The sequence below is a fragment of the Escherichia sp. MOD1-EC6842 genome (assembly GCF_002965705.1).
Taxonomy (GTDB): Bacteria; Pseudomonadota; Gammaproteobacteria; order Enterobacterales; family Enterobacteriaceae; genus Escherichia; species Escherichia ruysiae.
This window is the reverse complement of the sequence record NZ_PTRF01000015.1, coordinates 1-57,671: the sequence shown is the minus strand read 5'-3', so window position 1 is coordinate 57,671 and position 57,671 is coordinate 1. Positions and strand designations below refer to the sequence as shown.

The window sequence follows — 57,671 nt, the reverse complement described above, 5'->3', positions numbered from 1 at the left end:
AGGTTGCTAAGCACCGTTTAACCGTCCGCCATTCCGATCTGAAATCATGGATGTCAAAAAACTATCCCAACCAAAAACCAGCTTTCCTTTTTGATGCTGTTGAGCAGCAGTTACATGCTGGAATTACAGTCGAGGCATATCAAACTCTTCAGGCTGAAAACAAACGTCTTAATATTCGCTTAGATAATGCTATGAAGACTTTCCAACAGCAGAAAAATGAAATTTCCGAATTACAAGGGGAACGTGATTCACTACGACGAATGGTTGATAACTCCGTGCAAAACATTGACCAACGTTCTGAAACAACATATTTAAACATTATTGGAGGGTTGCTTTTTCTAATGTTAGGGCGTTCACCTGCTGGTATTAAGCAATCTGTATTCGAAAATCAAAGCTCTATTATTAGTAATTTATTGGGGCATTTTGAAGGTAAGCCGGGGATGAGTTCAAGAACGCTGGAAGCAAAGTTTGCTGAAGCCAATAAATCAATTAAATCGTAGTTCTAGTCCTATACCGCAATTGCGGTATCATTCACCGCAATTGCGGTGATATCCAATGTCTTACCTGCTTCAATGTCTCCCGTAGGCATCAATAAACAACGGGAGACGATTATCATGTCACAATCTTTAATTCGTATGCCAGAAACCATGCGCCGTACAGGCTATGGCAGGGCATGGATCTATAAACTCATTGCCCAAGGGCGTTTTCCTAAACCTGTAAAAATTGGCTCGCGAGCGATTGCTTTCGTTGAGAGTGAAATTGACGAGTGGATTAATCAGCGTATTGCGGAATCACGCGGAACAGCTACCTGATTAAATGGCAACGGGGCCAGGCGCCCCAGCTATCCACCAGCAAATAAAAAGTAACTTAATTCGATAGCGGAGTTTTTATGAAACTGCGAAAAACGCCCGTACAGGGGCAGGGCTTCATTCGACCTGAAAACCAGAATCTGCAAAATTTTGGTGAAATTATCCCGGTTATTTCCGGCGTTATTGGCGGGCGTGAAACCAATATTGTTAGCGCCAGAGCGTTGCATAAGGCGCTCGGGGTAGGCCGTGATTTCACTACCTGGATTAAAGGACGTATTGATGAGTACGGATTTAAAAATGGCGTGGATTTTGAAGTTGTAGAAAATTTGTACTTTGATTCCCCGAAACGGGGGAACCAAAGTGTAAATATTGAACAGTTTGATTCTGATTGGACAACAAAGCGCGGCGGTGATCGCCGCAGTGAAGACTATTTGATCTCCACGAACATGGCGAAAGAACTGGCGATGGTCGAACGCACCGAACAGGGGCGCGCCGTTCGTCAGTACTTCATCAAATGCGAGGAAGAGCTACACAAGGTTGCGCCTGTACGTTCCGCAGCGTTACGCCGGGAACTGAAAGCCCGTATCACAGTTGCCAGCTACTTTAAGCCAATGTGTGCCGCGCTGGAGGCGTACCGGGCTGAACTGGGTAAAAACACTCTACAGCACCATTACACCACGGAAGCCAATATGCTGGCGCGTATCGTGCTGGGTGGCATGACTGCAAAACAGTGGGCACTGGCGAACGGCATCACAGGCGAACCACGCGACCACATGAGCACGTTGCAGCTTGAGCACCTTTCTTACCTTGAGCAGAGCAATATCACGCTGATTGAGTTAGGCCAGGACTACCACCAGCGGAAAGCTGAATTAATTCGCCTTTCGCAGCGTTGGTTAGCCCGTCGCATGGAGGAAAACAGCCATGTGTAACGCTCTGACCGTTACAAAAAGAGAAAGCGCCCCGTTGCCGGAGCGCCTTTGTGAACGAATTACCTGTAGCACCATATTGCTTACTGTCTACGAGGCAGATTATAGCGTTGTGGTCGCACAGAGTGAAGGCGCTGATCACCGTTACTACAGCACGCCAGAAATGCAGAATATTTTGCTGCAAAATGTCGTTGGCCACATCGTCCGGAAAGCAAAAAATTTTGCTGGTGGCGCGACTGATACGATTTTTTCTGGGCGCCCGGTGTTGATCAACTACTCCTGTTCTTTGGCCTTGCGGCGCTGGCGGTACTCAACTTCTCGCTTTAATGCTGCTGTTACAAACTGCCCTGTACTTTCACCAGGCATTTTTACTGCCTCAACATTGTTCATAACTTCATGCGGAACCCTTGCCGCAACTGTTTGTGATTTTGCGTTTACTGCTTTTGTCGCCATGTTGTGTCCCCCTCACAAAAAACAAATGCAGTATGCAGGAAAAAAAACAAGTGTTCAACACTTGACGTGTTTAACACCTAGGTTTAAATTGGTGTTAAACACCTTGTTGATGCAAGGTGCAGAAACGACGAAACCCGGCAGTGCGCGAACACTAACCGGGCTTCTAACCACCAACGATAGCAACAGTATCGAGGTAGCTATGAGAAATCATACCACACACCCGCAAGGGCGGGACTCGCACAACCTGAATAAATACATCTGGCGTTTTATCGCCCTGAGCACAGCACAACAGCGCGTAATTCACATCGAGGCTACCAGCGAACAGGAAGCACGCCAGCAATCTCCTGATGGCTGCGTGATGGTATTTGCCACCCGTATTCGTCAGGGGATGCGCCATGCATAACCTGTCAATTGCTGACCTTAACAGCATTCAGTTTGACGAGAAATTTACCGGGCAGCTACTGGTCCATGTGGAGAACGGGCGCATAGTGCGTAATTACAACCTGCCGGATGGTGCAATTGCCGGAAGCGTTGAAGCATTGCTGGAACTGGCAGAACGTGCGCGACTGATTAAGCCGTTAACGAGCCATCACGATGATGATCTGCATTTTACCGGACGCATGGTGAGTCACTACGAAAACGGCGTCGAGGTATCCCGCGAATGTCTGCGTGATGATTGCTGTTTCGGCACACTGCCGGAATTTATCGAATTGCTGACCAGTTGCGGTTATCAGGTCATTCAGGGGGTGAATCATGGGTAATAAGCCAGCAACAATGACAATTACCCTGAATGTGCCAGAGGATTTCACCGGACGCGTACTGGTTTACCTGGATAAAGGGAACGTGAAATCACAATGCCGGCTGCGAAATAATGAAATTGTAAGTACGGTAGAAGGCTTTTCTGAACTCTGTATTCGTGCAGGAATAAAACCGGAACTGCTGACAGGAAAATAAAACCATGAAAAAGAAAAATTCTGGCTTTACTGCCAGCGGTCTCTCTCGGCCTGAAATCAGACACGGAGATATTTACCGCGACACCAGACGTGGTGGACGAGTGGTTATTCGTCACGTTACGCCAGGCAATATCACCTACCGCCGTGAGGCTTACGAATATGACTGCGTAATGCCGCGCCGTCAGTTTGAGCGTGATTTTATTCTGGTGGAAAACAAACAACAGGCGGTGGCGAGACGTGCAGCCACGAATATTAAAAAAATCCGGGCAATGTTGGTTGCGGGAGGTAAGAAGTGAAAAACGCACCGAATTTAAAATATCAGCCGAAGGATAAATTCACTGAGGTAATCATTTTTGCCGGGACGGACGCTTACGCCCATGCTCAACACTGGATTGAAAGCGAAGGACGAAAACATGGCGATAGCGTGCCGCCTGTTTACCTGGGGCCAAAGCAACTTGCAGAGCTTGCGAATATCCGCATTGTCGACGATGAGCGCCGCTTTGCGCGTGTTTATATCGCGGGGGAGATTGAGCCAATCCTGATTAACGCTGTCGCCGAAAAACTGGCGCTGGCTGGCGTACAGGAGGCGAAATTATACAAAGGTATCCCCGACCGGGAGCCTGAGAACTGGCGCGACTACCTGCAACGGATCCGCGAACAGGCAGAGCGCGGGGAAACCATGACGGAGGAAGTCAGGAGAGCGGGTGGATTGCCCGGAAGAACAGATCCCATGAAACCGCATATCACCGAAAAAGATGGTGCGCTCTGGTATGTCGAGCCAATACCCAATACCAGAGCAGAGGAGCTGAATCATAAGGAAACCTGGTTGAGTGACAGGATGCGCACAGCGGGTATTGGTAATGATGGTCGGGAAGCGTATCTGATAATTGAAATGATCCCGGAAGGAACACAGAAAATTATTTACGAAGCGATGCCGCGCAATGAAATCGGTATGCCAGCAGGATGGGCGAGGTTACGTGGACGGGGTGTTGCAATCACCACCAGCGCCCATTTACTGAATAAACTGGCGGAATACCTGCAACGTCAGGGAGATCGTACTGTGTGGGAGGTCACATCAACAGCCGGATGGCATTGTGGAGCCTATGTTATGCCAGATGGTGAGGTGATTGGTGTACCGGATCGTCCAGTGGCATTCTGTGGCGGATCTGCAGCCATCAAAGGCTATATCGTCAGGGGGACGGTACAGGAATGGAGGAATAATGTCGCCTCCCTGATGCGAGGTAATCACTCAATGATGCTTGGGGTACTGGTCGGACTGGCAGCACCCCTTAATTCTCTTGTGGGCGGAAGTTGTTTTGGTATCCACCTTTTCGCGCAGTCGTCAGCAGGGAAAACCACGACAGTGGAAGCTGCCACCAGTCTTTATGGCGATCCTGAAATGCTCAAACTTTCGTGGGATGCCACCCGGCACGGACTGACGGTGGAAGCTGCCGCACGTAATGATGGCTTTATCCCCATTGATGAAATTGGTCAGGGAGGAAGGATTAATGACATCGCGCAATCCGCCTACAGCCTGTTTAACGGTGTGGGGAGAATTCAGGGACGAAAAGATGGCGGCAATCGTGCAGTAATGCGCTGGAAAATAGCGGCACTAAGCACAGGGGAAGAAGATTTTGAGACCTTCCTGTTAAAAGGGGGGATCACCCCAAAAGCCGGGCAACTGGTGCGGCTGCTAAGCGTTCCCTTTACCGATACAACGGTTTTTAACGGGTATGACGATGGTGATCAACATGCCAGAGCAATAAAGCGACTTTCATCAAATTATTGTGGAGCTGCGGGGCGTGAGTGGGTGCGCTGGTTATCCGCTCATAAGGAACTGGCTATTAACACCACTTCCGATAAAGAAAATACCTGGCTGGGAAATCTGCCTGAAAATGCATCGTCACAGGTCAGACGTGTGGCTTCACGCTTTGCCATGCTGGATGCGGCCGGAGAACTTGCCACCGCAATTACTGGCTGGACAGCAAAAGAATGTCGGGCAGCAACGCAACGGGCTTTTGATGACTGGTTACAGGATTTCGGGCTGGAAAACCGGGAAAAATACCAGGTCATCAGCCGCGCCCGTGATTTTATTCAGCGCCATGCCCTGAGCCGTTTTCAGCCTTATACCTACGGGAAAAGCAATGGAGATATGGATAACCACTATGCATCCCGTATAAATAACCTTGCAGGGTATCTTGTCAGCGGTAAGCGGGAAGATGGAAAACCCGAATATCACATTATTCCGTCAGTGTTTGATGGAGAAATTTTATGCGGCATATCCAGAAACTTTGGGTGCCAGGCGCTGGAGGAAGCCGGAGTGCTGGTTTGTGCAGAACCCGGTCGCTGGACATCGAAAACGGTGAAGATTAACGGAACACAGCAGCGATTTATCGTGCTGATTGACCTGGCTGAAGACGAATAAAACCGCCTACGCTCGCAGAGGGTCAAAAATCGCGGGATATGCGGGATATCGGGATATGAAAAATATATTACATAAATATCAATTGCTTATGTGTTGCTATCGTATCCCGCCATATCCCGCCGTATCCCAGTATTTTGGTTTACGAATGGTTTAAAAATAAACGAAATCACTGTATCCCGGAACGTATCCCGAAATATGTTATTGATGCATAAGCAAAAAAAAACTTACCGGGATATGGCGGGATACGAAAAACCACATAACATAATGAAAAATAAGTTGTTTTTTGTTTGTATCCCGATATCCCGGTAAAAATGGTTTTTTACGCCTTATAGAGTACAGAAAAGTGATTGCTCAAATTTTGTATTACGGGTGGCTACCGTCAGCCATCCGACCAGAAAAAGGCATAAAAGCAGATATGTAATTTTGACAATCAGACTGTTTTGATGATTACACGCCGATATGACGGCAACAATGATGGGGAAGAGCATGACAAAGCTGACCATTAACAGAAAGCCAAAAGGCATTTTCGGCACGACGCAGAAAACGACGCAGTCGGCACAGGAGCAGGATAAAACCACATCGGCGCATAAAGTGATGCCCGGTAACCAGAAAGTGCAGCAGAAGCCCACAGGGGCGACACCGTGGCGGCATATGACCAAACGGCAGCGCAAAAACCGCCACTGAGTTGTGGCCTGAATTATTCAGCCGGGAAGCACCGAAGCCGCTTAAGGTGGGGGATATTCGACGACCTGATGCAGGATATCGCCGTCAGGGGGCTGGCATTCGGGCTAAGGGCATTACGTGCGACGCTGGCATCTTATGCGCAGTCTCCGCGCTATTACCGCGCTCTGGTTGCTGGTGGAGTGCGTTACGACCTGAAAGGCCAGCCATGCGGCGAGGTGACACCACAGGAACAACAGGACGCAGAAACGCGGCTGATGGCGCTGAATGAGAAGCACAAGCGCCAGCGTAAGGCCATGAAGGAGGGAAAAAGCGCATGATACGCGACAGTAAAGCGGAAGCACTGGAAGCGCGTGGCCTGTACCGGAGAGCGGCGGAGCGATGGGCTGAGGTCATCATGCTGGCGAATGATGACAAAGCACGGGAACAGGCGGCAAAACGTCGCGCGGAATGTATACGCAAGGCAGCACGCCTACCGGCAAGGCAGGATAATTTCGGGGAGATGCGCGAAACCATCAGCCGGGCACATGCCGGGATGGGATTACATCAGCCCAATGGTAAGGCATTCAGGAATTACCAAAAAAGAACAATTGTAGTCAGTAACAGAGGATGGGATTCTCTTGGTTTTTTGTTGATGCTTTCTGAAGAAATCTACTACGTTGCTGAGCAGATGAATATTCAATTGCATCTGGGTTCCTGATAAGATTAATCTGAATATTTTCATTTGGAATAGGGATATGAATAAAACTTTAATTGCAACATTAGTCGGTATAGTAATGTTAACCGGATGTGGGCCAGAAGAGTTAACTCCAGAACAGAAACAGGAAGTAGCGGCTCTTAAAGTTGAACTGTCGCAAACGGAAGGTGAAATATCAGCAGCTAAGGAAGTTGACCAGCAGTTTTCTGGTGGGTTGATAAAAAATCTGACAACAGCAAGACTGGAAATATTAGGAACTAATAAAGCGATTTTGGAACAGCGTATTAATGCTATTGAATCAGGTGCTAAAATTGATGTTGTTGTATCTGGAGTTAAACCTGATCCTGAGCTTGCGGCTTCAATTAAAACTGAAATTGACAGCTTAGATGCAAAAATCAACGAAGCCAAAGCTGATGCTCGTCAGTATAGCGGTGGTCTGATAAAGGTACTAAAATTATCTACTGTTGCCACTGAAGAGCAGACCATGGCAATGTTGCAGCAAAAGTACCTCACAGCCAAGTATGGCCTCGCTGAAGTTAAGCTGGCATCAGTACAAGATAATGACGCAAAAAACAGTACTGAAACGGAAGTAACAGCCAAAAATTCCCAAGAGCAACTTCCTTTACTCCCGCCAGCGGATGGTCCGTTCGGCTTAGAAGCCGGTCTTACACAGAAAAACATCGAAGATATGATCGGTGCTAAGCTCAAGCCACTACCAGACAGTGTAAATCTGTATACTTCTGATAAATTACCGAAGCAAAACGCAGATTTTGAAATGTATGGTTTGTTGATCTCCCCGAAAGCTGGTTTATGTCAAATACGGGCTTTAGGAAAAAATATTGATACTGATAGCTATGGATTGGCTCTTAAATCCAAGTTTGAAGAATTGAGAAATTCTTTAAGTTCTCTGTATGGAAAGGCTGATACTACAGACTTTTTGCTGGCTGGTTCAATTTGGAAAGAGCCTCAGGACTGGATGAGGGGGCTAAACAAAAAAGAACGCTTCTTATCTGCCACATGGAAGGGAACAAAAGAAATACCATTAAAAAACAATATTGATACTATCTCTATTGAGGCCAGAGCGAACAATTCCACTCAGGGATATGTCTATCTGCAGTACTCATTTACAAATGACGAAATTTGTCAGGCAGAAATTGATGGGGCGAAAAAAAGTTCCCTTTAAACAATCCGCGCAAAGCCCCTTAGTAAGGGGCTTTTATATATTAATGTTCAACGGGGGGATTAGATGAAAGATAATCTAGAAAAACTAATTGAAAATACTTTAAAAGATATTCTATTAGCTAATGCTGCTCTAACATTCATTTTTGCAATACCAATGGCTATTATCAGTAGGCATGGGATGGGCATCACAATCTGGTTTATAACTGTGCTCATTTCACCTGCTCTGTGTGCAGTAGGTGCATGGCTTGTATCTCGAACATCCGGCCATGCTGAGGAGTTCTTTCATCGTCGGTGGGCTAAGCGAATTTATGTTTTTTATACTCTTGCGGCTGCCGAGTTTTTGCTTGTGTACTCAATCGCGCAAGTAATGAAAAATCTGATGAAATAATTAACAAGTTATTATCATGGAGCTTGTGGCTGTTAACCTGCAGTGGGGCGACAATCGTGTATTTATAAAAACTTCCCCTTTTCACTCCCCGCTGTTTCTTCTGCTATTTCCTTTATGTTTGCATGCAGCAACATCTGCCATACTTTTGCAGAAAAATCAGAGCATTTAGTGCTGAAGGTTGGTTTATTGATGCTTTTTGTTTCATTTATTGCAATTATCGTTGGTATCATTTCATTTTGTGCAATAATTGCAATTATTGTCATTCAGAAGGGAGCATCATGAAAAATCACGGAGTAAAGCCAGTTTTACTTTCCCGGAGCCAGATCGAAGCCCTGCAACGCATCCAGGACGAAGAGCGTCAGAAATCTGTGCTTGGTGTGGCACCGTCGATTCATGTTATCGCCCGGCAACTGATGGATAAGGCACTTAAAGAGGTGAGACTGTGAAATTAAATATCAGAGTGGATAAACGCCAGCTATGGCAGAAAAAAGAGAACAGCGAGGCATTCAGGGCGTTGCTGGTGGAAAATCTTCAGCACCGGTTCAGTGGAGAGTTGCCTGATGCTCTAGGGAAGAAACTGGAATCCCTGACGGTGGAAATTGGCGATTATGGCTTTGTTGATGTTGAAAGCACGACTGCCAACACAGAAATCGTAAAACAGGTCGTCAATGATGTAATGAAAACCACGCTTAGCCAGCCATCCTGGCGCAACTGAATCAGTAAGGGGCGGTTATTGCCCCTTTCCTCCATACCCACAACGCATTCCCTTTCCGCATGAAATTATTTTTTATCGTATACGCATGAGGTGAGCTACATGTTGATGAGTAAAGCCGAATACGCCAAATACAAAGGCGTAAGCCGCCAGACAGTTTACGACTGGATCGAGAAAGGCGAAGTGATCATGTCCGGTAAAAAAATCGATGTGGAAGCGACAGAGCAGCGGAACAGCCCACCAGCACAGGGAAAAGACGCAGTTTCTGAAATGTGGCCAGAAAGAACGCTGGAAATGACGTGGGGCGAGTTCTGGAAAGCAGTTAAGGCCAGAGACGGTAAAATTCCTGCGCCAGCAACGGACGAGGGCATACAGCAGCGTGTGCTGGATGCAGCCGGGGAATTAGGCTGGGAAGTGCAATTTCTTGATGATGGTGCTATCTGCCTTGAGGATTGCGACGGGCAGCATTACTTTGAACAATACAATTTGCGGGGTAATGCCAGGCTGGCAATTCGTATGCTGCGTTGCGAACTCTGCTATGTTGCAGGTGATTATCCCGATGAACTGGAATCATGGAGTGAAGCCGGGCTAAACGCCCTGGCTGAATGGGAAAAATCAGACCATCAATGACATCAAAAAGTGTCAAGTTGAGCAGCTTGCCAGGTTGACACTTTACACTCTGAACGCGAAAAAGTGTCAACCTCGCTGGAAGCCTCGCCATTACTGACTTTGCGCCAGATTTACCACGTCAAAAAGCCGAAAAAATCGCGAAAAGTGTCAAGTTGCCATGCTTAGAAATGCTAAGGTTTGATAAGGTTTTTCGCGAAAAAGTGTCAAGTGTGTCAACCTGCGATGTTAAGATTTGTTAAGGTCTCAAGCCGGAAAGTGTCAACCAGCCCCTAAGATTTCCTAAGGTGTAAATCATGACCATCACCGAAGCCGATTTGCTGGAGATGATCCGCAGCATTGCCGAAATCAAACAACCAGCAAGCAAAATTAACAGGTGTTCAGCGCCTGTTTCCGTTGTGCTGCAACAGGAACGCCACCAGCAGGATGATGTGAGGCCGTATCAGTGGAAGAAACCGGACAGGCCGCGACGGTGAGCGGAGCGTTACGGTAAGCCAACAGCCAAGCCAAACATTAAGCCTAAGGGTAGGGCTTTTTTGTGGCTGGTGGTGTAATGCCAACATTGTTACATGATGTTTTGAGGTATTATCTGCATGTTCGTGGTGAGGAACCACCAGAACTGATGAGCTTTTGTTTATGCCTGTACTGCATGAAAACTGTCCTATAAAGTGGGGGTAGGTGTGCTGAGGAGAACATTGTGAGCTACGCCAAATTAAATTGTGTCGGGGGTGAACAAGTTTCTTGATAGGTGTCAGTAGGCACCTATAGTTATAGGCTTCTTCAATTTTGTGTGCACAATATTTTGTATTGATTGGGGATAGGGTTGCACGCAAAATTAAAAAATGTATATTTATTAACGTGTATTTGATGATTTTTAAATAAAATATTTCTCTATGTTTATCATAAAAGGTTTTTTATGAGCGTGGCAATAAAAACAATGACACCAATGTCATATTCTATAAAAGTTGATGCGATTAAGAAAAGATTGTCATATTTTAGTGATGTTTCTTTTTTGAGAAATTTTTATGAACACTTCCAAAAAGTAAGGGATGTCGAGGTGGGTATTGTTTCCAATTTCCCTTGGTGTTGCTATCTGGCAATGAAATGGAAGTTTTGCATGAAGGAAAAAAGCCTGCAAAAGAAATGAGTAAAAATGATTTTATTGATATTATCAACTTAATCTATAACTTGCAACTAGAAGCATCTAATTTAATCGTTGATGATAAAGTTATGCTAAGCCTTAGACGAATGGTGATAAATCAGTTGCTTTATCAATCAACTGATAAATTTAATGCCAATTCATTAACAAGACAGTATATTTGGTATTGCTTGAATGATGAATTATATTATAAAGATAAGTTTTTAGAATGTACTGGTTTACATTTGGAAAGCTATTACAAAATGGCATGTTATTTTACCGCTATTTCATGTATTAATCCTGATGTAGAATCAGAGGTTATTCCATTTAAACACTTGATAATAAACTTGGTTCCGATATTTGGTCCGGAACAAGTGAAAAGATTTTTGGAATTAACATGCTTAAAAATTGATGGTGTAAGAGATTTTATTGCCCCATATAAATTGGATAAAAACATTACCGCTGAGTATTATGAAGATACACCATTCCTCAGTAAACCAATGTTTTTAGATGGCGATGGTGTAGTGATATTATGCAAAAGAATCATGAAGTCAGGGTTTGTCAACCTAGTTCCAGAATTGTTCAAGCAGGTCTATAAGGAATCTTATAAAGAAAAATTTGGTAAGACGATGGAACTTTATATTTCTCGCTTTCTTGATAAGTACAATTATAACTTTAAGACTGAAAGGGAGGTTAAGAAGATTTATAGTGATAATGCAATAAAAAATTGCAAGTCCGTAGATTTTGTTATTTCAGAAGGAGATTCAATAGTTTATGTTGACTCGAAGGCAATAGAGCCTGCAAAGTTCGTTAAAACATCTAATAATGCTCAGTTGCTAAAGGAAAGGTTGAATAAGAGTTTTATTAAAGGGATTTATCAAGGTCAGGAATGTGCTTTTAATTTAAATAAAATAGAGATGAGAAAACCATCTTCGAAAGATTCAATGTTAATTGTGGTGCATCGGGATCATCATATATCAAATGCAATGGTTGTGCAGGATTTAATTAACCCTGATCTATCAACTGAGTTATCTGAAAAATATCATAGTATCCCCATTGATCTAAAAAGAATTTACTATATAACAATTGATGAGTTCGAATTATTACTTATGATGTGTAAACAGAAAGAACTATCTATTAATGAGTTTATTGGTATGTGTGTGGAAAAAGATTCATTCCCTCATACTCAGAAGTCTAATCTAAGCATGCACATATATGAATTTGCACCAGAGGGTATTGATGATGATCAATTGATTGTAAAAGGAAGAGACTTACTGATTGATGATGTTATTGAAAATATGAAAGAGAGTGCATCAAAATGGTCTGGGAAAGTTGATATGTATCTTAAAATAAAAGATTATATTTTTAATTGGTAATTAAGCAAGGGTGTTATTATCAACACCCTTGCTCATAGTCTTACAATATTAAATGTTGTGTTTTTTATTTATATATTTTATTGCCCATCAAACTATTAATTTATCTCGTTGTTTGAGATAGGTTGAGCATTTGTATTTTTTTATCAATTTTATCTGTATGAGCTTAAGCAGCTTCAATAATATCTGCGTTAAATTACGCTTCATTCAGAGACGTGCTTGCTATTGACATGTAATCCATGTGCAACAAGATTCCAGCCATAACTTATGCATTTCAGAGCCGAATCATGGACTGCTTTAAGTCATTTTTGTAGGGAAAACATGTTCACATGTCAGCACTGATTTGTTTCATCATATCCACTATCTCGAATTCCTGTGTCGATAGATGAATGCAGACGGAAATATGTAAATTTTGTGCACGCTCTGCTATTAAGCGAAAACGAGCGTGGGTATATCAACTAATAATTGCCATCATTAACATAGGTGGTGGCGGTATAATCTCTGTAACCCAGTTGTTCGTGACTACCCACCTCGTCAAATTTTCACACCCGCGAAATAAAAAATACTTCACACTAGTGGTTATCCTTGGGCATCCACCAGCCCTTCATCATTGCCTGCCGGTGAGGCTGAGGCTCGAAGAAAAAGAGTGCTAGATAGTCGATTTTTGCCCAGTTTGGGATAAGGGAAAATTTATTGGGGGTACTTTTGGGGGTATCTATAAAAATGAAACATGAAAATATTATTAAATATCAATGTATTTGTTGTTTATGTTTTGTTCCTATTATCGCACCATTTAAATCAAGCAGTTACTCCATATTTAAATGCTCCATGTTTTCCCTCCTATGCCGTATTTGTGCCATTGCAACCCTGGCAATTTATCAAAATACATGCTCTGGCATGAGGCAGTGTAGGTGCAGATAATTAAGCCAATTGCTGTCGCCATTCCTTGACGTGGTCAATCAGAGCGCGGAGCTTTGGTGCAATATTGCGACGCTGAGGGAAATACAGATAGAAGCCAGGAAATTGTGGAAGAAAGTCATCAAGCAGAGATACGAGCTTACCACTTTCAATATACGGCCTGAAAGTTTCCTGAGTGGCAATTGTTATGCCTCCGCCGGCAAGAGCCAGCCTCAACATCAGACGCAGATCATTAGTCGTAATCTGCGGTTCAATCGCAAGGTCGAAAGCTCTCCCGTTTTCTTCAAATGGCCAGCGATAAGGCGCAACATCCGGGGATTGACGCCAGCCGATACACTTATGATTCACAAGTTCACGCGGGTGAGCAGGTGTGCTGTTGGCTGCGAGATAGGAGGGAGAGGCAACCACCATTTCACGCTGCCTGGCGGTAAGGGGAACAGCAATCATGTCTTTTTCAATGACTTCTCCGAGCCTTACGCCAGCATCGTAACCTGCGGCTACGATATCGAATTCCTCATCTGTGACTACAATATCAAGCGTAACGGCAGGATTGGCAGCGGCAAACGAAGCGATTAGCGGACCTGAAAGAAATTCTTCAGCTATCGACGTCACCGCGATTCTGAGAAGTCCACGTGGCATATGGTCAGATACCATTTCTTCAAACGCCGCCTCAATACCGGATAAAGGTAATGACAGCGATTTGTGCAGCCGTTCTCCTGCTTCCGTCAAATTAACTGAGCGCGTGGTCCGCATTACAAGCATTGTCCCGAAAGTATCTTCAAGCCGTCTTATTCCCTGACTGACCGCTGAACGGGTAACGCCCAGCCGTGCGGCGGCTTTACTGAAATTACTCTCTTCTGCTACCGCGATAAAAATGGGTAAAAGATTAAGATCGATTTTCATTGTTTAATGCAGCTAACCACTGAGTACATTGAAAGCAGGATACTGGAACCAATCATAAAGTTCTATTATCTCTCCGAACACATTTGAAGGAGAACGTAATGGATAAGGTCATATTAATCACCGGTGCATCAAGTGGTATTGGGGAAGGTATTGCCAGAGAGCTGGGAACGACAGGTGCGAAGGTTTTACTGGGAGCACGCAGACTTGAGCGGATCGGAGCCATTGCAGCAGAAATCTGTCGCGCAGGCGGTATTGCTAAAGCGCGGGCGTTGGATGTTACAAACCGACAGTCCATGAGCGGTTTTGTGCAAGCTGCGCTGGATAGCTGGGGCCGGGTTGATGTTCTTATCAATAATGCGGGCGTTATGCCGCTTTCACCGCTTGCAGCAGGAAAACAGGATGAATGGGAGCTCACTATTGACGTGAATATCAAGGGCGTGCTTTGGGGAATTGGCGCCGTACTTCCGGTGATGGAAGCACAGGGTTCCGGTCAGATCATCAATCTTGGTTCTATTGGTGCTCTTTCTGTCGTGCCTACTGGCGCAGTCTATTGTGCAACTAAGTTTGCTGTACGGGCTATTTCTGATGGCTTACGGCAGGAAAGTTCGAAAATACGCGTGACCTGCGTAAATCCTGGCGTTGTAGAAAGTGAGCTAGCGTCAAGCATTACCCATGTAGAAACCATAAAGGCAATGGACGCCTACCGTTCTGTTGCACTTCAACCCGCAGATATAGCTCGTGCAGTAAGGCATATTATTGAATCTCCTGAAAGCGTTGATACAACTGAAATTACCATCAGACCCACGGCGTCTACAAACTGAAGGATAATGTTAATGTTTACATTCCCGTTTTATTCAATATATCGGGAGGAAATTTCATATCCCTCTGTCGTGCCTGGCAAGATTCACTAAATTATGCATTCTCACCCCGAGGGAGATAGAGTTTTAATTGCAGTAAAATGATTTTATCAGGGAATAAACTGTCGCTTGTTTAATTCCTTTGCATATAAAAAGTCATACTCTTAATTATCAGGATAATAACCATGAATACTACGTATTCTTTAATTTTCATTGCCGCTCTGTCTTTATTGTCCTTCAGTAGCGTCGCCAAAACTGTTACTGCCGTCGGTTCAACCATTGACAGTGCTGAGAAAGAAATATCTTTACAGGCAGAAAAACAAGGAAAATCATATAAAATTCTTGGAGTGTTTTTTAAGAACAGAGTTTATATGATAGCAAAGTTAACACCTGTCAATAAAAAACGCTTTATAAAGCAAATGAATTAAATTGTAATACATTACCAGAAAGCTTGTATATTGATTCAAAATTGTCATTGTTATGGCAATGGAATGCCTGACAAATGACTCTATTCCAACCTACTGTACCAGTTATTCTGCTAGTTTTACGGATGCTTCGGTTTGGTGTGCTAAAGTAATATTTGCCACAGTTTTATTTACTCTCTCTTTCGCATTCTATAAATGAACAGGAATAATACATCCTTAAGTGGTTAATGCTGGTGTCATCAATAGGCCAGCATTAATCACAGATGATTATGTTGCCAGTCAGACAGATATTGTTAAACCGTCGAATTCATAATCAACACTTTTTCTTACGCCGCTAAATGGCTTGAAAAGCAGGGGGGGGTACATATTTTAAATATCACGCAAGTGAATTGTTTTATGATGTTATTAATAGAAATGGAGGAACAAATAGGCGTATTCTACAATTGCAACAAAAACAACGATATTAATCAGTTTATTACTGATTTGCTGTATTTTATTCTCTTTCATTAGTACTTCCTCGCTTTAAAAAAGAGTGCACTTCGTAAGTGCCCTTATATAAATAACGAGTTTGGTCAACCAATTTTTTGACGTGTATCACAAATTTGAAAAGATGTATCACATCAGCCATCACTTATGACAGCAAAGTCATCGATATACATCACCTGAAATCATCTCCGTGGATGCGTCTGCTCTCATGAGTGACCAATTCTGGCGTCGATTGGCACAGGGGAAACATATCACAACTGTTCAGAATGTCGGATCTCTCAGGGTATTATACAAGATATCGTTATTGGTAATCAGAGGACGTATCGGGTTCTATTAAGCTGTCAACAGTGCCGAATATATGGAATAGTCATTACTGGATTACACCGCAGGCACGCCATATGCAAGAGTGTGCTGCGGCGACGGGTTAATTATCTAAAAGAGTTTGTGAACCTGAACAGAGTTCGAGTTTGCTTGATAGTTTTACTATTATGTGAACAACAGGTTATCGCCTCTCCAAAGGAAATAGATATTTAATCCATTAACGGAAACCAGCCAGTTCCTTTCGATGCCTGAATTTGATCCCATAGTTTATCCGGAATGGTTAATTCAGGAACGCGCTGTGGATTAAGGGTTGTTTGAATTTCATGACTTCTACCTGATTCAGCTAAAGTCACCCATTCTGGATTAATCACCAGCCCTTTACCGATTGCAACAAGTGGCAGGCCAACAGAAATTGCCTCTTGAGCCTGAGACGGCGTGCGTATTTTACCTGCGGCGATTACCGGTACTCTTCCTGCGATATGATTTAAAATCAGCTCAATGGTTCGTGGTCCATTTGGCGAATCAACGGGGTAGCTATCGTTAACACTGACCAGCGAGGTATGTATATACGAAATACCGGATGAAATTAGCCGGTCCAGGAGTTTATAAGTATCCTCTATCCGCAGCCCCCCTGTTGCAGATTCTTCAGGGGATATTCTGTAACCGATAGCAAAGGGCCTGGTCGCATATTCATAGACTACATTTTTTACTTCCTGTAATACGGCCAGCGGGAAGCGCATACGTCTTTCGAGATCACCTCCCCATCGATCATTACGACGGTTAAAGAGAGGAGAAAAGAAATTCTGCAGAAGGAATCCATGCGCGCCATGAAGTTCAACGCCATCAAAACCTGCTTTAATGGCTCTCTTTGTGACGTCTCCGAATGCTCTGATAGTTTCCTGAATTTCGTTTTCAGTCATTTCCCTGCTTTGTACCACTCTCTTCATAAAATCACCGGATTTTACGCTTGATGCGCTGGCACTAATAACATCGTGATTCGGCACAAGCTCTGGGATAGCTTTATTACCGGCGTGAAAAATCTGCAGGATTGCCGGAGCTCCGCCACTTTTGGCTGCAGCAGCTAATTTTTCAAGGCTGTTAATGAAACGGTCATCATATGCGGCAAATTCATGAGTAAACCCAATGCCGCTTGGCGTGACATAGGTGCATCCTGTTATTACCAGACCAACATTTTGTGAACGGCGTTTATAAAATTCGAGTTCCTGTTCAGATATGGTCCCATCAGGATTCGCAGACCAGGTCGTCATAGGCGCCATAACGATACGATTACGTAATTTTATTTCTTCTGTCAGCATAAAAGGAGAAAACAATGATGGATATTTGTTTGTCATAGCAATACCTCAGATGTTTATCTGATTGTCGAACTATTTATTTGAAAAGGTTTTTACATGAAGCCGGGGCTATGTATTTTTGATACCTGGCTGTTTAGTTCGATAATTATTATTTAAAGTAAGTTTAAGTATTATTGGTAACTCTATTGGTTTCATTAATTCTTGATTTATTAAACTATATTTATTTCTCGTGCTTAGTAAAAATTTTGGCGCCGGCAATCAAGAATAATACTCTTTAAATTCAACTTATTACCGTAAAGGTGAATATCAGGGAGATAATGTATCTCCCTGCAGTATTCTTATAAATGTTTTTTATAAAAAGGAATTAATTTATCGAGCGCCTGTTTCACGGGTTCTGGCTTATCATACAGGTCGTAATGTGAATAACCTTCCACAACGACCAGCTCTTTATGTTTTGAGGCAGCACGACCAATAATTTCGCAGCCGTCACGGTATGCACCAAAAGCGCCCACTCTATCACCCACTACAACCATTAGTGGTTGAGTTAAGAGGACTTCTGCAAGATGAAAAGCATCCCAGCCCACAGCAACAGTCTGATGAGAAAATAGTGAACGATTTACCCCATTTGGCGCACAGCCTCGTGGCGAACGATAATATTCTGTTGCTTCAAAAAGATCTATTTCTGTTAATCCCGCTTCAAGAGCTGCGTCCGGAGAAGAGGGGAGTAAATCATCTACGCGAAGTTTTGCGCCATTAGCTTCGTCTGTTCTTTGTTGCGCCATTGCTTCGAGTGCTCCGATAGGATCAAACGCCGAAAACCCTTCACGCATAAGACGCCCATAGTTTGCACCCGTGACAGTACCAATAGCTTTAATTCGACGTTCTGTCATTGCGGCATTAATAGCATATCCACCCCCACCACAAATGCCCAGAACACCAATACGCTCGGCATCAACGTAAGGTAAGGTGGTCAGGTAATCAACGACAATGCTGAAGTCTTTGACTCGCATTGTTGGATCTTCCAGATAACGCGGTTCTCCACCACTGCTTCCCTGAAAACTGGCATCAAAAGCAATGACGATAAAGCCTGCTTTTGCCAGTGCTGCTCCATAGACGCTACCCGATGTCTGTTCTTTGCAGCTTCCAATAGGATGGGCGCTGATAATGGCAGGATATTTTTTCTCGCTATTAAAATCGTCAGGGAAATAGATATCAGCAGCCATATACCAGTAGGTATGTTTTATCGAAACAGTTTTCATTTCAAGCTCCGGGGATTTGCCTAAACAGATTTAAATATCATTTCTATTATCCGCAACTGGCATTCGTGTTCATATCGCGAACGGCGTAATAGTATGACTTGTATTGGTTATCATCAATGGTCTAATATCTATCACAGTGTTAAGTTAAGGTTTACAATGATGAAAATAGAGCCTTCAATTTTGCCTTCTCTTGCCTGGTTTGCATTGATTGTTCGAGCCGGAAGTTTCTCCAGAGCCGCTTCTGAAATGGGTATTACGCGGGCGGCATTATCCCAAAATTTAAAATCTCTTGAGGAACGTCTTAACACCAAGCTGATATACCGTACAACCCGCAATATGTCGCTTACCGAAGAGGGGCAGCGTCTGTATGACGTGCTGGTATCTGCTTTGGGGCAGATTGATGATGCTTTGAAAGATGTCGGTGATACCCAACTTGAACCTACTGGCCTATTGAGAATAAATTCCTCCCGTGTTGCAGCAAGGATGCTTGTTGAGCCTCATATTGGCGAGTTTCTTACCCGTTACCCCAAAATAAAGATAGAACTGATTATGGATGACGGTTTATCTAACATTATTGCGGACGGCTGTGATGTGGGCATACGCCTTGAGCAAGGGCTGGATGAGCATATGACTGCCGTTCCTGTTTCTCCGCTTATTAAACTGGTTACCGTGGCATCACCAGATTATTTAAGAGAACACGGTATTCCTGAAACGCCTCAGGAACTGAGTAACCATAATTGTCTACGGTTGCGGCATAAAAGTAGCGGTGCACTCTCAGCATGGGAGTTTTCTAATGTCACGGGGAATAATGAAGAGTTCGAAATAGAGGTGTCAGGGAAGTATATTTCTAATGATGACGAAAGCATGATACGAATGGCGCTTAATGGGACAGGTATCATCCAACATCTGGATTTTGCAATCGCTGAACACATCAATGCGGGCAAGTTACAGCCGATTCTTCAGGATTGGGCCGTTTCATTTCCTGGATTTTATATTTATGTTTCATCACGGGTGAGAATGCCCTCTAAAGTTCGTGCTTTTATCGATTTTATGGTGGAGAAAAGAATAGAAATCGAAAATTAATGATGTGTGTCAGAATATCGGTAAGAAGAATAGCGCAATCGTGAGGGTACGTTTATTCATAATAAATTTCCTGAGAGTTCAGACTTATAGATTATCATTATTACCAATAATACGGCTAAAATGATTGTGTCTATGAACACCCTTCATAAGTACGTTTTGAAGGGAATGCTTCTACAAGGAAATCGCTAATGCTCAAAGAAAACTTCAATGAACTGCAAATCTTTCTTGTGGTGGCAAGGGAGCGAAGTTTTACCAAAGCAGCGGGCAAACTTGGTGTTTCTCAGTCAGCTCTCAGCCATGCGATTAAGGCTCTGGAGGAAAGGTTAAATATCCGCCTCTTAACCCGAACGACTCGCAGCGTGGCTCCCACAGAAGCGGGGGAGAGAATAATCGCCTGTCTTGAGCCTCGTATTGACGAGCTTGAACAGGAGCTGGAATCACTTATTCAACTGAACGGCACGCCCTCCGGGAATATTCGGTTATCTGCCGGGGAACATGCCGCGCGCAGTCTGATCTGGCCGAAGCTAAAACCCTTTCTCAGAGAGTATCCCGAAATCAATGTCGAACTGGTGGTGGATAACGGTTTTGTCGATATTGTTGAAGGTCGCTTTGATGCCGGGGTACGGCTGGGCGAAAGCGTGGATAAGGACATGATTGCGGTAAGAATTGGGCCGGACATGAGAATGGCTGTAGTGGGTGCACCGTCTTATTTCGCTACAAACCCTGCGCCTGGAACGCCTCACGAACTACAAAATCATCGCTGCATCAATATGCGTCTGCCAACTGCCGGTGGACTTTATCACTGGGAGTTTGAGCGAGAAGGGAAACTGTTACGGGTCAGAGTTGATGGGCAACTGACATTTAATTTGCTGCCAGAAAGAATTGATGCAGCATTATCAGGATTTGGTATCGCCTGTGTTCCCGAAAACGCGGTTCAGGATCATATAAAGTCAGGCGAGCTTATTCAGGTTTTACAGGAGTGGTGTCCTTATTTCCCCGGATATTACCTTTACTATCCAAGCCGTAAGCAGCACCCGCCTGCTTTTGCGCTGATGATCGATGCACTTCGCTACGCAGAATAACGGAGCCGCATTTTACTGTGGCTCCGTTTGAGCATTAACGGCCTACGCGAGCCTGATGCTCAGGCGAGTAACGTTCACCGACGATTTTAATCGTTTCCAGTGCCTGGGTTATCTGCTGAGTATCATTCTGCGAAAGAACGATGTCGACAGCGGCCAGGTTTTCCTCCAGCCGGTGCAGTTTAGTGGTGCCTGGGATGGGAACAATCCACGGCTTTTGTGCTAACAGCCATGCCAGTGCGATTTGTGCAGAGGTTACCCCTTTCTCCGCAGCCAGTTCGCCTAACAAAGTGACCAGTTTTTCATTGACTTCAATGGCTTGTGCAGCGAAACGCGGTACGGTGCTACGGTAATCATCCTTACCGAAAGTTGTCCCCGGCTTAATCGACCCCGTCAGGAAACCTTTACCTAATGGGCTGAACGGTACAAAACCAATCCCCAGTTCCTCCAGCAACGGCAGGATTTCCTGTTCAGGTTCACGCCACCACATGGAATATTCGCTTTGCAGGGCGGTGACTGGTTGTACCGCATGGGCACGACGAATGGTTTGTGCCCCCGCTTCTGACAAGCCAAAATGTTTGACCTTACCTTCTGCGATTAGGTCTTTCACCGTTCCTGCAACATCTTCAATCGGGACATCCGGATCGACACGGTGTTGGTACAGCAGGTCAATAACATCTGTCTTAAGGCGGCGTAATGATCCTTCAACGGCTTCACGGATATGTTCCGGGCGGCTGTTTAGAATCTGCTGCTTATTATCATCGCCGAAGGTAAAACCAAATTTAGTCGCAATCACCACGCGGTCACGAAACGGTCTTAAGGCTTCACCGACCACTTCTTCATTCAGATACGGACCATACACTTCGGCGGTATCGAAGAAGGTGACGCCGCGTTCAACCGCAGCACGAATGAGTTCGATAGCCTGACGGGTATCTGTCGCCGGGCCGTAGCCGTGGCTTAAACCCATGCAACCTAGCCCAAGCGCGGAGACTTCGAGTCCGGATTTACCCAGATAACGTTTTTGCATTGAATGAATACCTCTTTTATCGCGGCTTAAACATCAAGTTTGCGGCCAGTCAGCCATTCCACCATCGCCGGGTCGCGGTGAGAGAAGAACGCGCTGGTTGCGGTATCCAGGGCGGTAATTTGCAGTATATCTTCAGGACTGAGTTCAAAATCGAGAATGTTGATATTCTCTTCCATGCGTTCTTTGCGCACTGATTTTGCCAGTGAAACGATGCCTCGTTGGTAGATCCAGCGAAGAACAACCTGGCCCACGCTTTTGCCATACTTCTCGCCAATTGCCGTTAACACGGGATGCTGGAACAGACCATTTTTACCTTCCGCAAACGGTGCCCAGGCTTCTGGCTGAATGCCACGGCTTTGCATCCACGGAACGGCATGAAGTTGCTGGTTGAAGGGGTTAACTTCAATCTGGTTGACCGCCGGAACCACTTTATTAAAGGCGATAAGGTCAGCCAGTCGGTCAGGATGGAAGTTACTGACGCCAATAGCGCGGATCTTGCCTGCCTGGTGCAGCTCTTCCATGGCACGCCAGGCACCGTGGACATCGCCGTAAGGCTGATGAATCAAATACAGGTCAACGTAATCTAATTGCAGCCGATTCAGAGAGCGTTCGAATTGGGCTTTGGCTCCTTCGTAACTGGTATCCTGCAACCAGAGTTTAGTAGTGACAAAGAGTTCGTTACGCGCGATACCGCTTTGTTTCAGCGCATTCCCGACCTGAGTTTCATTCTGATATGAGGCGGCGGTGTCAATCAGTCGATAACCAGTATCAATAGCGTCAATGACCGCTCTTTCGCATTCGGTGGCATCGGTCATCTGAAATACACCAAAACCCAGCAAGGGCATTTCAATACCGTTGTTCAGTCTTACAGTTTGCATGGTGTTAGCCTCCCGTTATTGTTCATTGGAAGCATAACGTAAAGAGAGTTATTCAATTAGACGGCGGGATTTGTCAGGGGCTATGAACAAAATTCATTAATCTGCCAGAATGCTGATTGAGTAGCACTGTTATCGTGTAGGTCTATTTTATTGATGAATTATTTGCATAAGTGAAATCGATATTTACATACTAATCGAGAGTCGTATTTTAACTTAGAATAATAAGTCATACCTGATGGAGGTGCTTACCGTGGTGTTTTCTGTATTAAGCAACAACCTAAAAATGCCAATGATAGGGTTTGGGGTTTTTCAGGTTACCGATAAAGAAGAGTGTAAACAGTCAGTGTTAAGTGCTATCCGAACCGGGTATCGTCTTATCGACACGGCTGCGGTATACGGTAATGAAGATGCTGTCGGTGAAGCTGTTCGTGAGGCCATTTCGGAAGGTCTTTGTACCCGTGAGGAGTTATTTATTACGTCAAAACTGTGGGTGCAGGATATGGTTAATCAGGATACAGCAAAAGCAGGAATTGAAGCATCGTTAAAAAAATCGGGACTTGAATATTTTGACCTCTATTTATTGCACCAGGCGATGCGTGATTATTTCAGTGCGTGGCGAGCCCTGGAAGCCGCTTATGATGAAGGCAAACTGAAAGCGATTGGTGTTTCCAATTTCTATCCTCATGTATTAGCAAACTTTTGTGAAACAGTCAGAATAAAACCAATGGTGAACCAGGTTGAGCTGCATCCCTATTTTGCACAACCAGAGGCGCTGGCAACCATGAAGCACTATAATGTGCAACCTGAAGCCTGGGCTCCGCTAGGCGGTGGAAGACATAAGCCATTTGAAAACAGAATGCTTCAGAGTATTGCTGATGCCCACCAAAAAACGATTCCTCAGGTGATATTGCGCTGGAATATTCAACGTGGCGTGGTTGTTATCCCAAAATCAACTCATCAACAGCGTATTGAAGAGAACTTCGCCATCTGGGATTTTTCACTGACAGAGGCAGAAATGGAGCAAATTAGTTCGCTTGATTTAGGCTATGTTGGTGAATCCGTAAAACATTTTAATCCTGAATTTGTTCGTGGTTGTCTTGGCGTAAAAATACATGACTGATTTTAGTATTTGTTGGGCTATATTATTTGGATAATGACGTTTTTATCTGAGCTTACAGGTTTTGTTTTATAAAATAGTAAAATCAGACAATATGGGTTTTAACCAGCGATTTAAGAATATGATTCTTAAATTATTAATCATTTCATAATGAAGAGGCACTTTATGAAAACTATCGGTTATGCCGCACTCTCTTCCGACGCAAAACTGGTTCCTTATCATTTTAAACGTCGTGAGTTACGGGACAATGATATTGCCATTGAAATTCTTTATTGTGGTGTTTGTCACTCAGATTTACATACAGTTAATGGTGACTGGGGGCCTCAGCCTTATCCGTTAATTCCGGGGCACGAAATTGTCGGTATCGTGAGAGCTGTGGGGCAGGGGGTTAAAAAATATCAAGTAGGCGATCATGTTGCCGTTGGCTGTATGGTCGATAGCTGTATGCATTGCGACCAGTGTGAACAAGGCGAAGAACAGTATTGCCGCCACGGGATGACGCCAACCTACGGTGCTAAGGATCGGATCAGCGGCGAAATTACTCAGGGAGGCTACTCCAAACATATTGTGGTTCGTGAGGAATTTGTACTGCGGATCCCTGAAAATATGGATTTAGCCAAAACTGCGCCGATTCTCTGTGCCGGAATTACCACATTCTCACCATTACGAACCTGGAATGTTGGCCCAGGCAGCCGTGTTGGCGTTATTGGGTTAGGCGGTTTAGGTCATATGGCTGTAAAACTGGCTGTCGCGATGGGGGCTGACGTTACTGTGATCAGCCGGACTAAAAGCAAAGAGGCAGACGCAAAATTGCTCGGTGCAAAAGGCATTCTCCCGTCTTCAGATCCTGAGGCATTACAGATGTCAGCCTGTGCATTCGATTTGATTATCGATACGGTTCCCGTTAAACATGACCTGAATATCTACACCCCATTGTTAGATATTGATGGTGCATTAGTTATTGTTGGACAGGTTGGGCCAATGGAAGAACCGTCTACGATCCCTCTGATTATGGGGCGTCGCCGTGTTGCTGGCTCACTCATCGGCGGTATTGCAGAAACACAGGAAGTGCTGGATTTCTGCGCGAAGCATAATATCTATCCCGAATGTGAAATGATCAATATTGATCAGATAAACGATGCTTTTGCTCGCCTTGCAAAAGGGGATATGGCACATCGTTTTGTTATTGATATGGCGTCACTGAATGCTGAGTAACGGAATAATTCACTGCAGTGTATATTTTCCAGCAACTCACAAGAAAGGCGTTCAATAATGGAACCAAAAATGTGTTTGAGAGCAGGAATTTTCGCTGAGCACTAACAGACATAATGATATTAAAAAGCCAGAGCCTTGCGATAGCCCTGGCTTTTGTCTGCCTGATGTTCAGTTTTTTTTATGATGGCGTAGCGCATCAACAACCAGCTGGAATGCTTTTGAGTGATTTCTGTTTTCCGGGTAATAAATATAATAACCATCCCAATAAGGACACCAGTCTTCAAGTACACTGATCAGTTCGCCGCTGGCGATGTATTTTTCCGCAATATCGCGTGGAACATGCGCCAGGCCGTAGCCCTCTAACGCCGCCTGCAAATTTTGATAGATACGGCTAAACACCAGTTGACCGCTGACTTTTACATTCAGGCTTTTTCCTTCTTTTTCAAACTCCCACGCATACAGATTGCCATGCGTTGGAAAACGAAGATTAATGCAGTTATGACTAATAAGGTCATCTGGATGTTTTGGCAAAGGGTGTTGAGAAAAATATGCTGGCGAACCGACAACAGCAAAGCGCACGTCGGGACCAATACGTACAGAGATCATACCGCTGGATATCTGTTCTCCCAGGCGCGTTCCTGCATCGAATCGGCCGGATACAATATCCGTTAAAGTATAATCATCAATTAATTCCAGATTTATATCCGGATATTCTTTTAGTAATGGCTCAAGTTTTGGCCAGATGACAGACCTGATAGCGTAATCAGATGTGGATATTCGAACGGTTCCAGCAGGCTTCTTGTTGAGATCTTTTAGTTGCTGCAATGTTCCCTGAATCCCATCAATATAAGGCCCCAGCTCATCAAGCATTGATTGCCCTACATCCGTCAGCGATATGCTGCGGGTGGTGCGAGTGAGGAGTTTCATACCCAGACGAGATTCAAGGGTGCGCATACTGTGACTCAAAGCTGATTGTGATATCCCCAATTGAGCAGCAGCCCTGGTGAAACTCTTTTCACGCGCAACAACGATGAATGCCATTAAATCATTAAGATTTTCTCGTGCCACTCTCTGCCTCTCATTGCGGAAAAAAGATATCTGTTTACATGTTAGCGTGAGAGATATGGTAAGCCCCAACCTTAAACAAGGAAACATTGAGCATAAAAATAGCGTCAGCCTTACCTGTACAAAGGGAAAACTGACGCCTGAAAAATTAAACAACAGATTCTGTTCTGATTATAAAGGGTTAAATTTTAAAATCTGAATATGACTCATTACTTCGTTGTTTAAGGATTTCCCGCGCCGAATCAGCCATTATCATGACTGCGCCAGCCAGCATCAGGGTATCTTTCAACACCAGACGACCGGCTCCAGATAAATAGGGAAAACCATGATGAGCATCCCCCAGAGCCGGCACCCAGGCTTCAGGAGTGGTGATTAAAAATGAGAGTGTTACCAGCGGTGTGGCAAATGACATTAATCCACCCAATAAACCCAACCACCGGTTAACAGGATTTGCTAACACCAGCAGAGCAATCATCACCTCCACGACGCCAAGGCCATTGGAAAAACCATAGGTATTATTAGCAATTTGCCATGTCCGGGCTTCCGGCTTATATTCGCCTTCGTGAGTCAGGTACTGTTTATATTCTTCTGGATGTTCATAGAAGAACGACATTAGCGGACTGTTCGCGACGAATGGTGTAATGCTGTCGGCCTCGTAAGGGACAAACTTTAATAACCCAATCCACATAAAAACAATCGCAATGCTCAGACGAATCAATGTCAGGCCAATTTTATCTCCCCGACTTAACAGGTGCAGGTATTTTTTCATTATCAACGTCCTTATTTATACAATACTGCCGTCGCGGTTGAGTTGTTATCAATCCGCATGGAGGTAATTTTCCATGATGATGCGTCATGTTTTCTGGCGATATCAGCAATGGCATCCTCCAGAACTGTCGGTGATGCTGATACTGACGAGACGCTGACATGTTTCAGAACTATTTTGTCATCTGCATTGGTGGAAAAAGCCATAACACCAGATAATAGCATTGCAAATAAAACAGTTTTTTTAAACATATAAAATACCATCAATGAAGTGATTGAGGAATTATAGAATAAGCAAAAATTGATAAAATTGTTTTCTCTGAGACGCCAGAATATTTGTCCTGGCGTCTGATTTTAGGTTTATTTGACTAATGAAAATAGATCATTGAGTGATTCGCTCATCGACGGATGAATAAATATCTGATCGCGTAATATGCTATAAGGCAGCCCGGCATCCATCGCCATTTTCACAATATTGATCATCTCGTGGGAGTCAACACATAGCAGTGATGCCCCTAATATACGTTGGGTTTTATTATCGATAATCGCTTTTAATACCCCACGGGTATCGTTCATCACTCTGGCGCGCGGAATTGCCGCTACAGGCAATGTAACCACCTGAATATCTGCACCACTCTCTCTGGCTTGTTCTTCTGTCATACCAACCCGAGACAGTGGAGGAGTCATGAATACGGAATAAGGCACATTTTTCCGATCATCAGTATTACGTTTGCCTTCTCCCAGTAACTCATCGCGCACAATGCGGTAATCATCCAGTGAAATATAAGTAAACTGCAGCCCGCCGGTAACATCTCCCATCGCCCAAATATTGTCTGCGGTGGTATGTAATCGCTTGTCAACGACAATTGCCCCGCGCTCGTTCACCGCAACCCCGGCATTTTCTGGTTTTAACGAGGCGGTAGCAGGCTGGCGACCGGAAGCAATTAACAGGACATCCACCGCCAGTTGAGTGTGTCCGGTATGCACTTGTACTTTATTTTTATCGTGGCTGATACGCTGCACATGGGCGTTGAGGATAATATCCACTCCCTGCTCGCGTAAAATAGTCGCGATATTATCAGCAATGTCCCGATCTTCCCGAGGCAAAAACAGAGGCGCTGCTTCGAAAATAGTCACCTTACTGCCAAAATTAGCGAACATAGAGGCGAACTCAATGCCAATATATCCCCCGCCCAAAATACCTAAATGTTCGGGTAATTCCTTCAGGTTAAGTAATCCGGTACTATCATAGACGCCTGGCGTCGTGGTTATTCCTGGAATTGATGGAACCACAGTTTGTGCGCCGGTATTAATAAAAATTTTCTCACCGTGAATCTCCAGATTTCCCTCTGGTCGATGAATACGCAGAATATGATTATTGATAAACTCCGCTTGCCCGACGATCACGTCGATATTGGGCATATCCGCAAGATTATGGAAATTCTTATTGCGTAAGAATTTGACGACCTCATCTTTACGCTGCATGGCACGGGAAAAATCTGTGTGCTGTTGTGCGTCATGAACCAATGTTTTGGTTGGGATGCAGCCGATATTAATACATGTCCCGCCATACATTGCATTCGATTGTTCGATGAGAGCCACACGCCAACCCGCTTTAGCCAGCGTGACGGCTAATGTTTTTCCTGCCTTACCAAAACCAATAATAACTGCCTGATATTTATTCATGATAATTTCCTGTCGAAACGTATTCATTTGACGTAATGACTATAGACGTAAATGCGCAAATAACACTTCTTCACAACGCTTGATATTTTGTCTTATCGTCTGATGTTCGTTGTTTTTTAATCAGGGTCACAATATAACGATGATGATTAACTTATTGATGATATTGGCTTAAGTCTTATATAAGATTATTGCTATCTATAATCAAAAAACTACTCAGGAGTCTGATATGGATGCCCTTAGCCGTTTGTTGATGCTTAACGCTCCACAAGGAACGATCGATAAAAATTGCGAGTTAGGAAGTGACTGGCAGCTTCCACATGTTGCGGGGGAACTATCGGTTATTCGTTGGCATGTGTTAACACAAGGTGCGGCGAAACTGGAAATGCCGGCGGGGCAGACCTTTACATTGCGCCCTGGGAATGTGGTTCTGCTACCACAAAACTCAGCTCATCGCCTGAGTCACATTGAAAATGAATCGACCTGTATCGTATGCGGCACTCTTCGGCTGCAACGTTCGGCGCGTTATTTTTTGACCTCTTTGCCGGAAGCTCTGTTTTTAGCACCGGAAAGTGACAGCGTGGAGTTTAACTGGCTGAGGGAGGCGATTCCTTTTTTACAACAGGAATCCAGAGCGGCAATGCCGGGAGCGGATGCTCTGTGTAGCCAGGTATGCGCCACACTCTTTACACTCGCCGTGCGTGGATGGATCGTACAGGCTAATACGGAGAAAAATATTCTCAGTTTGTTGCTTCATCCTCGCCTTGGCGCGGTGATTCAGCAAATGCTGGAAATACCTGGCCATCCCTGGACAGTCGAATCGCTGGCCAGCATCGTTCACATGTCCAGGGCAAGTTTTGCCCAACTTTTTCGTGATGTTTCTGGAACCACGCCACTGGCTGTATTAACAAAGTTGCGGCTACAAATAGCGGCTCAGCGGTTTTCCCGGGAAACGCTCCCCGTCGTGGTGATCGCTGAGTCAGTAGGCTATGCCAGTGAATCATCCTTTCACAAGGCTTTTGTTCGCGAGTTTGGCTGTACTCCAGGTGAATATCGGGAAAGAGTCAGACAGCTTCAGGAGGTTATCTTATAAGCTAAGTATGGATAAGATTACCTGTTATAAAAATAGAGCAAGTCATACTCAGCGTAGCGGGGAAAAACAGCCGGATGTTCTGGTAGAAATAAAGAACATCCAGGCATTCTAAAGGTAAGATTTCTGTTACTTAATCTTTGTGTGCATCCTTATCCATATAAAAGCGTATGGTTAAGAAAACCACTTTATCGCATAAACCAGAAATAAAAGAGACCTACTTTTAAGCCAAGTATTGCGATGTAAGCACAGCAGTATTTCATGGTGCCAGACATTATTTGATTGGCTTGCCCTTCCATTTTTGTGGCAGAAACGGCAATGGCAATACTTTGCGGTGAAATCATTTTCCCACCCGTGGCACCGGAAGTATTTGCCGCCGCCAGCCAATTGGGATCGATATGCAGCTTGCTGGCTGCAATAGTTTGTAGTTTGCCAAACAAAATATTCGAGTTAGTATCGCTGCCGGTGACAAAAGTACCCAGCGCACCAATGACCGGCGCGAGAAAGACGTATGAACTTCCGGTGAGATCGACAATTGACCGTGCCAACGTAGAAATAATGCCGCTGAGATCCATAACTGTTGCCATGGCGACAATGGCCATAATCGCAATAATAGAATTTTTAAGCTGGAATACGGTTTTGATAAATACTTCCAGCATACCGCGTGCTGATGCCCCCTGAATAAAACCGCCGAGAATAGTTGCAAAGATAATCAACATTCCAGGCGTTGTGAGCCATTCTATTTTTAACGCTAATGTCCCGCCATCGACCAGTGAAAAATGCAGCACTGAAGCCAGCTGAGATGCTGCTGCTTTTATCGTTGGGAATAACGGTGAGCACAGCAGAATAAAGACAAAAATAAACAGGTAAATAGAACCGACCCGGAACAGCACCTTTGCCGAACGTGGTGCCATTTCACGGGTATGGCTGGCTTCAATACGCCACTCTGGGTCTACTTCACCTTTGCGCAGACGGCTGGCAATTGCGACAGCGAAAAGGCTAGCCAGGCTGCCAGCAAAAGCGGGCAATTCGGCACCAAGATGGACGGCAACAAAGTATTGCGGAATAAGTGTCGCGATGCCACATAGCAGTGTGATAAGGAATACGCCGCGAATCGCTTTCACGCCGCCGCCAATAATACAAATAATGACAAAGGGCAGCAGGAGATTAAAAATCGCTAATTGAAGAATAATTGTGCCACCTAAGGTGTAAACAGACAGATTAACCTGCTCGGCGAGGATTGAAACCGGAATACCTACCGCCCCAAACGCTGTAGGCACCGTATTGGCAACCAGTGAAGCAATTGCGGCTTTCAGTGGGTTTAATCCCAACGCGATGAGGATACCAATAGGAATGGCGACCGCAGTACCGTAGCCGGCAGCAGCCTCAAGAAAACCACCAAAACACCATGAAATAAGGAGCACCTGGATACGCTTATCTTCGCTAATACTGGCGAGAATATCGCGGAGAATATCCAGAGCTTTGGTTGCCTGCATGACGTTATAACTGAATATTGCACCGAGGATCACAATCACGATCGGCCATAATCCTTTGAGTGCGCCATAACCCACTGAGGCTTTCAGATTCTGTATTGGCATGTCCCAGAACAGGACAGATAAAGCCGCTGTAAATGCCAGTGATATCAGAACTGAATAATGAACAGGCATCTTCAGTTTCAGAATCAAAAATACCATAAGGAGCAAAGGTGAGAGTGCAATAGCAAACATTAAATATCCGTGCATTTCTATTCCTGACTATATTTATCGACCTTGTTTATCTATTTTTCCGATGGAGGTTATCTCATTATTAAAATAAAAAATGCAAACTGAATCGCTTCAGTAAAATAAAATTACACATTGTTAATGTTTGTATATTTATTGTTAATGTTCTGATTTATAAAACAATACATGTATATTTTAACAGCTCCTGAATGAGTAACTCTAAATAGGTATTCAAGGTCGGGTTTATGAATTTTGTGACCCACTTAAGTCAAATTTTCACCCCAGTGTTGATAGCTGATGTCTTTATAAAAATGTGAGCGATGCCGAAAGAAATAAAATTAGTTATTGCATCCAGGTATTGAATGACGGATTATCTGTTTTGTCATACAAATGAGTTTGGAATTGTATTTTATTACTTAATAAAAAAGAGCCCCTATTTTTATTGATGATTGATAACCCAGAAGGGGTGGTTGCCATCGGGCATAAACAGAAATGAAGTAATGGAGTGTTGGTTGTGAATGTAAATTTCTTTGTTACCTGTATTGGTGATGCACTGAAATCAAGGATGGCACGAGACTCCGTGCTGCTACTGGAAAAACTCGGCTGTCGCGTAAATTTCCCGGAGAAACAGGGATGCTGTGGTCAGCCTGCGATCAATAGTGGTTATATCAAAGAAGCGATTCCGGGGATGAAAAATCTGATCGCTGCACTGGAGGATAACGACGATCCCATTATTTCACCTGCTGGTTCCTGCACCTATGCCGTAAAAAGTTACCCGACGTATCTGGCGGATGAACCTGAATGGGCATTACGTGCCGAAAAGGTTGCCGCGCGTATGCAGGATCTCACCTCTTTTATTGTTAATAAATTAGGGGTAGTGGATGTCGGCGCCAGCTTGCAGGGGAGAGCGGTGTATCACCCATCTTGCAGCCTGTCCCGTAAGCTGGGGGTGAAGGACGAGCCACTTACGCTGCTGAAAAATGTACGCGGACTGGAGCTGTTGCCCTTTGCCGAACAGGACACTTGCTGCGGGTTTGGCGGCACGTTCTCGGTCAAAATGGCCGAAATATCCGGCGAGATGGTGAAAGAAAAAGTTTCGCACCTGATGGAAGTCCGCCCTGAGTATTTAATTGGCGCTGACGTGAGTTGCCTGCTGAACATTAGTGGGCGATTACAACGTGAAGGGCAGAAAGTCAAAGTGATGCATATTGCTGAAGTGCTGATGAGCCGCTGAGGATATAAAGATGTCGATCAAAACCAGTAATACAGAATTTAAGACACGCATCCGTCAGCAAATTGAAGATCCGATCATGCGCAAAGCGGTGGCAAATGCGCAGCAGCGTATTGGTGCAAATCGGCAAAAAATGGTTGATGAACTAGGGCACTGGGAGGAGTGGCGCGATCGCGCTGCCCAGATACGTGATCATGTTCTGAGTAATCTTGACGCTTATTTGTACCAGCTCTCAGAAAAAGTGACGCAAAACGGCGGTCACGTCTATTTTGCAAAAACCAAAGAAGACGCTACCCGCTACATTTTACAGGTCGCCCAGCGTAAAAATGCGCGGAAAGTGGTGAAGTCGAAATCAATGGTGACCGAAGAAATTGGCGTCAACCATGTGTTGCAGGATGCTGGCATTCAGGTGATTGAAACCGATCTGGGGGAATACATTCTGCAGTTGGATCAAGATCCGCCATCTCATGTTGTGGTTCCGGCTATTCATAAAGATCGCCACCAGATCCGCCGGGTGCTACACGAACGCCTGGGTTATGATGGCCCGGAAACGCCTGAAGCGATGACCTTATTCATTCGCCAAAAGATCCGCGAAGATTTCCTCAGTGCTGAAATCGGTATTACCGGCTGTAATTTCGCGGTGGCAGAAACCGGTTCGGTATGTCTGGTGACTAATGAAGGTAATGCGCGAATGTGTACCACGCTGCCTAAAACGCACATTGCGGTGATGGGTATGGAGCGTATCGCCCCCACGTTTGCCGAGGTAGACGTATTGATCACCATGCTGGCGCGCAGTGCCGTTGGTGCGCGTTTGACGGGATACAACACCTGGCTGACAGGACCGCGCGAAGCAGGACACGTTGATGGCCCTGAAGAGTTTCATCTGGTTATTGTTGATAACGGACGCTCCGAGGTGCTGGCCTCTGAATTTCGTGATGTGCTGCGCTGTATTCGCTGCGGAGCCTGTATGAATACCTGCCCGGCATATCGCCATATTGGCGGTCACGGATATGGCTCTATTTACCCAGGACCAATCGGCGCGGTGATTTCTCCATTGCTTGGCGGCTATAAAGATTTTAAAGATTTGCCTTACGCCTGCTCTTTATGCACGGCCTGTGACAGCGTTTGTCCGGTGCGTATTCCTCTGTCGAAACTGATTTTACGCCATCGTCGGGTGATGGCTGAAAAAGGAATCACCGCAAAAGCAGAGCAACGGGCGATCAAAATGTTTGCTTATGCCAATAGTCATCCGGGATTGTGGAAAGTCGGAATGATGGCTGGCGCCCATGCGGCAAGCTGGTTTATCAATGGCGGCAAAACACCGCTCAGGATCGGCGCAATTAGCGACTGGATGGAAGCACGCGATCTTCCTGAAGCTGACGGAGAGAGTTTCCGTAGCTGGTTTAAGAAACATCAGGCGCAGGAGAAAAAGAATGGATAATCGGAGCGAATTTTTGAACAACGTTGCTCAGGCACTGGGGCGCCCGCTGCGACGTGAACCGCAAGCAGAAGATGCGCCGCTTAACAACTATGCTAACGAGCGGCTTACCGAACTTAATCAACAGCAGCACTGTGATGCGTTTATCCAGTTTGCCAGCGATGTCATGTTGACGCGTTGTGAACTGACCAGCGAGGCGCAGGCGGCAGAAGCGGCATTACGTTTGTGTAAAGAGCTGGGAGATCAGTCGGTCGTGGTGAGTGGCGACAAGCGACTGGAGGAGCTGGGGATCAGTGGACGTTTACAGCAGGAATGCAATGCCGCTGTTTGGGATCCGGCGAAAGGTGTCGAGAATATCGCTCTGGCGGAGCAGGCGAAAGTTGGCGTTGTGTATGCTGAATATGGCTTAACAGAGTCGGGAGGTGTGGTTCTTTTTTCCGCCGCTGAGCGCGGGCGTTCATTGAGTCTGCTACCTGAGTCCTCTATTTTTATCTTGCGTAAAAGCACTATTTTGCCCCGAGTGGCGCAGCTGGCAGAAAAATTGCACCAGAAAGCGCAGGCCGGTGAACGTATGCCATCCTGCATTAACATCATCAGTGGTCCCAGTTCAACAGCGGACATTGAGCTTATCAAAGTCGTTGGGGTTCACGGGCCGGTGAAGGCGGTGTACCTGATTATTGAGGATTGTTGAGAGAGAGATTGGCGGCCATTCTGGTATTCAGCAGCCAGAAAGACATCGATAGCGACTATATCGCTATTACTGATTTGCACTGCGGGACACAAGTTTGCGCCATGTCCAGGATATGGCGCACTTTCTTATACCTCTGGTGCCATCATCACTGTGTAGATAATCATGTATCCTCTCGCAGATGTTATATCTATACAGCGCAGCCATTAGTTTAGATTGGTGGTCTGCCAGACAGCGAATTATAAAAAAACATAAAAAGAAACATTGATGCCTAAAATTACCACTGGGCTGAAAACATTGTTCAATAAGCTTATTCTTATTTAATGCAATTAAATTGACATATTTGAGTTGCAACCTTATTCATGAAAGGCGTGTAGAGTCAACGCGTCAGATTCAAGATAACCATATGTTATTTAAGGTTTAATTATCTGTGCGTGATATTTTATTGGATGTTTGAAATGTTATTTTTTCTTAATCTCTCATTAATATTTCAATGCAAGCTGAATGGATTCAGTCCTAAAGCTGATGGAATCAAAACATGCGCATAGCATGAATAATTTGCATGTTTAACACGCATCTTTACTCATTTTGTAATCGGATGTTGACGCTATGTTCATATCGATGGGGATATTTTAAGTTGATTTGGATTGTTAAATTCATATAATGCGCCTTCGCTCGTGACTGAAAGTCAGTACTTAGTGGTAAATTATAAATATAGTAAAACTACTTCTCTAGTACCCAAAATGAGTTGACTGAAATTTTTGGCTTTAAATATTAAATTTGCGTGATTATCTGCTGAGATTCACTTGTGATGACATTTCTGAGGTATTTAACGTAATCGTTATTGAGTAAACATTAGAGGTAACGATAAGCTGCTTGATAGTGGTGTTTGTTGTTATAGATACGGCATCGCTGATGTTTATGGTTACCCCTTATGCGTACTCAGGAATCCACCAGTAGTAACTCATACTGAACAGCGATAAAAGATAAAAGGTGTGTTCATGGATTCATGTGATTTTCGTGTTTTTCTGCAAGAGTTCGGTACAACGGTTCATTTGTCATTGCCCGGTAACGTATCCGAGAAAGAACGACTGCTACTCAAGCTGCTGATGCAGGGGATGTCGGTAACAGAAATATCACAATACAGAAATCGCAGTGCAAAGACAATTTCACATCAAAAGAAACAACTCTTTGAGAAACTGGGGATTCAGAGTGATATTACTTTCTGGCGCGATATTTTCTTTCAGTACAATCCGGAGATCATATCTGCCACTGGTAATAACAGTCACAAATATATTAATGACAACCGTTGTCACCATATTGTCACGCCTGAAGCCATCAGCCTGGCGCTGGAAAACCATGAATTTAAACCGTGGATCCAACCTGTTTTCTGCGCACAGACAGGGGTACTAACAGGCTGTGAAGTGCTTGTTCGCTGGGAGCACCCGCAAACGGGAATTATCCCTCCGGATCAGTTTATTCCTCTGGCGGAGTCATCTGGCCTTATTGTCATAATGACCCGCCAGTTGATGAAACAGACTGCGGATATTCTGCTGCCGGTAAAACATTTGCTACCGGACAATTTCCATATTGGTATCAACGTCTCGGCGGGCTGTTTTTTGGCTGCGGGATTTGAAAAAGAGTGTCTGAACCTGGTCAAGAAATTAGGTAATGATAAAATCAAGCTGGTTCTTGAGCTGACAGAACGTAACCCCATTCCGGTAACACCAGAAGCCAGAGCGATATTTGACAGCCTTCATCAGCACAACATTACCTTTGCGCTGGATGACTTTGGTACGGGCTATGCGACCTATCGTTATCTGCAGGCGTTTCCGGTCGATTTTATTAAAATTGACAAGTCGTTTGTGCAAATGGCGAGTGTTGACGAAATCTCCGGCCATATTGTGGACAATATTGTCGAACTGGCGCGTAAGCCTGGTCTGAGTATCGTAGCGGAAGGGGTAGAAACCCAGGAGCAGGCGGATTTAATGATCGGCAAAGGAGTTCACTTTTTGCAGGGCTATTTGTACTCTCCGCCAGTACCGGGTAATAAATTTATCTCTGAATGGGTAATGAAAGCAGGTGGTTGATGTAAACCGCTATTCACAGCGCATCGGGAGGTTGGCAGCGATTAATTCTCCCGATGCAGTAAATCCTGATAGATCCCCGTTAATATGCCATTTGGCGAAAATTGTTTTTTAATCCACTGCGTCACCTGACCGGTGGCAGAGTGCTGGGTCGCCAGTAACATGCGTGAATCCTGGCGCGGATTATGGATTTGTCGGGTAACCAGCAGGGATTGCGCCATCGCCTCACGGACCATGTAATCCGGCAAAAAACCAATTCCTTCGCCTAAAATCTGGCACTGACATTTGGTGTTGAAATCTGGCACCAGAATCGACTCCTGCCCATGCAGCAACCAGCCCACTTTTTTATTAATCGTATGCGCGGTGTCCTCCACCATGATATTAGGATAGAGACGCAGTTGGCTTTCGGCGATGGGTTCCGGCACAAAGGCTAATGGGTGATCCGGGGCGATAGCAAAAGCCCAGCGAATTGCGCCAATCTCCGTGTAATCAATGCCGCCGCCGTCCAGCAGTGTGTCGGGCGCGCCGATAGCAATATTCGCCTGATTATTAATAATCGCATCCCAGACGCCGTTATACACTTCGGTCGTCACGGTAATCTGGCAGGTTGGAAACTGCTTTTTCAGTACCTGTAATAAGCGTGCGGTGTGTTTGGGCGTATAAAGCAGTTGGTTAATACAAATGCGCACCCGTGCTTCTATACCCTGCGAAATAGTATCGATGCTGCGTTTGATGGCGTGAAAATCATTCAGCAGGTCGGTAGCTTTGCGGAAAAAATAACGCCCGGACTCCGTTAACTCAATGCTTCGGGTACTGCGAGTGAACAGCACCACATCCAGCCCTGTTTCCATTCGCTTGATGGTGTAGCTAATGGCGGAAGTGGTTAAACCCAACTCTTCTGCGGCTTTACTGAAACTGCCAAAACGCGCAGCGGTAGTAAATGCCAACAGATTCTCTTCGGTAAAAATTGAGTTCATTAAACCATTCCCGCCATTATCTACTATGAATTTCTCCAGCCATGACTGTAGAGGTATCGGTTAAAGATAGATAATCATTTTTGAATAACTTTTAATACCCGTCGTGTTTAGTCGTCGCTTCGCTTAATTTTTGTCCGCCATATTCTGAAATTATCCCCACGCAGTTACCCGCCAGAAAACCCAGTAATGTCACCGTCCAGTTCATCCCGCTGGCAAAAAATAGCGTCATGCCGAGAAAGCCTCCGGGAATAAAAGACAATAAACCGAAACGTCCTTGCCAGACCACCACCGCCGAGAAGGGTACAGTCATAATCACGCTCGCCCAGAACGTGGACAATCCACTCACCGAGGCCAGCCAACCGGCAGCCAGCGCGGCGAAAAACGCCCACACCATCCCGGAATAATTAACCGCCAGGCTTCTGATAAACCCCGATTTACCGCCGCCTGCGGCATAAAAACTGCAAAAGGCGACGAAGCCAATGGTTCCTAATAATTCCCATCCCTGAGAGAGCCCAACATGTGAAGACACTAACTGCCAAAGCCCTGCACAAATACCGACGGTGACACCCGTTGCCGTGAGTCCGTTCATCTTGTTCCCCTCTGGTTAGACATGGACGAAAGCTACTCTTACATGTGCAGACTATAGAGAAATAAAACCTGATTGAGTGAAAGGGTATCGGGTCAAAGAAACAAATATTGCACTACCGCACACTGCGAAAAGATTGTTGAACATCATTCAACAAAAAGGCGAAATACGGCGAATTAAATTTAAGCGGGTTCTTTTATCAGATTATCGTTGCTATTCTCAATTCATCGAAAACAGCCACAAAAACCAGGGGAATGTGAATGACTATAAAAAATCTACCTGCCGACTATTTATTGGCTGCACAACAGGGTGATATCGATAAAGTAAAAACCTGCCTTGCGCTGGGTGTCGATATTAATACCTGCGATCGTCAGGGGAAAACGGCAATTACGCTGGCAAGTTTATATCAGCAATATGCTTGCGTTCAGGCATTAATTGACGCCGGAGCGGATATTAATAAACAAGATCATACCTGTTTAAATCCTTTTTTAATTAGCTGTCTGAACGATGATTTAACCCTGTTACGGATTATTTTACCGGCTAAACCCGATCTTAATTGCGTCACCCGTTTTGGCGGTGTCGGCCTGACGCCTGCCTGTGAAAAAGGCCATTTAAGTATTGTAAAAGAGCTTTTGGCGCATACGGAAATTAACGTTAACCAGACCAACCATGTTGGCTGGACGCCGCTACTGGAAGCAATTGTGCTTAATGATGGCGGGATTAAACAGCAGGCGATTGTCCAGTTATTGCTTGAACACGGTGCCAGCCCGCACATGACGGATAAATATGGCAAAACGCCGCTGGAACTGGCGCGGGAACGAGGCTTTGAAGAGATTGCGCAGTTACTGATTGCCGCAGGTGCATAATCCGGGAGGCTTGCTATCGACACACCACAAAGACGGTGTGTGTGGGCGCTAACTGCGGATGCGGATTTTCTGGCGCAGCGGGGGCAAGGACAGGTTGAACAGGTCTTTGCCAGAGCGGTAAATATCGCACTCCCGGCTCGCCAGCAGTTGCTGACGCTGCTTTGTGAAGAATACGACAATGCACCAAACAGTTGTCGGTTGGCACTCACTCACTTTGATGGTCTGTTCCATCATGGCGATAAGGTTCAGTTTGACGAGCACGGGATTACGATTGGTAAAGATATTCATATAGATAAGCATCGTTGTCAGCGTTGGCTGTCCCCAACACTGCAAATGACCGCTCTGAATTTTCACCTTATCGCCTGGCAACAGTGGTACGACATTATTCATCAGCATCTGGGGGAAAATGAAACCCTGTTTAATTATCGCGGCGATAATCCATTTTATCAGGCGTTAAATAAAGAATTACATATCAGGCGACGTGCTGTTATTCAGGCATTAAACGATAAACAAAATATCGCGTCAGCGGTCGCTAATATGATTGGGTTAGGGATTGGTCTGACGCCTTCAGCCGATGATTATTTAACAGGTCTGGCGCTTGTTTTATTTATTTCCGGGCATCCGGTAGAAAAATACAAAGAGGAATTTTATCTCGGCCTGCAACGCGGCAGAAATAATACCACGTTATTAAGTGCCATAACGCTGGAAGCCGCATTACAACAACGCTGTCGGGAAAATATTTATCACTTTATTCACGGCATCATTAATGACATCCCTGAGAACGCCACTCAGACAATAGAAAAAATTAAACATATTGGCTCCAGTTCCGGCTGCGACATGCTGTATGGCATGGCCGATGGTTGTGCGCTGAGCCAAACCTACGGAGGGAATTATGTCAGTTAAAATAGTCATTAAACCGAATACCTATTTTGATTCTGTCTCGTTGATGTCCATCTCCACGCGTGCAAATAAACTCGACGGTGTCGAGCAGGCATTTGTGGCGATGGCGACCGAAATGAACAAAGGCGTGCTGAAAAATTTAGGGCTGCTGACGCCGGAACTGGAGCAGGCGAAAAACGGCGACCTGATGATTGTCATCAATGGTAAATCGGGTGTGGACAACGAGCAGTTGCTGACGGAAATTGAAGAACTGTTCAACACCAAAGCGCAAAGCGGCTCGCACGAGGCGCGTTACGCCACTATTGCCAGCGCCAAAAAGCATATCCCGGAAAGTAACCTGGCGGTGATTTCCGTCAACGGCCTGTTTGCCGCTCGCGAAGCGCGTCAGGCGCTGCAAAATGACCTCAACGTGATGCTGTTCTCCGATAACGTCTCGGTTGAAGATGAACTGGCGCTCAAGCAGCTCGCTCACGAAAAAGGGCTGCTGATGATGGGGCCAGACTGCGGCACGGCGATTATCAACGGCGCGGCGCTCTGCTTTGGTAACGCCGTGCGTCGTGGCAACATCGGTATTGTTGGTGCGTCCGGCACCGGCAGCCAGGAACTGAGTGTCCGCATCCATGAATTTGGCGGCGGCGTTTCACAACTGATCGGCACCGGCGGGCGCGACCTGAGCGAGAAAATTGGCGGCCTGATGATGCTCGACGCCATCGGCATGTTAGAAAACGATCCGCAAACTGAAATCATCGCCTTAATTTCTAAACCGCCAGCGCCGGCGGTGGCTCGCAAAGTGCTGGAACGCGCGCGCGCCTGCCGCAAACCGGTGGTAGTCTGCTTCCTCGGTCGTGGCGAAACGCCAGTGGATGAGCAGGGGCTACAGTTTGCTCGCGGCACCAAAGAAGCGGCGCTGAAAGCAGTGATGCTTTCCGGCGTGAAACAAGAACATCTCGACCTGCATACGCTAAACCAGCCGTTGATTGCTGACGTGCGCGCTCGCCTGAAGCCGCAACAGAAATACATTCGTGGCCTGTTCTGCGGCGGTACGCTGTGTGACGAAACGATGTTCGCGGTGATGGAAAAAAATGGCGATGTCTACAGCAACATTCAGCCCGATCCTGAATTCCGCCTGAAAGATATCAACCGCAGCATCAAACACACCTTCCTCGACTTTGGCGATGACGACTTCACCAACGGCAAACCACATCCAATGATTGACCCCACCAACCGTATCAGCCGCTTGATCGAAGAGGCGCGCGATCCCGAAGTGGCGGTGATCGTGATGGATTTTGTGCTCGGATTTGGATCGCATGAAGATCCGGTTGGTTCCACCATTGAAGCGATCAAAGAAGCGAAAGCGATCGCCGCTGCCGAAGGCCGCGAGTTGATCATTCTCGCCTATGTGCTGGGTACCGATCTTGATACGCCATCGTTAGAACAACAAAGCCAGATGTTGCTTGATGCCGGAGTGATTCTGGCGAGCAGCAGCACCAATACCGGATTGCTGGCGCGTGAATTTATCTGCAAAGGGGAGGAAGCCTGATGAGCCCGTCACTGTTTAGCCAACCGTTGAACGTTATTAACGTCGGTATCGCCATGTTTAGCGATGACCTGAAAAAGCAGCATGTAGAAGTGACTCAACTCGACTGGACGCCGCCGGGGCAGGGCAATATGCAGGTGGTGCAGGCGCTGGATAACATTGCCGATTCGCCCCTGGCAGACAAAATCGCCGCCGCTAATCAGCAGGCGCTGGAGCGCATTATTCAGTCGCATCCGGTGCTAATTGGTTTTGATCAGGCGATTAACGTGGTGCCGGGCATGACGGCGAAAACCATTCTTCACGCCGGACCACCGGTCACCTGGGAAAAAATGTGCGGCGCGATGAAAGGCGCGGTCACCGGGGCGCTGGTGTTCGAAGGGCTGGCGAAAGACCTCGACGAGGCGGCTGAACTGGCGGCTTCCGGGGAGATCACCTTCTCGCCGTGCCACGAACATGATTGCGTGGGGTCGATGGCGGGGGTTACCTCGGCCTCGATGTTTATGCACATCGTGAAAAACAAAACCTACGGCAACATCGCTTACACCAACATGAGCGAGCAGATGGCGAAGATTTTGCGTATGGGCGCCAACGACCAGAGCGTGATCGACCGCCTCAACTGGATGCGCGATGTGCAGGGACCAATGCTGCGCGACGCGATGAAAATTATCGGTGAGATCGATCTGCGCTTAATGCTGGCGCAGGCGCTGCATATGGGCGATGAGTGTCATAACCGCAATAACGCCGGGACGACGCTGCTGATTCAGGCGCTGACGCCGGGGATTATTCAGGCGGGCTATTCCGTCGAGCAACAGCGCGAAGTGTTTGAGTTTGTCGCCAGCAGCGACTACTTCTCCGGCCCGACGTGGATGGCGATGTGTAAAGCGGCGATGGATGCGGCGCACGGCATCGAATACAGCACCGTGGTCACCACCATGGCGCGTAACGGCGTTGAGTTCGGCCTGCGGGTCAGCGGCCTGCCAGGGCAATGGTTTACCGGTCCGGCGCAGCAGGTGATCGGCCCGATGTTTGCCGGGTATAAGCCGGAGGATTCGGGGCTGGATATCGGCGACAGCGCCATCACCGAAACCTACGGCATTGGTGGATTTGCTATGGCGACCGCGCCTGCGATCGTCGCGCTGGTGGGCGGCACGGTGGAAGAGGCTATCGATTTCTCCCGTCAGATGCGAGAAATCACCCTCGGTGAAAACCCGAATGTCACCATTCCGCTGCTCGGTTTTATGGGCGTGCCGTCGGCAATCGATATCACCCGCGTGGGCAGCAGCGGCATTCTGCCAGTGATCAACACCGCCATCGCCCATAAAGATGCGGGCGTCGGCATGATTGGTGCGGGTATTGTGCATCCACCATTCGCCTGCTTCGAGAAAGCCATTCTTGGCTGGTGCGAACGTTACGGCGTCTGACTTAGATGTTTATGCCGGATGCGGCGTGAACGCCTTATCCGGCCTACGAATGGCACAAGAGTTTGTAGGCCTGATAAGACGCGCGAACGTCGCATCAGGCATTTTTCACCATTGCCGGATGGCACAAGAATCTGTAGGCCTGATAAGCGTAGCGCATCAGGCAGTCTGGCGTTGGTCATAACCCCATCACCCTCTGTCGCGGACATAACAACATGAAAGAACTTGTGGTCGTTGCCATTGGTGGCAACAGCATTATCAAAGATAACGCCAGCCAGTCGATTGAGCATCAGGCGGAGGCGGTGAAAGCCGTCGCCGATACGGTGCTGGAAATGCTGGCTTCCGATTACGACATTGTGCTGACCCACGGCAACGGGCCGCAGGTCGGGCTGGATTTACGCCGCGCGGAGATTGCCCACGAGCGTGAAGGGCTGCCCTTAACGCCGCTGGCGAACTGTGTGGCAGATACGCAAGGCGGCATTGGCTACCTGATCCAACAGGCGCTGAACAACCGACTGGTGCGCCACGGCGAGAAAAAAGCCGTCACCGTGGTGACTCAGGTTGAAGTGGATAAAAACGATCCGGGTTTTGCTCATCCCACCAAGCCCATCGGTGCATTCTTTAGTGAAAGCCAGCGTGACGAATTACAAAAGGCAAACCCTGACTGGCATTTTGTTGAGGATGCCGGACGGGGCTATCGCCGCGTTGTCGCCTCGCCGGAACCGAAACGCATTGTGGAAGCGCCTGCTATTAAGGCGCTGATCCAACAAGGCTTTGTGGTGATTGGCGCGGGCGGTGGCGGAATTCCGGTGGTGCGCAGTGAAGCAGGCGATTACCAAAGCGTGGACGCGGTTATCGACAAAGATCTCTCTACCGCGCTACTGGCCCGCGAAATTCACGCCGACATTCTGGTGATCACCACTGGCGTGGAAAAGGTGTGTATTCACTTTGGCAAGCCGCAGCAGCAGGCGCTCGATCGGGTGGATATTACCACCATGACCCGCTATATGCAGGAAGGGCATTTCCCGCCCGGCAGCATGTTGCCAAAAATCATTGCCAGCCTGACGTTCCTGGAACAGGGCGGCAAAGAAGTGATTATCACCACGCCGGAATGCCTGCCAGCGGCGCTGCGCGGTGAAACGGGCACCCATATTATTAAAACGTAAGGACGTAAGATGAAAGAAAGCAATAGCCGTCGTGAGTTTTTGAGCCAGAGCGGTAAGATGGTTACCGCCGCCGCGCTGTTTGGTACCTCTGTGCCGCTCGCCCACGCGGCAGTCTCTGGCACCGCAAACTGCGAAGCGAATAACACCATGAAAATCACTGACCCGCACTACTATCTCGACAACGTGTTGCTGGAAACCGGTTTTGATTACGAAAACGGCGTAGCGGTGCAGACCCGCACGGCACGCCAGACCGTGGAGATTCAGGACGGCAAAATTGTTGCCCTGCGCGAGAATAAGCAGCATCCGGACGCCACGCTGCCGCACTATGACGCTGGCGGTAAGTTGATGCTGCCCACCACCCGCGACATGCATATTCATCTCGACAAAACCTTTTACGGCGGGCCGTGGCGCTCGCTCAATCGCCCGGCAGGCACCACCATCCAGGACATGATTAAGCTTGAGCAGAAAATGCTGCCGGAGCTGCAACCTTACACTCAGGAGCGGGCGGAAAAACTGATCGATTTATTGCAGTCGAAAGGCACCACCATTGCCCGCAGCCACTGCAATATCGAACCGGTTTCCGGCCTGAAAAATCTGCAAAACTTGCAGGCGGTGCTGGCGCGACGTCAGGCGGGCTTCGAGTGTGAAATTGTCGCCTTCCCGCAGCACGGTTTGCTGTTGTCGAAATCGGAATCCTTAATGCGCGAAGCGATGCAGGCGGGGGCGCATTACGTCGGCGGGCTGGATCCCACCAGCGTTGATGGCGCGATGGAAAAATCTCTCGACACCATGTTCCAGATTGCGCTGGACTACGACAAAGGCGTCGATATTCACCTGCACGAAACCACGCCGGCAGGCGTGGCGGCCATCAATTATATGGTTGAAACCGTAGAGAAAACGCCGCAACTGAAGGGCAAGCTGACCATCAGTCACGCCTTTGCGCTGGCAACGCTTAACGAGCAACAGGTGGATGGACTGGCAAACCGCATGGCGGCGCAGCAAATTACTATCGCCTCGACGGTGCCGATTGGCACGCTGCATATGCCGCTCAAACAGTTGCACGACAAAGGCGTCAAAGTGATGACCGGCACCGACAGCGTTATCGACCACTGGTCACCTTACGGCCTGGGCGACATGCTGGAAAAAGCCAATCTGTATGCGCAGCTCTATATTCGCCCTAACGAACAGAATTTGTCCCGCTCGCTGTTTTTAGCCACTGGCGATGTCCTGCCGCTGAATGAAAAAGGCGAGCGCGTCTGGCCAAAAGCGCAGGATGACGCCAGCTTTGTGCTGGTGGACGCCTCCTGTTCCGCCGAGGCGGTGGCGCGTATCTCGCCACGTACCGCAACGTTCCATAAAGGGCAACTGGTATGGGGGCGTGTGGCAGGTTGATGTCCGTTTGAAATGTCTTCAACGGTGAGTCGTAAGAGATTTATCGCCCCAGGGAGTGGGGCAACTTGAATATGGGTTTGTTGGCCTTGATTCTTCTGAGCCGGAGACATTGTGTGTGGCACCGCTAACCACACAGTAAACCTTACGAGCCGCCTTAAGCATCCGGCAACGCATAACACTTCACCGGTTTTCCGTCTTTCATTTCCACCAACATGCGGCTGGTCTGCAACGGCTTGTCCAGCATATTTTGCTGGAATTGGTCGAACGCCATGCGGGCTTCCTTAATTGCGACTTTTTGCGGCATTAAGCGGTTATTGCACCATTTTCGCAAAATGACTTTATTGGCGCTGGTGGTATTCGCCTGTTCCGCTACGGCGCCGATGCTATCAATTCGTGACTGTAATTGTTTTTCTACCTTGCTGATAACCGTATCGAACTGCGCATAATGGTGTTCTATAGCCTGCTGACGACGTTCTACCAGCATCGTCTGACCCTCACTATGGCTGACCAGATGTAATGCTTGCCCGCGTACCCTCATCGCTAAATCCCACTCCATCGTCCGTTCTTCAATAATTTTTTGTTGCGCCTGAATTTTACTGGTGATGGTTGCGCTACTGAAAAAACTGCCGTCATTTATAGAGGCTACCTTCTCGCCAGCAAAGGCAATATCCGTCAGCAGATGATCCTGGAGCGTTGAAAAATCCTTTTCGATAGCTTCAAGTATTTGCCGTATTTCTGGCGAAGATTGCCCCTCAATGACGACAGGTGTGATTTGCTGTAAATACTGAATAGCGCCGACAATTTCAGATTTGCGGGCATTGTTCTGGAACGCAGAAATCTCCCGAATAGTTTCAATTATCTGCGTCAGTTTATTGCTGATATCTGCCAGATGTTTTTGTGCCAGTATCGCCGAAGCGACATTCAGTAATATGCTGGCATTGACTAATTGATTCAGTTTGTCAGGGTTCAGCAAAACTGCGTGCGCTTTAATTCCTTTTTCCCCAAGACTGAAGCCACGATATCCCGAGCCATCTTTCACTTTCGCCAGTGCGCCATCAATTATGACTTCCATATAGTGATGACTGGCGACATGGGCGGCGGTGGCGAGCGAAGGAAGCGTCTGTAAGAGTGGGCCTAACCGTGAAATTTCAGTAATGTCATGCCGTATCAGAGTGTCGGGGTGGGTAATTTCATTTAAAGCGATAGACGATACAGTTAAAACGCGCTGCGACTTTTCATTTTCAAACACCCAGCGATTGCCATAGTTTGCGGTTGACATTGCCGTTGATGATACCGATTCGCTCAGACGGTGATGGCGGGAATTTTTTAAGCGAATCCAGGCAATTTGCACTACACAGGGCAAGGTGATTCGGAACGCCGGGTTGGAAATATCATAAGCGGTATATAAACCGGTGAGGGCTAACCCGACAGGACCGGTGAGAACGCCCAACACGCGACCTATCCCCAGACCCGCAATTAGCGGGAGTGCCTTCCCCGTGGCGATCTGCGCCAGACCGCTTGCTACCATTGCCGCACGTTGCAAAAGTGGCAGCTCCATACGTGACAACTTATCCAGGCTAATACTGGTGCTAATTCCCATATCGCGGAGAAGCTGACGGCGATCGTCATCTGACATTTTGTTCCAGGATGACGCAAAAACGGCATCGATAATCAGTGATTCTTTTTCTTTTACCGGTGCATTTTTCGCGACTTTAATTTTCAGATGGCTGGCGACATCGTCAACAATTTCGCTATAGCTAACGCCATTGCGTCGGAACAGATTCATTACGGTGTTACCGCCAAAATGTTGCAGTTCGCGAATCAGCAAACGCAATGTTTCCTCATCAACAGCTTCGCTATTTTTACCATCGCGCAAGGCCTTTTTAACGCGGTCAGACTGGGAAAAATTAAATTTTCCGTCTGGGGTAATGTAATCAATCAGCAGATCGATATCGTTTTTGTCGGCGTTCAGTAGCAGAGCAACCAGCGTTTCATCGCCCTTAATGTCAATCTCACTCATTTAATTGTCTCGTTGAATAGTGACTGGACGTTATTAGAAGCAGCGCGCCCTACGAAAAAGTTTCATACGTAAGTCTGGCGGCGAAAAAAAATAAAATCCCCAATCTTTGTGTCATAAAGCATAAATTCTGTGAATTATTTTCACCAAGCGATTTAAATTTCTTACATATGCGTGTGATCAATGTTTTTGTGAGATATATAACGTTTTATTGATGTAAAAATCGAGACTTTTCCTATAATGAGCGGGCGATTTTTTTCCTTGCTGGTGATGTTCTGCCCTGCAAATTTCTTTTCCTTCACTCAAGGTATTTAGATGTTTTCGCTGACTTCGTTCCTCGACACGTTAACCTCTGTTAATCCAGAAAATGTGCCGATTTATGTCGCTATTGTGGTTGGGGTTTTGTTGTTGGGTTTCATTGTCCGTTACGCTATTCCTTCATTTAGGGTTTCAGCGCGCTTTAAACAAAAAGCGAAAGCAATTCGGCAACTTGGCAATGAAAAACCGGCACAACAACTCGAAAAATTAGACGCGTTATTCTCTGATAAATTTTTTGCGCATCCCTGGAGCGAATTTAAAGAGTCTCTACATCGCCAGTTTGAGTTTGACGAAAACAGCGGGCAAAAAAAAATTAGCGCCATCCGTTCAACGGCTCCGTCGTCAGCATGGTTTACGGAACCGTTATTAGTCGAAATTCCTCTCTATACGGAAGCGTTTAAACATCTCCCTGGCATCCTGACCGGAATTGGGATCATCGGCACCTTTTCGGGGCTGATGATTGGTTTGCACCATTTTGACCCCAGCACGCCAGAGCAGGTCAGCGCCAGCGTCGCTAACCTTTTACGCGACGTTCTGTATGCGTTTTTAGGTTCGGCGTTTGCTATTACGTTTTCCATTCTGGTCACCATGTTTGAAAAATGGCGACTGGCGCAATGTTATAAAAACCTTGAACTTCTTACCGCCAGCATTGACCAGCTTTTTGAGGGCGGCGTCGGTGAAGATTACCTTTCGCAACTTCTTTCCAGTACTAAAGAAAACACCACCCATGCGCGGCAACTTAAGGATGGTCTGGTCACTGACCTGCGCGAAATGCTGCAAAACCTGGTGGATAGCCAGGTGCGGGAAAATCAAAAGCTGGCAGAGACATTATCAACAACATACCGCGAGTCAGGCCAACAGTTTGCTGAACAGGTCAGTGGTGCTATCGAAACCAGTCTGAAAAATCCGCTGGATAAAATTGCTGGTGTGGTGCAAACCGCCTCCGGCGATCAGAGCCATCGTGTGCAGTCGATGCTGGAGAACGTCCTGACCGCCTTTATGAGCAAAATGGATAACACCTTTGGTCAGCAATTCACCACCATGCAGGAGATGATGGGGCGTTCTGTGGAAGCCATTCAGTCTATGCAAAGCGGCTTCTCAACGTTGTTGCAGGATATGCGTCAGGCCGGGGATGACTCACGTCAGGGCAGCGCGCAACTGATCTCTCAACTGTTAAGCGAAATGAAAAGCGGTCAGCAGGAGATGCAGGCAGGGATGAATGAGATGCTGCGCAGCTTGCAGGAATCCGTTGCCCGTATTGGCGCAGAAGGTGAGGGCGCGGGCGAACGGATGGCGCAAAAACTGGAAAAAATCTTTGCCGACAGCGAAGCGCGTGAAAAAGCGATGGCGGAACAGATGCGCGCGTTTATTGAGGCTATCCAGTCCAGTGTTCAGCAAGGGCAAAATGAAACCATGGAGAAAATGGCAGCTTCCGTGGATACGCTTGGCAGCCATATGGCGACGCTCTTTGCACAACTGGAAAATGGTCAGCAGCAACTTAATCAGCAGCAAAACCAGGCGCAAAATCTGCTGATGGGCAATATGAGCAAAGGTATCGAAACGCTGACGCAAAACCTGGCGGGAGTATTCAGCCAACTGGAGTCAGGGCAAAAACAGATGAGCCAGACTCAGGAACAGGGGCAACGCGTGCTGCATGAAGAAACTCAGCAGCTTCTGGCACGTAGCGAAGTGCGTGAGCAGGCGGCGGCTGAGCAACAGCAACAGTTTATGACGTCGTTACAGCAAACCATGCATTCCGGTCAGGATGCCCTGCGAGAGAAAATGACCAGCGGTATCGATCATCTGGGTAGCCAACTTGGCAACCTGTTTGGGCAACTGGAAGAAGGTCAGAAGTCGCTCAGTCAGCAACAGCAATCTGCGCAGAGTGCGTTACAACAGGAAGCGCAGCGAATCATTGGTCAGCTTGAAAGTCAGGTTGAGTCGCTGATGCAGATGCTGCGTGAACAGCAATCTGCTTCAGGCGATCTGCTGCAACGGATGGCGCAAAACACCACGCGCCATCTGGAAGAGATACAAACAGGAGCCGATAAAATGCGCGTGGCTGCCGACCGCTTTGAAGCTGCGGGCGATCGTGTTGCTGAGGCTAATCAGTTGACCGCTGAGGTGCTCAATGGCACGCAACAGGCAGGACGCACGCTTTCCAGTGCCAGCGCGGAGTTGGGTGCATTGATTGCCGATTATCGTAATACCCGTGAAGTCGTGGCGAATGCCATAACGGCACTCGAAACGCTGATTAACCGTAGCCATGATGAACAAACATCGCGCAGCCGTTTTGTTGACGATCTGAAAGCGTATTCGGAACGCCTGCAACAATATAACCGTGAGGCTCAGGAGTTCCTGCATAACATTGCCGAGGTAATGGGAACCAGTTTTGAATCCTTTACGACCGGAGTGGAAAACGGCCTGAATCGTTCACTGCAAGAGATGGATACGCAACTGACGAAAGCGGCGGGAGCCTTAAGTTCTTCGGTTGAGATTATCGGTGAAAGCGTGGATACGCTGGAAACAGTACTCCGTCATCGTCGCGCGTAAGGAACAGGCTGATGTTTAACCGGGTATTTAATGGCAGGCAACGGCGCAGCGATGAAGCGGAAAAACCCTTCTGGATCTCCTATGCAGACCTGATGACAGCCATGATGGTGCTGTTTTTGGTGGTGATGGTGGCGTCACTTAGCTCTGTTACGCAGCGGATCCAGCAGGCGGAGGCGGGGGAGAAATCGCGCGGGCATGATATCGCTCGCCTGTGTGAAAAACTTGAGCTTCAGGCGAAAAATCTCAACAAGACGATTCAGGTTGACTGCCATGACAACCGTATCAGCTTTGGTGAAGCAGGGCGTTTTGAGCACAATCGCTTTGCGCTTAACGCCGAAGGATTACAGGCGCTACAGGATGTGGTGCCGTTAGTGCTGGAGGCGGCAAATAGCGATGAAGGCAAAAAATGGTTTAAGCAAATTGTTATAGAAGGTTTTACGGATACTGACGGTTCTTATCTCTATAACCTGCACCTTTCGTTGCAACGCTCGGAATGGGTGATGTGCAGTTTGCTGGATAGCAGAAGTGCGCTACAGCAAAAAATAACCCCGGAACAACAGGTCCAAATCCGTAAATTATTTCTGGCGGGCGGGGTTTCGTTCAACAATGCGAAAGAGAGCAAAGAAGCCAGCCGTCGCGTAGAACTGCGGATGCAATTCTTTGGCCTGAAAGACAAAAAGCGCGACGAAAGCATGGATGTTGTTCCTGGCATTAGTCAGGAAACCTGTCAGTTGGGAGCCATGCAATGACTTCCGCTATTGAAAAACTGAAAACCCGTTTGCTGCCCTATCGGGAGCAGAACGTGCAGCCGACGGTAAGTCATGCTTTTCACTATCTTCAGCGCGTTATCGCGCAACTTGAGAGGAAGGTAGATGCTCGCGCGGTGCAGATGGTTCCCCCTCTGGAGAAACGCCGACAGGCCATTGCCCGGCTGCGTGCGGGGGATACGCCAAAGCCCTTCGAGTGGAAGATGATTTTTTTTGGCCTTAATGACGTGGCAGAAGGCGATCTGTTTGAAATTGCATTGATTGATGATGCAACAAACTTCGCGAGGATTATCGCTGAAATTGAACAAAAAATTGCGCAGCAGCGGTTAACACGCCGCGAATGGCTGGCGCTATGTACCAGCTACTTTGGTCATTCCAGCGATATGCCGGAAAAGAATCCGCAGTGGCTTCAGCTACGCACGCAGATTGCTCGCGGGTTTCAACAGCTAAAAGAGAGTGCGCCGCGTCAGATGTCCTGGATGTCGGTCATTGACACCTATAGCGATATTTTTACCGATAATGCAGGTTTTCTTCTCGGACAACAGCTTGGGCGTGGAGAAATCACGGATATTTCGGTGCTGGAGAAAGTCGCGCAAATTCCGCAAACCAGCTGGTTATGGCGCAAAATTGTTAACCACCTGGTCAATGAGATTTTTTGCCTGACTGACGATGCTTTTCAGCAGAAAATTCATTCTCTTATCGCCTTGAGCCGCCAGCTTACGCGGTTTAAAGATAATATTCTGGCAGCCACTCTGACCCGTTATTATCAGTCGGCTTTTAAACATCAAACGCATTTCGAACTCAAGCAATTAGCCCTGGAATATTGGGGAAATCCGCAGTTAACCAGCCGTAATAAAAGCTGGCAGGTTCACGTTGAAAATCCGGTATTACTGATGGTGCAAGGATGGTTCGCCAAAGACGACCTGAAACTGTTCTTTGAATTGCTGAAAGGCAATCGGGATGTTGACCATGCGCGCCTGTTCTACTGGCTACGTTTTGCCAACCAAATGAGCTATACGCGCATTGTGCTGGGCGAAGATGCGCTGCGATCCAAAGATGCCGATTATGTTGAATTCAGGGCGAAAAACGCAGGGCGATTAAGCCGTCTGCAAGGTTCTGGTTCACGCGATAACAATGCCATGATTATGCGCATTGGTGATTATCTGTTTGTCGAATTTTCGAAAGTGGGGGCGATGTATGCCTACCATATGGGGAATGCGCCCTTTAATCCGGAAACCGGCATTCTTGATATTGATTATGATCTGAAAGATAAGCGGAATAACCGCCGTAAAGTCCGGTTGCGTTTACCGCATTTGTCGCCGGTATTTCTCTACTCACTCAACCGAATTGAGGGGTGGATGAGCCGATATGACGAAGAACTTCGTAAGCTGGGTATTGATTACGTTGCGGAAGATTTAAATCAGTCCTCTGTCACTTTGGATATCTCTCGCTTCAATGCCTCAAAGACCGTGAGTCGGCCTGAACCTGCATCGTTATCTGAATATGAAGTCAGTGATGCAAAGTCAGACCGGGAAGAGCAAATCAAAATCATCGCCTCCTCGTTAAAAGCCAAAAAAGATCTCCCCGACCGGGAACAACAAATCCGGGAGATTATTCGTTCGGTCGATTGCAAAGTGATGGATAAACGAGGGCTGGGGGGCGCAATCCATATTCAGTTCAATGAACCAGACCATGAAGCGGCGCAAAAATTACTCAGCCTTGGGTTTAAACCTGTGCTGGGTAAATTTACTTACTGGAGCAAATAGTGTTCAAAAAATTGTTGGGTAAATTTATTAAAGAGAATACTTCACTACCTGCTTCATTTGCGTCGCTGTATGTAATGAAAGAAGAAGGTTTTGCTTTCCCCTTTAGTCTTGCCGATAGCGAAGATAACTGGCCTGTCGCCTCATGCCTGGAACAGCTTCATGAGGAAGATTATGTTTCACACTGGTCTGATTGCTGGTTTCTTAGCTGGGATGATTTTTACCGCATCCGGAAAAATGACGACTATGCCAGCAGTCTGGCGATTTTTGCTTTCCCTTCACAGCGCAATCTGACGGCTCATCTTGCTGCAACAGGAAGCATTAGCGATGACACTTTTCGCGTTTTCATTGATAAATGGACCCTACCTGATGACTATCGCCCTGTTGAGATAACTTGCACAGGCGCCAGCTTTTCCTCTGCGGAAGGCACCTTTGTGTTAAGTGAAGAGAACTGGCAACTTCTGGACGCACTACAGCAACTCAGGTTGCAGCAGCGACAGACGCTGGGCGAAACGGTCAACCAAACCCGTTGGGCCAAAATACGGCGGCAGGCCAAAAAAGCAGGGGCAAAACTGGATGACTATCTCGCGAAAACGATCGTCATCAGGCCGGAATCGTTGCAGTTAAAACTGCGAAAATCGCTGGTGGTGGATACTCCGGTGCTGGAAATTGAACCTGTTTTTGATGAGCAGCCTGCCAACTGGTTACAGAGTTTTGACCGCACGCAACAGGTGCAGGATCGCTACCGTGTTTTAGGGGACGATGGTGTCTTAAACCATGTCATTCTTTCTCCTGAAGTCAAAGACGTCCTGACCTCCGTGCACGCTATTACGGGGCGTCGCGTGGCGGGGGACGATGCGCTCTCATTTGTTCGCAACCCCTACACCTGGATTGGTGAAGAGGCGAGCCTGGTGCTTGATCCTGACGTTTATGAGCAGAATTTGCAGGACGCCGGGATCTACTTTTATGATTTCCGTCTGGAGCCGCAGATTGATGAAAACAGGCAAATTGCGGCGGTAACGCTTCTTCTCAGCCCCAGAACTGAGCAATCTGTGGCGGATGAAACCTATATCTTTAAACGTCCAGGTGAACTGGCGGCGTTGCTCTCTGAACTGGAGCAAAAGTTAGCGGCACAACTGCCCGCTGGAGTCTGGCAGGGTTACGATCTGGAGCTTTCCAGATTCAGCCAGGAAGAACTGCAAGGTTATCAGGCGTTGCTTGAAAACTGGCAGCACCAGGCGGCGGGAATGAATTTTACCCACGTCCTCGATCTGAACAAATACAGCGACCGGGTTATCGGGATCGGTGAATTTGAAAAAATAAGTTCGCCTTATCTGGTCAAAAGTGAAAGTGAAAAATGGCTTCCGGAGAACCTTGCGCAAGAGATGTGCGAGGCTATGTTCTCTGGCTGGGATCTCGATAATCATCAACATTTTCAGGAACTGGAAGAGCGGCTGGAAGAGGCAAAAGCCACGGATGCGCCGGAAGTCGCCATGCCCTGGAACGACAACCTTTTGCCCCGTGAAGAAGCAGAAATTTTCCACGATAAATGGAAAAAGAAAATCGACGGTGAAACAAATGATGGCGTCAGTAGTGAGCCGGTCAGTCGTGCCGTTCTGCTGATAGAACAAAATATCGAGCAGGCGCTGTATGTTAAACAACGGCGGGATTCCTTGCTCGGCGCACATCAGGCAGAAGTCGAACTGCCGATGATCCTCAAAACGTCCATTCAGCTACGTGAACACCAGCGCAAAGGGGTAGCGTGGCTCCAGCAGTTGTATCTAAAGTCGCCAATAGAGACGGCGGGATGTTTACTCGCAGACGATATGGGGCTGGGTAAAACCTTACAGATTCTAACTTTTCTCATCTGGCATCGTGAACGTTTCCCGGATTCGCCTCCTTCGCTGATTGTTGCTCCGGTGTCGTTACTCGATAACTGGGAGCGTGAGGTTGGGAATTTCTTCCTGCGCGAGCAGGTGTCGATTTTAAAACTCTACGGTAATGAACTTAAGGCTAAGAAATGCGCGAAAGAGAGTATTCCACATGCGCTTAAAAGTAAGGGGATTAAGAACTTACTGCAAAGTGACTGGGTGGGTGACGCGCATATTGTTCTTACCACCTATGAGACGTTGCGCGATCAGGAATTTTCGCTGGCTCGTCAGCCCTGGTCCATAATGGTGTGCGACGAAGCGCAGAAAATTAAAAATCCGGCGGCATTAATTACCCAATCGGCAAAAGCCATTCAGGCACAATTTAAAGTCGCATGTACCGGAACACCGGTCGAAAATACCCTTGTCGATCTGTGGTGTTTATTTGACTTCGTGCAGCCAGGTTTGTTGGGGGCTTTAAATAATTTTGGTAAAGATTATCTGCGCCCCATTGAGCAACAGAATGATAATGCTGTCCTCGAATCGCTACGTAAATTAATAGAACCGCAGACGCTGCGCCGCACCAAAGAAGAAGTGGCGAAAGACCTGCCGGATAAGATTGAAGATCAACGCTGTAAACAGTTGAATATGCTGCCATTGCAACGGGATCTCTATACCCACTCGGTTGCAAGCTGGCAAAATCAACAGGAGATCAGCGAAGGGCTGGATCAACGAGGCTCAGGTATGCTGGGGTTACTGCATCGCCTGAAACTTATTTGCGCATGGCCTTATTCCGTCAGTGCAGATTTGCGCTTACGGAACGATGCCCCGAAAGTAAAATGGCTGCTGGAGACATTAAATACGATTCGCCAGTCATCTGATGACAAAGTGATTATTTTTACGGAACTGCGCGATATTCAACGAGAACTGCAACATCTGATTGCGCAGCATTTTGGCTTTAAGCCTTTTATTATTAATGGTGATACCAGCACCAAATCTGGCAGCGATCAAAATCGTCAGAGCCTGATCGATACATTTCAATCAACGCCCGGTTTTAACGTCATTATTCTATCCACCATCGCGGTTGGGTTTGGCGTCAATGTCCAGAAAGCAAATCATGTCATCCACTTTACCCGTTGCTGGAATCCGGCGAAGGAAGATCAGGCGACCGATCGGGCCTACCGTATCGGGCAGCAGAAAGATGTTTACGTCTATTATCCGACGGTGCGTGATAGCCAGTTAATGACTTTTGAAGAAACGTTGGATGAATTACTGAACCGACGCCGGGCATTGGCGAGAGATATGCTCAAAGGGGCAACCGATCTGAGCGCCGCAGATTTTGAAGCGGTGCTGGCGGGCACTCCCCTGGCGTAGGGAATACCATGGGCGAGTAAATCGACAGGGATTCGCTATTGCTTTATTAATGAACAACGAAGATATTTTGTGAATGTATGAGTTGACATTCATATGAAAAAAATCATAATTCCGTCATGTTCGCGTAGGGCAGTTTCTGTATCTTATGCATCGCACCAGGGCCTGACAGGAAATATGCTGTAAGGTTCGTATCAAAAAACCGCCATTAGCTCATCAGGAAGAGCAGACGACAACCAGGATTGTTGTATGGTACGGGGTTCGAGGCCTCGATGGCGGTCCAACTTTTCAATCGTATTAATTACCAATCATCAGCTCATTGCCGCGTCACCCCTTCATAAATCAGCCGTAGCGCAAATAGACCAATAACCATACCAATAATCCGACTGGCGACCTGCTGCATACGTCCATATGCGCGACGCACGGCGGGTAAAGAAAACGCCTGACTAAGAAATATACGCCAGATAACAGACGCGAGCACAATCCCTGCCCAGGCCATTAAACGCGCCCAGGTCGGCGTTTCTGCACTTAACGTCACTGAGAAGATACTGATAAAAAATAAAACTGTTTGTGGATTCGAGAGATCGGTAATTAATCCACGGCGGAAAAATACATACCAGGGGGCGCTAAGGGGCTGCTGTAACGCGCTCATCTGTGGTGTTGATTGTCGGCGCATACTGTTCCAGGCAAACCATAAGAGATAAGCACCGCCGACGATTTTAATGAGTGAGAAAATCTCTTCACACTGAGTAATGAGCGTTGCCATCCCAAATAATCCCAGCCCGGAATAGATGGCGTCGCCCAACGCCACACCAAGCCCGGTGAGTACGCCCGCGCGACGACCAGAAGCCAGACTGGTTTGAACCACGACAAAGAGATTTGCGCCTGGATTAAAAAACGTGATGACGAACAGTCCGACGGTCAGGTAAACGGCGTGCAAAGGATCCATAGTCATTTCACCCATGAATAAGCTGAATTAACTTCATCATATTTATAGTAAAAATGACTGAATGCGAGCGCGATCACAAAGACCGTGGATCTAAAAAGAGTGCCGCCCGTATCGTGACGGGCGGCAAAGTGGCATTAAAAGAGATATTTCATGCCCAGCATTCCCTGGGTATCGCTGTAACCGTTGTCCCCCAACTGCTGGGCGACGTTG

General features: G+C 46.8%; 54 protein-coding genes and 2 pseudogenes (1 of these 56 running past the window's edge). 38 read left to right on the top strand and 18 right to left on the bottom strand.

Translation table 11 applies throughout. The annotated features are described in order from the left end of the window. The 3 genes from A7Z29_RS17330 to A7Z29_RS17320 form a co-directional block, all read left to right on the top strand. Nucleotides 1-500, top strand: partial view of a hypothetical protein gene (locus A7Z29_RS17330; protein WP_016262924.1) — the 3' portion only. It extends 256 nt beyond the left edge of the window; 500 of the gene's 756 nt are visible here — the last part of the coding sequence; the start codon falls outside the window, past its left edge; the stop codon is at nt 498-500. Nucleotides 501-614: 114 nt separating this feature from the next. Beyond that, nucleotides 615-812 (top strand): helix-turn-helix transcriptional regulator, encoded by a 198-nt coding sequence (locus A7Z29_RS17325; protein ID WP_004027535.1) that lies wholly within the window; start codon nt 615-617, stop codon nt 810-812. Between the two features lie 77 nt (nt 813-889). Then, entirely contained in the window at nt 890-1,738 is an 849-nt protein-coding gene (locus A7Z29_RS17320) for an antA/AntB antirepressor family protein (protein WP_105290542.1), read from the top strand. A gap of 270 nt (nt 1,739-2,008) precedes the next feature. Here the strand turns inward: A7Z29_RS17320 and A7Z29_RS23810 are convergent, their stop codons facing one another. Then, entirely contained in the window at nt 2,009-2,188 is a 180-nt protein-coding gene (locus A7Z29_RS23810; protein WP_000201462.1) for a YlcI/YnfO family protein, read from the bottom strand. Between A7Z29_RS23810 and A7Z29_RS23935 the strand changes: the two genes are divergently transcribed. The 9 genes and pseudogenes from A7Z29_RS23935 to A7Z29_RS17275 all read left to right on the top strand — a co-directional run bounded on the left by A7Z29_RS23935 (nt 2,187) and on the right by A7Z29_RS17275 (nt 8,514). Further along, nucleotides 2,187-2,591: a host cell division inhibitor Icd-like protein gene (locus A7Z29_RS23935; protein WP_353620297.1), complete on the top strand. Its 405-nt coding sequence runs from the start codon at nt 2,187-2,189 to the stop codon at nt 2,589-2,591. The two genes, A7Z29_RS23810 and A7Z29_RS23935, sit on opposite strands and share 2 nt — an antisense overlap. Then, nucleotides 2,584-2,949 (top strand): hypothetical protein, encoded by a 366-nt coding sequence (locus tag A7Z29_RS17310; RefSeq protein WP_105290540.1) that lies wholly within the window; start codon nt 2,584-2,586, stop codon nt 2,947-2,949. Before A7Z29_RS23935 ends, A7Z29_RS17310 begins: the two co-directional genes overlap by 8 nt. Further along, complete coding sequence (locus A7Z29_RS17305) at nt 2,942-3,142, top strand: hypothetical protein (protein WP_105290539.1); 201 nt, start codon at nt 2,942-2,944, stop codon at nt 3,140-3,142. The genes A7Z29_RS17310 and A7Z29_RS17305 overlap by 8 nt, the downstream gene beginning before the upstream one ends. 4 nt (nt 3,143-3,146) lie before the next feature. Beyond that, nucleotides 3,147-3,437 carry a DUF4222 domain-containing protein gene (locus tag A7Z29_RS17300; protein WP_000728900.1) on the top strand — a complete coding sequence of 97 codons (291 nt, stop codon included), beginning with the start codon at nt 3,147-3,149 and terminating at the stop codon, nt 3,435-3,437. Beyond that, on the top strand, nt 3,434-5,566 hold the full coding sequence (locus A7Z29_RS17295; protein WP_105290538.1) for a DUF927 domain-containing protein: 2,133 nt from the start codon (nt 3,434-3,436) through the stop codon (nt 5,564-5,566). Before A7Z29_RS17300 ends, A7Z29_RS17295 begins: the two co-directional genes overlap by 4 nt. 486 nt (nt 5,567-6,052) lie before the next feature. Beyond that, a pseudogene (locus tag A7Z29_RS17290) lies at nt 6,053-6,567 on the top strand (ProQ/FINO family protein). Beyond that, nucleotides 6,564-6,824, top strand: a pseudogene (locus tag A7Z29_RS23800) (PerC family transcriptional regulator); the annotation flags it as partial. The pseudogenes A7Z29_RS17290 and A7Z29_RS23800, both read left to right, overlap by 4 nt. Before the next feature lie 160 nt (nt 6,825-6,984). Then, nucleotides 6,985-8,127, top strand: coding sequence for a hypothetical protein (locus A7Z29_RS17280; protein ID WP_105290536.1), 1,143 nt, complete (start codon nt 6,985-6,987; stop codon nt 8,125-8,127). A 63-nt stretch (nt 8,128-8,190) separates the two neighbouring features. After that, the gene (locus A7Z29_RS17275; RefSeq protein ID WP_105290535.1) at nt 8,191-8,514 is read left to right on the top strand and encodes a hypothetical protein; all 324 of its coding nucleotides are present in this window, start codon (nt 8,191-8,193) and stop codon (nt 8,512-8,514) included. A gap of 62 nt (nt 8,515-8,576) precedes the next feature. On the opposite strand, the gene A7Z29_RS17270 is transcribed toward A7Z29_RS17275, so the two are convergent. Continuing rightward, on the bottom strand, nt 8,577-8,777 hold the full coding sequence (locus A7Z29_RS17270) for a hypothetical protein (protein WP_105290534.1): 201 nt from the start codon (nt 8,775-8,777) through the stop codon (nt 8,577-8,579). Nucleotides 8,778-8,792: 15 nt separating this feature from the next. On the opposite strand from A7Z29_RS17270, the gene A7Z29_RS23505 reads away from it, so the two are divergent. The 5 genes from A7Z29_RS23505 to gapS1 all read left to right on the top strand — a co-directional run bounded on the left by A7Z29_RS23505 (nt 8,793) and on the right by gapS1 (nt 12,367). After that, on the top strand, nt 8,793-8,960 hold the full coding sequence (locus A7Z29_RS23505) for a hypothetical protein (protein WP_198599426.1): 168 nt from the start codon (nt 8,793-8,795) through the stop codon (nt 8,958-8,960). Next, nucleotides 8,957-9,229: a hypothetical protein gene (locus A7Z29_RS17265; RefSeq protein WP_000773311.1), complete on the top strand. Its 273-nt coding sequence runs from the start codon at nt 8,957-8,959 to the stop codon at nt 9,227-9,229. The genes A7Z29_RS23505 and A7Z29_RS17265 overlap by 4 nt, the downstream gene beginning before the upstream one ends. A 99-nt stretch (nt 9,230-9,328) precedes the next feature. Beyond that, a complete protein-coding gene (locus A7Z29_RS17260; protein ID WP_105290533.1) occupies nt 9,329-9,856 on the top strand; it encodes a MerR family transcriptional regulator in 528 nt (175 codons plus the stop codon). A 293-nt stretch (nt 9,857-10,149) separates the two neighbouring features. Further along, a complete protein-coding gene (locus A7Z29_RS17255) occupies nt 10,150-10,329 on the top strand; it encodes a hypothetical protein (RefSeq protein ID WP_031624997.1) in 180 nt (59 codons plus the stop codon). Nucleotides 10,330-10,957: 628 nt separating this feature from the next. Further along, entirely contained in the window at nt 10,958-12,367 is a 1,410-nt protein-coding gene (gene gapS1 / locus A7Z29_RS17250) for a GapS1 family protein (RefSeq protein ID WP_286135378.1), read from the top strand. A 918-nt stretch (nt 12,368-13,285) separates the two neighbouring features. Here the strand turns inward: gapS1 and A7Z29_RS17245 are convergent. After that, on the bottom strand, nt 13,286-14,185 hold the full coding sequence (locus tag A7Z29_RS17245) for a LysR family transcriptional regulator (RefSeq protein ID WP_105290532.1): 900 nt from the start codon (nt 14,183-14,185) through the stop codon (nt 13,286-13,288). 98 nt (nt 14,186-14,283) lie between these two features. Here A7Z29_RS17245 and A7Z29_RS17240 point away from each other — a divergent pair, with 98 nt between their 5' ends. Both A7Z29_RS17240 and A7Z29_RS17235 read left to right on the top strand, forming a co-directional pair. Continuing rightward, nucleotides 14,284-15,006: an SDR family oxidoreductase gene (locus A7Z29_RS17240; protein ID WP_105290531.1), complete on the top strand. Its 723-nt coding sequence runs from the start codon at nt 14,284-14,286 to the stop codon at nt 15,004-15,006. 221 nt (nt 15,007-15,227) lie between these two features. Next, complete coding sequence (locus A7Z29_RS17235; protein WP_105290530.1) at nt 15,228-15,470, top strand: YdgH/BhsA/McbA family protein; 243 nt, start codon at nt 15,228-15,230, stop codon at nt 15,468-15,470. Between the two features lie 402 nt (nt 15,471-15,872). Here the strand turns inward: A7Z29_RS17235 and ykgR are convergent, their stop codons facing one another. The 3 genes from ykgR to A7Z29_RS17220 all read right to left on the bottom strand — a co-directional run bounded on the left by ykgR (nt 15,873) and on the right by A7Z29_RS17220 (nt 18,846). Further along, the gene (gene ykgR, locus A7Z29_RS17230; RefSeq protein WP_000662205.1) at nt 15,873-15,974 is read right to left on the bottom strand and encodes a small membrane protein YkgR; all 102 of its coding nucleotides are present in this window, start codon (nt 15,972-15,974) and stop codon (nt 15,873-15,875) included. A 509-nt stretch (nt 15,975-16,483) separates the two neighbouring features. Then, complete coding sequence (locus A7Z29_RS17225; protein ID WP_105290529.1) at nt 16,484-17,626, bottom strand: NADH-dependent flavin oxidoreductase; 1,143 nt, start codon at nt 17,624-17,626, stop codon at nt 16,484-16,486. Nucleotides 17,627-17,925: 299 nt separating this feature from the next. After that, nucleotides 17,926-18,846, bottom strand: coding sequence for an alpha/beta hydrolase (locus A7Z29_RS17220; RefSeq protein WP_105290528.1), 921 nt, complete (start codon nt 18,844-18,846; stop codon nt 17,926-17,928). Nucleotides 18,847-19,002: 156 nt separating this feature from the next. Between A7Z29_RS17220 and A7Z29_RS17215 the strand changes: the two genes are divergently transcribed. Both A7Z29_RS17215 and A7Z29_RS17210 read left to right on the top strand, forming a co-directional pair. After that, nucleotides 19,003-19,929 carry a LysR family transcriptional regulator gene (locus A7Z29_RS17215; protein ID WP_105290527.1) on the top strand — a complete coding sequence of 309 codons (927 nt, stop codon included), beginning with the start codon at nt 19,003-19,005 and terminating at the stop codon, nt 19,927-19,929. 188 nt (nt 19,930-20,117) lie between these two features. Next, the gene (locus A7Z29_RS17210; RefSeq protein WP_085460420.1) at nt 20,118-21,011 is read left to right on the top strand and encodes a LysR family transcriptional regulator; all 894 of its coding nucleotides are present in this window, start codon (nt 20,118-20,120) and stop codon (nt 21,009-21,011) included. 34 nt (nt 21,012-21,045) lie between these two features. Here the strand turns inward: A7Z29_RS17210 and A7Z29_RS17205 are convergent, their stop codons facing one another. Continuing rightward, nucleotides 21,046-22,035, bottom strand: coding sequence for an aldo/keto reductase (locus tag A7Z29_RS17205; protein ID WP_001172296.1), 990 nt, complete (start codon nt 22,033-22,035; stop codon nt 21,046-21,048). Nucleotides 22,036-22,061: 26 nt separating this feature from the next. Next, entirely contained in the window at nt 22,062-22,913 is an 852-nt protein-coding gene (locus tag A7Z29_RS17200; protein ID WP_105281029.1) for an aldo/keto reductase, read from the bottom strand. A 250-nt stretch (nt 22,914-23,163) separates the two neighbouring features. Between A7Z29_RS17200 and A7Z29_RS17195 the strand changes: the two genes are divergently transcribed. Further along, nucleotides 23,164-24,033: an aldo/keto reductase gene (locus tag A7Z29_RS17195; protein WP_123058417.1), complete on the top strand. Its 870-nt coding sequence runs from the start codon at nt 23,164-23,166 to the stop codon at nt 24,031-24,033. 162 nt (nt 24,034-24,195) lie between these two features. Further along, nucleotides 24,196-25,245, top strand: a complete 1,050-nt coding sequence (locus A7Z29_RS17190; protein WP_000848741.1) for an NAD(P)-dependent alcohol dehydrogenase — start codon at nt 24,196-24,198, stop codon at nt 25,243-25,245. Between the two features lie 168 nt (nt 25,246-25,413). On the opposite strand, the gene A7Z29_RS17185 is transcribed toward A7Z29_RS17190, so the two are convergent. The 4 genes from A7Z29_RS17185 to rclA all read right to left on the bottom strand — a co-directional run bounded on the left by A7Z29_RS17185 (nt 25,414) and on the right by rclA (nt 28,761). Beyond that, nucleotides 25,414-26,313, bottom strand: coding sequence for a LysR family transcriptional regulator (locus tag A7Z29_RS17185; protein WP_105290525.1), 900 nt, complete (start codon nt 26,311-26,313; stop codon nt 25,414-25,416). Nucleotides 26,314-26,491: 178 nt separating this feature from the next. Then, nucleotides 26,492-27,079 (bottom strand): reactive chlorine species resistance protein RclC, encoded by a 588-nt coding sequence (gene rclC / locus A7Z29_RS17180; protein ID WP_105290524.1) that lies wholly within the window; start codon nt 27,077-27,079, stop codon nt 26,492-26,494. Between the two features lie 11 nt (nt 27,080-27,090). Then, the gene (gene rclB, locus A7Z29_RS17175) at nt 27,091-27,327 is read right to left on the bottom strand and encodes a reactive chlorine resistance periplasmic protein RclB (RefSeq protein ID WP_000475154.1); all 237 of its coding nucleotides are present in this window, start codon (nt 27,325-27,327) and stop codon (nt 27,091-27,093) included. A 108-nt stretch (nt 27,328-27,435) separates the two neighbouring features. After that, the gene (gene rclA / locus A7Z29_RS17170; RefSeq protein ID WP_105290523.1) at nt 27,436-28,761 is read right to left on the bottom strand and encodes a reactive chlorine resistance oxidoreductase RclA; all 1,326 of its coding nucleotides are present in this window, start codon (nt 28,759-28,761) and stop codon (nt 27,436-27,438) included. Between the two features lie 226 nt (nt 28,762-28,987). Here rclA and rclR point away from each other — a divergent pair, with 226 nt between their 5' ends. After that, nucleotides 28,988-29,851, top strand: coding sequence for a reactive chlorine-specific transcriptional regulator RclR (rclR, locus tag A7Z29_RS17165; RefSeq protein WP_000339577.1), 864 nt, complete (start codon nt 28,988-28,990; stop codon nt 29,849-29,851). Between the two features lie 185 nt (nt 29,852-30,036). Here the strand turns inward: rclR and A7Z29_RS17160 are convergent, their stop codons facing one another. Then, nucleotides 30,037-31,590 (bottom strand): L-lactate permease, encoded by a 1,554-nt coding sequence (locus tag A7Z29_RS17160; protein ID WP_105290522.1) that lies wholly within the window; start codon nt 31,588-31,590, stop codon nt 30,037-30,039. Between the two features lie 493 nt (nt 31,591-32,083). Here A7Z29_RS17160 and A7Z29_RS17155 point away from each other — a divergent pair, with 493 nt between their 5' ends. The 4 genes from A7Z29_RS17155 (at nt 32,084) to pdeL (ending at nt 37,016) form a co-directional block, all read left to right on the top strand. Beyond that, nucleotides 32,084-32,803 carry a (Fe-S)-binding protein gene (locus tag A7Z29_RS17155; RefSeq protein WP_001102104.1) on the top strand — a complete coding sequence of 240 codons (720 nt, stop codon included), beginning with the start codon at nt 32,084-32,086 and terminating at the stop codon, nt 32,801-32,803. Nucleotides 32,804-32,813: 10 nt separating this feature from the next. Next, the gene (locus A7Z29_RS17150; RefSeq protein ID WP_000023938.1) at nt 32,814-34,241 is read left to right on the top strand and encodes a LutB/LldF family L-lactate oxidation iron-sulfur protein; all 1,428 of its coding nucleotides are present in this window, start codon (nt 32,814-32,816) and stop codon (nt 34,239-34,241) included. After that, nucleotides 34,234-34,929: a LutC/YkgG family protein gene (locus A7Z29_RS17145; protein ID WP_000370408.1), complete on the top strand. Its 696-nt coding sequence runs from the start codon at nt 34,234-34,236 to the stop codon at nt 34,927-34,929. Before A7Z29_RS17150 ends, A7Z29_RS17145 begins: the two co-directional genes overlap by 8 nt. A 998-nt stretch (nt 34,930-35,927) precedes the next feature. Further along, nucleotides 35,928-37,016 (top strand): DNA-binding transcriptional activator/c-di-GMP phosphodiesterase PdeL, encoded by a 1,089-nt coding sequence (pdeL, locus tag A7Z29_RS17140; RefSeq protein ID WP_105290521.1) that lies wholly within the window; start codon nt 35,928-35,930, stop codon nt 37,014-37,016. A 41-nt stretch (nt 37,017-37,057) separates the two neighbouring features. Here pdeL and A7Z29_RS17135 read toward each other — a convergent pair whose 3' ends face one another. Then, complete coding sequence (locus A7Z29_RS17135) at nt 37,058-37,990, bottom strand: LysR substrate-binding domain-containing protein (RefSeq protein ID WP_001084390.1); 933 nt, start codon at nt 37,988-37,990, stop codon at nt 37,058-37,060. A 91-nt stretch (nt 37,991-38,081) separates the two neighbouring features. Next, nucleotides 38,082-38,579, bottom strand: a complete 498-nt coding sequence (locus A7Z29_RS17130; RefSeq protein WP_105290520.1) for a DUF1097 domain-containing protein — start codon at nt 38,577-38,579, stop codon at nt 38,082-38,084. Between the two features lie 257 nt (nt 38,580-38,836). Between A7Z29_RS17130 and A7Z29_RS17120 the strand changes: the two genes are divergently transcribed. From A7Z29_RS17120 to A7Z29_RS17095, 6 genes are all read left to right on the top strand, one after another. Beyond that, entirely contained in the window at nt 38,837-39,442 is a 606-nt protein-coding gene (locus A7Z29_RS17120) for an ankyrin repeat domain-containing protein (RefSeq protein ID WP_064226112.1), read from the top strand. Nucleotides 39,443-39,481: 39 nt separating this feature from the next. Then, complete coding sequence (locus A7Z29_RS17115; protein ID WP_024165068.1) at nt 39,482-40,345, top strand: oxamate carbamoyltransferase subunit AllH family protein; 864 nt, start codon at nt 39,482-39,484, stop codon at nt 40,343-40,345. After that, nucleotides 40,335-41,882: an acyl-CoA synthetase FdrA gene (gene fdrA / locus A7Z29_RS17110; protein ID WP_105290519.1), complete on the top strand. Its 1,548-nt coding sequence runs from the start codon at nt 40,335-40,337 to the stop codon at nt 41,880-41,882. Before A7Z29_RS17115 ends, fdrA begins: the two co-directional genes overlap by 11 nt. After that, complete coding sequence (locus A7Z29_RS17105; protein WP_000075083.1) at nt 41,882-43,300, top strand: YlbE family protein; 1,419 nt, start codon at nt 41,882-41,884, stop codon at nt 43,298-43,300. The genes fdrA and A7Z29_RS17105 overlap by 1 nt, the downstream gene beginning before the upstream one ends. 212 nt (nt 43,301-43,512) lie before the next feature. Continuing rightward, a complete protein-coding gene (locus A7Z29_RS17100) occupies nt 43,513-44,463 on the top strand; it encodes a carbamate kinase family protein (RefSeq protein ID WP_105290518.1) in 951 nt (316 codons plus the stop codon). Between the two features lie 9 nt (nt 44,464-44,472). Then, nucleotides 44,473-45,855, top strand: a complete 1,383-nt coding sequence (locus tag A7Z29_RS17095; RefSeq protein WP_105290517.1) for an amidohydrolase family protein — start codon at nt 44,473-44,475, stop codon at nt 45,853-45,855. A 154-nt stretch (nt 45,856-46,009) separates the two neighbouring features. Here the strand turns inward: A7Z29_RS17095 and A7Z29_RS17090 are convergent, their stop codons facing one another. Further along, entirely contained in the window at nt 46,010-47,875 is a 1,866-nt protein-coding gene (locus tag A7Z29_RS17090; protein WP_105290516.1) for a YaaW family protein, read from the bottom strand. A gap of 312 nt (nt 47,876-48,187) precedes the next feature. Between A7Z29_RS17090 and zorA1 the strand changes: the two genes are divergently transcribed. The 4 genes from zorA1 to zorD are packed head-to-tail and all read left to right on the top strand — an operon-like array spanning nt 48,188 to nt 56,515. Beyond that, complete coding sequence (zorA1, locus tag A7Z29_RS17085; RefSeq protein ID WP_105290515.1) at nt 48,188-50,743, top strand: type I Zorya anti-phage system protein ZorA1; 2,556 nt, start codon at nt 48,188-48,190, stop codon at nt 50,741-50,743. Nucleotides 50,744-50,754: 11 nt separating this feature from the next. Further along, on the top strand, nt 50,755-51,492 hold the full coding sequence (gene zorB1, locus A7Z29_RS17080) for a type I Zorya anti-phage system protein ZorB1 (RefSeq protein ID WP_000483327.1): 738 nt from the start codon (nt 50,755-50,757) through the stop codon (nt 51,490-51,492). After that, nucleotides 51,489-53,276, top strand: a complete 1,788-nt coding sequence (gene zorC, locus A7Z29_RS17075) for a type I Zorya anti-phage system protein ZorC (protein ID WP_105290514.1) — start codon at nt 51,489-51,491, stop codon at nt 53,274-53,276. The genes zorB1 and zorC overlap by 4 nt, the downstream gene beginning before the upstream one ends. After that, nucleotides 53,276-56,515, top strand: a complete 3,240-nt coding sequence (gene zorD / locus A7Z29_RS17070; RefSeq protein ID WP_105290513.1) for a type I Zorya anti-phage system protein ZorD — start codon at nt 53,276-53,278, stop codon at nt 56,513-56,515. The genes zorC and zorD overlap by 1 nt, the downstream gene beginning before the upstream one ends. A gap of 313 nt (nt 56,516-56,828) precedes the next feature. On the opposite strand, the gene A7Z29_RS17065 is transcribed toward zorD, so the two are convergent. Further along, entirely contained in the window at nt 56,829-57,461 is a 633-nt protein-coding gene (locus tag A7Z29_RS17065) for a LysE family transporter (protein WP_000371333.1), read from the bottom strand. Between the two features lie 134 nt (nt 57,462-57,595). After that, nucleotides 57,596-57,671 (bottom strand): hypothetical protein (locus A7Z29_RS24090; RefSeq protein ID WP_459251563.1); only part of this gene is annotated, 76 nt, incomplete at its 5' end.

Coding starts and splice junctions, on each gene's coding strand:
- A7Z29_RS17325 (WP_004027535.1), top strand. CDS start 615: ATGTCACAATCTTTAATTCGTATGCCAGAAACCATGCGCCGTACAGGC.
- A7Z29_RS17320 (WP_105290542.1), top strand. CDS start 890: ATGAAACTGCGAAAAACGCCCGTACAGGGGCAGGGCTTCATTCGACCT.
- A7Z29_RS23935 (WP_353620297.1), top strand. CDS start 2,187: ATGTTGTGTCCCCCTCACAAAAAACAAATGCAGTATGCAGGAAAAAAA.
- A7Z29_RS23810 (WP_000201462.1), bottom strand. CDS start 2,188: ATGGCGACAAAAGCAGTAAACGCAAAATCACAAACAGTTGCGGCAAGG.
- A7Z29_RS17310 (WP_105290540.1), top strand. CDS start 2,584: ATGCATAACCTGTCAATTGCTGACCTTAACAGCATTCAGTTTGACGAG.
- A7Z29_RS17305 (WP_105290539.1), top strand. CDS start 2,942: ATGGGTAATAAGCCAGCAACAATGACAATTACCCTGAATGTGCCAGAG.
- A7Z29_RS17300 (WP_000728900.1), top strand. CDS start 3,147: ATGAAAAAGAAAAATTCTGGCTTTACTGCCAGCGGTCTCTCTCGGCCT.
- A7Z29_RS17280 (WP_105290536.1), top strand. CDS start 6,985: ATGAATAAAACTTTAATTGCAACATTAGTCGGTATAGTAATGTTAACC.
- A7Z29_RS17275 (WP_105290535.1), top strand. CDS start 8,191: ATGAAAGATAATCTAGAAAAACTAATTGAAAATACTTTAAAAGATATT.
- A7Z29_RS17270 (WP_105290534.1), bottom strand. CDS start 8,777: ATGACAATAATTGCAATTATTGCACAAAATGAAATGATACCAACGATA.
- A7Z29_RS23505 (WP_198599426.1), top strand. CDS start 8,793: ATGAAAAATCACGGAGTAAAGCCAGTTTTACTTTCCCGGAGCCAGATC.
- A7Z29_RS17260 (WP_105290533.1), top strand. CDS start 9,329: ATGTTGATGAGTAAAGCCGAATACGCCAAATACAAAGGCGTAAGCCGC.
- A7Z29_RS17255 (WP_031624997.1), top strand. CDS start 10,150: ATGACCATCACCGAAGCCGATTTGCTGGAGATGATCCGCAGCATTGCC.
- gapS1 (WP_286135378.1), top strand. CDS start 10,958: ATGGAAGTTTTGCATGAAGGAAAAAAGCCTGCAAAAGAAATGAGTAAA.
- A7Z29_RS17245 (WP_105290532.1), bottom strand. CDS start 14,185: ATGAAAATCGATCTTAATCTTTTACCCATTTTTATCGCGGTAGCAGAA.
- A7Z29_RS17240 (WP_105290531.1), top strand. CDS start 14,284: ATGGATAAGGTCATATTAATCACCGGTGCATCAAGTGGTATTGGGGAA.
- A7Z29_RS17235 (WP_105290530.1), top strand. CDS start 15,228: ATGAATACTACGTATTCTTTAATTTTCATTGCCGCTCTGTCTTTATTG.
- ykgR (WP_000662205.1), bottom strand. CDS start 15,974: ATGAAAGAGAATAAAATACAGCAAATCAGTAATAAACTGATTAATATC.
- A7Z29_RS17225 (WP_105290529.1), bottom strand. CDS start 17,626: ATGACAAACAAATATCCATCATTGTTTTCTCCTTTTATGCTGACAGAA.
- A7Z29_RS17220 (WP_105290528.1), bottom strand. CDS start 18,846: ATGAAAACTGTTTCGATAAAACATACCTACTGGTATATGGCTGCTGAT.
- A7Z29_RS17215 (WP_105290527.1), top strand. CDS start 19,003: ATGATGAAAATAGAGCCTTCAATTTTGCCTTCTCTTGCCTGGTTTGCA.
- A7Z29_RS17210 (WP_085460420.1), top strand. CDS start 20,118: ATGCTCAAAGAAAACTTCAATGAACTGCAAATCTTTCTTGTGGTGGCA.
- A7Z29_RS17205 (WP_001172296.1), bottom strand. CDS start 22,035: ATGCAAAAACGTTATCTGGGTAAATCCGGACTCGAAGTCTCCGCGCTT.
- A7Z29_RS17200 (WP_105281029.1), bottom strand. CDS start 22,913: ATGCAAACTGTAAGACTGAACAACGGTATTGAAATGCCCTTGCTGGGT.
- A7Z29_RS17190 (WP_000848741.1), top strand. CDS start 24,196: ATGAAAACTATCGGTTATGCCGCACTCTCTTCCGACGCAAAACTGGTT.
- rclC (WP_105290524.1), bottom strand. CDS start 27,079: ATGAAAAAATACCTGCACCTGTTAAGTCGGGGAGATAAAATTGGCCTG.
- rclB (WP_000475154.1), bottom strand. CDS start 27,327: ATGTTTAAAAAAACTGTTTTATTTGCAATGCTATTATCTGGTGTTATG.
- rclA (WP_105290523.1), bottom strand. CDS start 28,761: ATGAATAAATATCAGGCAGTTATTATTGGTTTTGGTAAGGCAGGAAAA.
- rclR (WP_000339577.1), top strand. CDS start 28,988: ATGGATGCCCTTAGCCGTTTGTTGATGCTTAACGCTCCACAAGGAACG.
- A7Z29_RS17160 (WP_105290522.1), bottom strand. CDS start 31,590: ATGCACGGATATTTAATGTTTGCTATTGCACTCTCACCTTTGCTCCTT.
- A7Z29_RS17150 (WP_000023938.1), top strand. CDS start 32,814: ATGTCGATCAAAACCAGTAATACAGAATTTAAGACACGCATCCGTCAG.
- A7Z29_RS17145 (WP_000370408.1), top strand. CDS start 34,234: ATGGATAATCGGAGCGAATTTTTGAACAACGTTGCTCAGGCACTGGGG.
- pdeL (WP_105290521.1), top strand. CDS start 35,928: ATGGATTCATGTGATTTTCGTGTTTTTCTGCAAGAGTTCGGTACAACG.
- A7Z29_RS17135 (WP_001084390.1), bottom strand. CDS start 37,990: ATGAACTCAATTTTTACCGAAGAGAATCTGTTGGCATTTACTACCGCT.
- A7Z29_RS17130 (WP_105290520.1), bottom strand. CDS start 38,579: ATGAACGGACTCACGGCAACGGGTGTCACCGTCGGTATTTGTGCAGGG.
- A7Z29_RS17120 (WP_064226112.1), top strand. CDS start 38,837: ATGACTATAAAAAATCTACCTGCCGACTATTTATTGGCTGCACAACAG.
- fdrA (WP_105290519.1), top strand. CDS start 40,335: ATGTCAGTTAAAATAGTCATTAAACCGAATACCTATTTTGATTCTGTC.
- A7Z29_RS17105 (WP_000075083.1), top strand. CDS start 41,882: ATGAGCCCGTCACTGTTTAGCCAACCGTTGAACGTTATTAACGTCGGT.
- A7Z29_RS17100 (WP_105290518.1), top strand. CDS start 43,513: ATGAAAGAACTTGTGGTCGTTGCCATTGGTGGCAACAGCATTATCAAA.
- A7Z29_RS17095 (WP_105290517.1), top strand. CDS start 44,473: ATGAAAGAAAGCAATAGCCGTCGTGAGTTTTTGAGCCAGAGCGGTAAG.
- A7Z29_RS17090 (WP_105290516.1), bottom strand. CDS start 47,875: ATGAGTGAGATTGACATTAAGGGCGATGAAACGCTGGTTGCTCTGCTA.
- zorA1 (WP_105290515.1), top strand. CDS start 48,188: ATGTTTTCGCTGACTTCGTTCCTCGACACGTTAACCTCTGTTAATCCA.
- zorB1 (WP_000483327.1), top strand. CDS start 50,755: ATGTTTAACCGGGTATTTAATGGCAGGCAACGGCGCAGCGATGAAGCG.
- zorC (WP_105290514.1), top strand. CDS start 51,489: ATGACTTCCGCTATTGAAAAACTGAAAACCCGTTTGCTGCCCTATCGG.
- A7Z29_RS17065 (WP_000371333.1), bottom strand. CDS start 57,461: ATGGATCCTTTGCACGCCGTTTACCTGACCGTCGGACTGTTCGTCATC.